Here is a 57,671-nt window from a genome sequence, read left to right as displayed (position 1 = left end):
GGGATAGATCGCCCTTGATAAAATTGCTTTTCTAACTTGTTTAGTCTCCACCATAGTAACCCTAATGCTAGAGGTGTAACTGTCTCGATGATGACTATTGAAAGAGATGTTGGATGTATGAAAAATGCTAAAATTGGACTACTTGCTAAAGCTAATAATGCTATGATTGCACACCAGAATTTTAAGAGTTGAATATTAGCGAGGGCTGTTCTACAACTGGCGCATTTTTCTGTATGGGAGTGATACCGTTCTAGTAGTGCTGCTGTTGGTAATGGAGGAGGAAAAGGTTCTCCGGGAAATGGTTCGGCGTTGTATTGGTTCACCCACTGATGCAGTTCAAATACAAAACTATCTGCTTTTGTGGCTAGATAAAAGGCTTTGGTAATGTTAGGACTACCACCTTTTGCTTCTACATAACGTTCTTGGTGATGCAGAAAAATTTGGTCGTCTTCTAAAACACCATTTTGTCCCAGGTGATAATACCAACGTGGTCTAAGTTTAATAAATATACCAGGAAGTTTAGAGGGAAATTTAAAGGGGAATCGTGCAATTATCCGACATTCACCTTTGCGAATTGGTGTGGCATAAACGACGGTTAATATTCTTCCTTTTTGGGAATTTATATCATGCCAGATCAATGTAGGGGCGATAAATGTTGTTGATAATTCTCCTGTTTGTTGTGGTTTTAACCCTTGTTTCCATACGCCTTTAAAACCATGTTTTCCTGAGTTAATAACTTCTAATTCTAAAGGTGCAGCTTTGGAGCGATTGCCGACTGTACGATGATGGGTAAAGGCGACATGACTAGGATCGAGAATGTTTTCTAATAGTGTTAAGGCATCATAAGGAACATCTCGAAATGTGTTGATGATCACCCATCCATCTGGTGATTCTTCTATGGGTTCTATAACGGGAATTTTAGTTTTTGCGGCGTTTTCTGGGTTCCCTGTGTAAACAAATAATAGTCCTTGTTTTTCGGTTGTTGGTAATGATGATACACAGGCGCGTTGGGAGGTTTCGGCTTTACCTCCTGGTGGTTGTTGGGGAATTATTTGACAAGTTCCGTCTCCTGAAAATGCCCAACCATGATAGGGACATTCTAATAGTCCATTTTGGTTGATTCTGCCTTCGGAAAGTCTGGCTAAACGATGGGGACATTGGTCTATAAATGTTTGCCAAGATTGGTTTTTTTTGTCCCACCAAATAACTATATCTTTGCCTAATAGTGTAAAAGGAGTGGGTTTGGTTTTATCTAAGTCTTGAAGGTAGTGAACTGCATACCAGGCTTCGGTCCATTGGAAATGATCTGGGTTGTCGCCACCGGGTAATGTTTCTGTTGTGAATTTATTATTTATATTTGGGTTGGTTTCTAGCATTTTTTGAGGGAAATAAATATTCAAATACTATTGTCTCTATTCTTCATTTCATAAGCATTCTGACTCCTGACTCCTGAATTCTTGCTTACAAATTATTTTGTTTATCTCCAGATACACGAATTAGTTCTGCTATGATAGCGACGGTGGCGGTGATGGAAATTAACATGACGCTGAGGGCGTTAATATCAGGTTTGACTCCGGTTCTAATGCGGCTAAATATTTCCATTGGTAAGGTTGTAGAACCACTACCGGCAGTAAAACTGGAGATGAGAAAGTCGTCTAAGCTGAGGACAAAGGCGAGTAAGCAACCGGAGACAATACCAGGCATTAATTGGGGTAAGACTACTTGAAAGAAGGCTTGTATGGGTGTTGCACCTAAATCTAGTGCGGCTTCTTCTAGATGGGGGTCTAGGTTATTGAGTCTAGCAGATACGACTAGTCCAATGTAGGAGAGACAGAACACGATGTGGGCTGCTACGATTGTCCAAATGCTTAAGGGTATGGCGAAGGCTGCTAAACAGACTAGTGTGGCTACTGCGATCGCAATATCTGGAATTAATAATGGTAAATAAGATATACCACGATACAATGTTTTACCGGGGAAATTATAACGGGCTAACCCTACCGCCATCAAAGTTCCCAATACCGCAGAAACTGTGACTGCGCTGAAAGCAATTAGTAAACTGTTATTTACAGCCGATAAGATGCGATCGTCACTGAAGAGTTTTTGATACCATTCCAGGGTAAATCCTTGCCACGTGGCGCTGTAGGGTGACTTGTTAAAGCTATAAAAGCCTAGTACCACGATAGGCAGGTACATGAACACAAATATCAGCAGTGAGAACGCAGCCTGCCATGAGATAGGGGCTTTTTTGGTTTGTTTAGAGATATTCACGTTTATACTTAATTTTATAATTATTGTATTAGATTATACGATTTTTATCAAAGTAGTCAAGATATTTACAGGTAAATTAGCAGACATAAAATAAATTACTGTTTTATGCACATTTTATGCACAATTATTCCCAATGCTAACATCAAAATACAAAAATGATAAATAATCCCTAAGTATTCAGCATATAATATATTGCCGATTTTAACATAGTTTCGACATTTTTGTTAATTAATGATTGATTTTAAGGATCATAATTTTGTATATATTTAATTGATTTATGTCTTGAGTAGAATACATTTTCCCTACCTAAGATAGACAAAAAATATCCAAGTTACGACTTAAGATTTTTAAGCAATTATTCATAGAGTTGGTGTTTTAAGTGATTTACTGCTATAGTTAATCGCTGGCCATTAATTTACATCAAAAAATAAACACCACTAATTTACAGTCTTACCTTTAAGGAGGTTGATCATGAGAATTGCTCAGATTGCTCCATTGTGGGAGAGAGTACCACCTCCAGCTTATGGTGGAATAGAATTGGTAGTGAGTTTGTTAACGGATGAATTAGTTCGACGAGGACATGAAGTTACGTTATTTGCATCCGGTGATTCTTTAACTTTGGCTAATTTAATATCAGTTCATCCCCGTGCTTTAAGACTCGATTCTACTGTCAAAGATTACAATATTTATGAAATTCTACAACTGGCTTTAGTCTATGAACGAGCCGCAGATTTTGATATTATTCACTCCCATACGGGATACACCCCCTTAGCATACACAAATTTAGTGAAAACTCCCACGGTTCATACCTTGCATGGAATTTTTACTCCAGATAATGAGAAGATTTTTAAATATGCCAAAAAGCAGCCATATATCAGTATTTCTGATTCTCAAAGAGAACCTAGATTAGAGTTAAATTATGTCTCCACAGTTTACAATGGGATTGATGTGAGTAGTTATGAATTTTATCCTGAACCGATAAATGAGCCTTATTTGGCATTTTTGGGAAGAATGTCACCAGAGAAAGGCCCACATTTAGCAATTGAGATTGCTAAAAAAGCTGGTTGGCGATTGAAAATGGCGGGTAAAGTAGATACGGTAGATGTAGAATTTTTTGAAAAAGAAATTAAACCGCAAATTGACGGTGAGCAGATTCAGTATTTAGGAGAAGCTAATCATGCTGAAAAAAATATCTTGATGGGAGGTGCGGTAGCAACGTTATTTCCTATTACTTGGAGAGAACCATTTGGATTAGTAATGGTGGAATCAATGGCTTCTGGTACACCTGTAATTGCGATGCGAATGGGTTCAACTGAGGAAGTAATTGCTGATGGTGAAACAGGTTTCCTTTGCAATAATATGCAAGATTGTGTGAGTGCGATTGATAAGGTAGCGCGATTAAACCGCTATGCTTGTCGGCGATATGTAGAAAATCATTTTAGTGTGAAGCAAATGACGGATGGTTATGAAGCCGTTTATCAACAAATCCTTAAGGATAAATTTGCTCAACAAAATGGATATTTACGTCCTGCTTTAGTTAAGTAGATTTATTAAATAGAGCGCGAATTGTCTCTATGCGTTGGCGATTTACTCCCAAGTCGCCATAGCCTAAACGAGAAGCTGAACGGACATGAATCAGTTTAGCGTTAGAGTCTAGATAAAATTCGACATCATCAACAAATCCCATCAAAGCAGTTTTAAATTCTGCATATAAATAATCTTCAGTTTCAGTAATTATCTTAGTTCTAGGTAAAGATTGAATAATACTTTTGAGTTTAGATAATGCTTGTTCTGAGGTAGAAGTAAAACTCAGCGGTGCAATTTGATGGATTGAATCTGAAGCCTGACTGGAAACACAGTTAGGACTAGGAGGACAGGGTGCTAATCTACCATCACGAACGCCTAAATTATTGGGTCTTGTTCCTGCAAATATCATAGGATTCAGTAGGGGTAAAATAAATGAAGATGGTTAATTAAAAATGTAAGACAAGTATAGCGATCGCAATGATCCTTCTTATCCGTCACTTGTGGAATGTGCTAATAACCACAAAGCATAACGCTCTAATCCTACCAAAATAGCTGTGATTCCTAGCGCCCAAGCAAATAATACCAGATTACTAACATTACCAGCTTTTAAGGCAAAACTCAGAGAAGTAGCAACGGCTGGAGGGTGCATAGCATCGAGGAATATCATCAAAAATATAGCTGATACCATTGCCAGTCCACCAGAAATATACCCACCACCAAAAATTAAATAAGTGGTAAAACCAATACCAGCAGCCATCATTTGGGCAAGTATCAAAGTGCGGATAGCATTAGTTCCATGTTGAGGGTCAAGATAAATTAAAAAGGCGCTAGAAGCAAGAGAGGCAAATAATAGACGTTGTTGTGTGAGTGCTTCCACAAAACCCATAACTAACAGTATAGTTACGGTTGGGGCTGTAGCTAATGCTATTTCTCCTTTCCAGTTTAACCTGCGCCTGAGTGTCCGATTTGCCCCTTCTAATGGTTTTAAGCTAGAACGTTTTTGATTCATGATGCGTCAACTACAGCTTGTTACATCCACTTTAAGACTTTGGGGATATAGCTTCTTCCCACGAATGATAGACAATCATGAGGCTGATGAAAACATCGGTAATCTAATCGTTTTATCATGCCATTAATTACCATCTAGCCTCGAAATAAATTATGACATCCACAATTTCCATTAACGATAATCACTCGTTAAAACTTTCACCCTTAGAAGTCCCCAACCGCTTATTACTTGGCCCTGGACCCTCTAACGCCCATCCTGCCGTCTTACAGGCCATGAACACCACACCATTAGGGCATCTAGACCCCGCATTTTTAGCCCTGATGGACGAAATACAATCTTTATTACGCTACGTATGGCAAACGGAAAACCCCCACACTATCGCCGTTAGCGGTACAGGTACAGCCGCAATGGAAGCGACTTTAGCTAACACCGTAGAACCAGGAGATGTGGTATTAATTGGTGTAGCTGGTTATTTCGGAAATCGCTTAGTAGATATGGCGGGAAGATATGGCGCAGATGTGCGAACCATTACCAAACCTTGGGGACAGGTATTTTCTTTAGATGAAATTAGCACAGCTTTAGAAACTCATAAACCGGCAATTTTAGCTTTAGTTCATGCCGAAACCTCCACCGGCGCACGTCAACCTCTGGAAGAAGTGGGTGAGTTGTGCCGCAAATATGGCACATTGCTATTAGTAGATACCGTTACCAGCTTAGGTGGTGTTCCCATTTTCTTAGATGAGTGGGGAGTTGATTTAGCTTATAGTTGCAGTCAAAAAGGCTTGGGTTGTTCTCCTGGTGCTTCTCCCTTTACCATGAGTGCGCGGGCAATGGAAAAGTTGCAAAAACGTGAAACTAAAGTTGCAAACTGGTATTTAGATATGTTGTTATTGGGGAAATATTGGGGTGTTGAACGCACATATCATCACACTGCCCCGATCAATTTATATTATGGTTTACGGGAAGCTTTGCGTTTAGTAGCGGAAGAAGGTTTAGCAAGTTGTTGGCAACGTCATCAAAAAAATGTCGAATATCTTTGGGAAAGTTTGGAAACTATTGGGTTAAAAATGCACGTTGAAAAGGAATTTCGGCTACCAACTTTAACTACTGTTTGCATTCCTGAAGGGGTAGATGGAAAAGCTGTAGCAAAGCAGTTATTACTTGATCATAATATTGAAGTTGGTGGTGGTTTGGGTGAATTAGCGGGTAAGGTTTGGCGTGTGGGTTTGATGGGTTTTAATAGTCGTCCTGAAAGTGTGGATAGGTTGGTTGCGGCTTTGAAGGAGGTTTTGGGTAAGTAGGTTGTAGAGATGTTTTGAAACGCAGAGGAACGCAAAGGTAACGCGGAGGTTCGCAGAGAGGAGGGTTTGAATTTGTAGTTTTGTGTGGGGCGGGCATCTTGTCTGCCCTCTCGTTTATAATGTATAAAAGCATTTATTTATATCTAAAGGTATCCAGGTTTTTAGGATGTATAGGATGAGGAGAAAAAGGGATTTTAAATATCAATTTAATGGGTTTTGTACAATTAAGAAATCCTTGAACCTTTATTATCTGCGTCTATTTGCGTTCAATGATTCTTGATAAATAAAAAATCCTGTAAATCCTCTAATCCTGGATATCCTGATTCAGACTATGAAAAAAAATTCTCATAATCATCATGACTACCAATCCAAAACCATGTTACTACATCACCATCTAAAACTCCAATTGCTCGATAATTGCGAGTTATTCTAACAGACCAAATATTTTCCTGATTATTTATACATTTGAAATGCAAAGATGGATGAAAAGGATTTTCTCTCCATAACCGATAAGCTTTTCTAGCACTCTGTCTAACTTGCTTGTCCAGAGATTGGTATTCATCCCAGAAAGCAGGGAGAGTTGCGGATTTCATAACTTGTCATAGTCCATTGGTTTTGCAAGTCCTTCTGCAATCTCTCTTTTAGCACGTTGAGCATATTCAATCAATTTATTTTGAGTTTTATTAAATGAATTATCCCATTTTAATTCGTCTTGCAAATCTGCCAGATACTCTCGAAGATGTGCTGCAACTCTGTCTTGTATATCTTCAGGTAAAGATTCCATCATTGTAATTACAGAGGTAATTGCTGGAGATGACATAATAAAGTTTCCTTTTTTACTTTATAAGTCTATTTTACTAAAAAAATCCTGTAGATCCTCTAATCCTGGATATCCTGATTCTAACAAAGTAATTTACCATAATTCCTATCCAGAAATATGCACTACCAATTCTCTAGAATGATTATGTTGTCGATGTTCCCAAATATAAATACCTTGCCATGTTCCCAAAACTAAATAACCATTGTTAATAGGAATAGTTTCGGAAGTATGGGTTAAAACTGTACGGATATGTCCTGGCATATCATCAGCACCTTCGGCATCATGAATATAATTATTGCCTTCTGGGACTAATTTCGCCATGAAATTTGCTAAGTCTATCAACACATCAGGATCTGCATTTTCTTGAATTACTAAACTGGCTGAAGTGTGACGTAAAAATAATGTACAAAGTCCAGTTTTTACCCCTGATTCGGCGACAATGGCGGCAATTTTTGAGGTAATATTTTGAAATGATTTACCTGTGGTGGTAACTCTGAGTAATTTTTGGTAGTGTGTCATTCGATTTTGGATTTTGGATTGGAATTCAGCAATTTTAAGTAGGTGAACGGAAAAAACCGCAATATGTAACGAAAAGTAAATTTGCCCAAAACCTCTTCTCTGTTCCCTGTTCCCTTGTCATAACGACAATTTTTAACACCAACCTACTTATTTACAGTGACTGAAAATAATCTATCACGGCTTTGGCGATAGTTTCATTTCCATTTTGAGCTATTGGTTGCTGTTGTTGTGGTGGTTGGGGTGAATCATGGAGAAAATCCCAATTTCCTTGAAAAAATTCTGGAGGTGTAATAATTTGATGGTGGTTGTAATTCTTGATTCCTTCTAATAGCAAATTAGCTTCTGCAAAGTCATCACGGGGTATGGTAATTATAGGTAGTTCTAAACTGGTAGCTTCTGCAAAAGTGCTGTATCCAGGTTTAGAAAGCACTCGTCCACAAATTGGCATAAAATCTACAGGCCGATATTGACGATTTGTGATTTTAATTAAGTTGGGTAATTCTGGTGCTGAAGTATCAAAGGTGATAAATTGCCAATCAGGAAACTTACTCACATTATGATAAGGAATTGCTTGTAAACCTAAACCACCAAAGCTGAGTAAGATGGTTTTTTCTGGTGGTGCAGTTATTCCCCAAGTGGTGCGTATTTCTTCTGTGGAGAAGTGGGGAGAACCACCTGTTAAACCCACATCTATAATATTGGGGAAAGCTGACATATTTTCGTGGAAGGGAAGACGAAACAAGCGATCGCTCTTAGTATACCAATCACTAATCCAATCGGCAATTTCTATAAATTCCCCTCCCCAATCTCGATAAATAAAGTCCCAACTAAAGTTACTTGTCATCCAGCAGGGGATATTTGCCGCTTTGGCAAAGCCAGCAGCCATAAAAGGAATATCTGCCAAAATTAGATTAACACGATTTTGACGAATAAAGTTAACTTCTGAGGCAATTAAGGAATTTTGATTTTTTTTAATCTCCTGTAATTTTTCTAAGGTAGCGGCTTTATCCATTGTCAAACTATCCGTTTGCACTACCCCTAAATCAAAAGCACGTTGACGGTGAATAAAATCACCTTTGATATAGGATTCTAGCAGCCATCTAGGTGCGGTTGTGACCAGAATTAACAGCACTTCTGGACATAATTTTTGGATGGTTGCAGCTATGGCAGCAGTACGGGTAGTATGACCAAAGCCGTGATTGGTAATGGCTATATATAAAATTGGTCTGTTCATGATTTTTATGTCTGATATTTTTAATCGCAGATGAACACAGATTTGTTATCCGCGTTTATCTGCGTGCATCTGCGTTTTTTAACTCAAAAACTGTTTAATTGTTTCTATTAATGTGTCAATTTCTGATTCTAAGGTTAAGTAATGAACGCTGACGCGGATACAGCTAGGATTAGCAATTGTGCGGGTAAGGATTTTTTGTGATTCTAGAAATTTAACTAATTTTACATTTGGCTGATCATTGGTGAGTTGAAATGATACTAATCCGCTTTGGGGTGGGGAATTTTTTAAACATTTGATATTTGGCAAGTTTGTGAGTTGATGCCAAAGATATGTACTATTTTTACAGATTTGCTGATATCGTGCTTCTGCTGTTCCCCATTGATTATGAGTGGCGATCGCTTCCCTCAAACTTACATACAATGGAGTTGCTAAGGTAGACACTTCATATCTTCTACCATCTGGTTGCCAATCTATCGGTTGTGCTTGATTATTGGTAATTACTCCATCTAAACCAATAAATGTGGGTTGTAACTGTTCCCTGGCTTCTCTTCGCACATACAAACCACCCACTCCCGCAGGGCCACATAACCATTTATGACCTGTGAAAGCATAGAAATCTACACCCAATTCTGTTAAATTTAGAGGTAGAACTCCTGCTGATTGTGCCGCATCTACTAACAACAAAGAATTGTTATTCCTGCATATATCGGCGATTTTGTCAATGGGTAAAACTTGACCCGTGTTCCACAAAACATGACTTAAAACTACTAACCGTGTCTTGGGGCGCAAGTTTTCAGCAATAATACTGACAGGATCTCCTGCATTTAAAGTTGCCATTAGCGGACAAGTAGAAACTTCTACACCAAATCTGCGGCTAATTTCTCCAGCAGTGGCAATGACTCCGGGATGTTCACAGTCGGAGAGTAGTAAATGATCACCTGGTTGCCAATCAATCCCCCACATCCCAATGTTACAGCCAATTGTGACATTACCAGTGAATGTGATAGTGTCATTTGGTACATTAAACAAAGATGCGATCGCTTGTTTGGTAGCTTGCATTTGGGGAGATATCCAGCCATAAGCCTCAGCACCAAAGGGTCCTATTTCCTGAATATATGCTTGCGTTTGGGTAATAGCATCCATAGCCCCTTGAGGCATGGGTCCTTGTCCCCCATAATTAAAATAAATCTTATTCGCTAAAGCTGGAAATTGGGCGCGATGGTGATGCAACATATAAATTTTGGATTTTGGATTTTGGATTTTAGATTTTAGATTTTGGATGTTAAAACAGCCATTTAGCCAGAAACTCCATATTTATTAATTCTATTCTCCCCTGCCCCCTGCCTCCCCTGCTTCCCCTGCTTCCCCTGCTTCCCCTGCTTCCCCTGCTCCCCTGCTCCCCTGCTCCCCTGCCCCCCTGCCCCTCTGCCCCTCTGCCCCTCTACTTTTCCCCAAAATGCCCCAATTATTGTTAACTTAATAGGATGTTAATCAATGCTGAACTCCTGTTACAATACCAACGCTGTAAACGGCGGCCTTTTTTAGATACTCATGGTGACTATAACCAGCGAGAAGTTTCTCATGAGTTGTTGGTGAAAGTGCAACAAGACAAATTCACTCATCAACAAAGTGTGTTAAAAACCTTGGAGTACCATAAACCGAATTATCCTTCAGGGGACTGGCAAGCAGGAGCCGCAGCAACGATAGAATTGATGCAGCAAGGAGTTGATATCATTCATCGCGGTGTGTTCTTAGCCAATTATGCAGAAAAATACACCTTGCTGAGTCGTCCAGATTTACTGTTCAAACAACCAGGAACATCCAGTTTTGGAGACTGGGTTTATGTTCCCGTAGATATACAACTAGGTAAACGTCCCAAACAAGAATATCAAGTTATCGCTGCTTTTCATGCGGAAATTGTGGGAGCGTTACAGGATGTTTCTCTGGATATCGCTTGGTTGATTTTGCGGAATAAGGATTTAACCCATGTGGTGGATTTAGATAAATGGACACCACAAATGCTGGAGATATTAGCGGAGTATGTGCAGGTAATTGAATCACCAGAAGCACCAGAAGTATTTATTGCCCGTCAAAAATGTAATCTCTGTCACTGGTATAATCATTGTTATGCGATCGCTCAATCACAGCAACATCTCTCCCTCTTACCTGGTGTAACACCGATTCGTTACACTCAACTACAAGCATTATCCACTACCACCTTAGAAGCACTTGTTAACACCAGTCCCAGCACTTTAGAAAATCTGGTCGGGTTTGATGCAGAAGTAGCATCTAAACTCATAATACAAGCCCAATCAACATTCACAAAACGCCCTCTCATTTTACCCTACGCCCTACCCATCGAAAACCTGACCTTTACAGCCCCCATTGAGATATATTTTGATATTGAGGCACAACCAGATTTAAATTTAAATTACTTATTAGGGGTTTTGGTAGTTGATAGACAAACTAACACCGAACAGTTTTATTCATTTTTAGCAGAAACACCAGCCCAAGAAGAATTAATTTGGCAGCAATTTCTGGATTTGGTTTGGCAATATCCCCAAGCGCCAATTTACCATTTTTGTGCCTACGAAGTTGATACAGTCAAAAAACTAGGAAGACTTTACCGCACACCTTACTCTTCAGTCAGTCCCGTGCTTAAGCGTTTTATAGATATTTATGAACAATTAACCCAAAGCGTAGCTTTACCAATAGAAAGTTATGCACTCAAAGCGATCGCACGTTGGTTAGGATTTGAATGGCGAGATCCAGAAGCTACTGGCGCAAAATGTATTTATTGGTATGATCAATGGTTAGAAACAGGCGATCGAACCTTACTAGAACTAATCCAACGCTACAACGAAGATGACTGTCGCGCCACCCTCACAGTTAAAAACTGGCTAGCAGATTTTTTTCAGAATGAACACACCAAAAGATTAGCGTAACTGCTATTAGCTAACCATGCAATTGCTGAAAAAACTTTTCAAACCGCCATTAATCATTTACATCATCATACCCATCATCATTATCAGTCTCTTCTCCAGTAATATTGCGACCGCTTCAGTCAAAATAACAAGTATAGAATTTATCGGTGCAGCCACCTTACCCACAGGATTATCTTTCCAAAAAATAGAACTAGGAGGACTATCAGGAATTACCTACGATTCCCAACAAGACCTCTATTATGCAATTTCCGACGACAGAGGACAAAAAGCACCTGCTCGATTTTATACCCTAAAAATTGACCTCAGCAAAGGTAAATTAGCGCCAAATGGAGTCGTTCCCATAGCCGTTACCACCCTATTAGATCAAAATAATCAAAAATTTCTCCCCAACACCACCGATACAGAAGGAATAGCATTAACCAAAAAAGCAACTTTATTTATTTCCTCTGAAGGAGATGTTCAGAAATCAATCAATCCCTTCATTAAAGAATTTTCCCTCGCTTCCGGTCAAGCTATTAATACCCTACCCATTCCAGATAAATTTTTGCCAGATCAAAAAAATCAAACAGGTATCCGCAATAATTTAGCTTTTGAAAGCCTCACCATCACACCCGACAACCAATCATTATTTACAGCCACGGAAAACGCTTTAATTCAAGACGGTTCACCATCAAAACCTGGTGTAGTTAATAATTGCCGCATTTTGCAGTACAGTCTCACCAGCAATCAGCCTCAAAAAGAATTCCTCTACCAAACAGAACCAGTCACACCCCTATTCAATTTTACAGGCAAGTTTAACAGCGGATTAGTTGATTTACTCTCCCTCGATAATCAAGGACACCTCCTCAGTCTAGAAAGAACTTTTACAGGGTTAGGATTTGCTGTATCCTTATTTCAGGTTTCCTTAGAAAATGCTGAAGACATCCACAATATTGGTAGTTTGTCAACTGTTAACACCACCAAAATCAAACCAGTTCAAAAAGAACTACTCCTAGACTTGCAAAATCTGGACTTAGCCTTAGACAACATCGAAGGCTTAACCCTGGGTGCTAAACTACCTAATGGACAAACTTCATTAATTCTCATCAGCGACAACAATTTTAACAAACTGCAAACCACTCAAATCCTTGCCTTTCAACTCAAACTCGAATCACCACTGAACAGGTTATTACATCTGCTACGCTATTAGAAAGCAAACTGGATTTCTATAGATAGGGCTTGCTTAATAAAGCTAAAACATAGATATATCAAGAGTTGGAAAATTAAAAAGGTAAATCAGGTCAAAGAAATAAGCGTTGAAACTACCAAAAACCTATCACTGGATCTGATTCTTCTCTTCTTCTAATTCTTCCTCCTGACTCCTGACTCCTAACTCCTAACTCCTGACTCCTGAATTCTTACGATAATTTACGTATTATTACAGATACACAATAACTGCTACAATATGTTACATAAGATTAATTAGAGTTTACTCACCAAAAAAATTGGTGTGATATCCATTTACAGGATTAAAGCCAGCTATCTCAATTTTACCAAACCAACGTCGGTTATAGCATCCATCAAGGTGTACAGGACATCATTTGTTGATAAAACTTAGACATAAACTAGACTTTCAACCCTGTCACCTATCACCTGTTTATACGAATAGAGCTTTAGCATTGCTAAACTTTCACAAATCAAATATTAGTTTGATAGCATTATTGAGATTTGTATAAATAGTCGAAAACAATAGCTGTAATAAATTTGCTAAAGTATCCTGTAGTAAATATCCATTGATTTTGTGGTGCAATATAACAACCAGGATATGAATGAGTACCAAACACCATCAGACATTTACATCGGCAAATTATTAAATAATCGCTATTTAATCAGAGATTTACTTGGTGCCGGAGGCATGGGAAGAGTTTACCTTGCAGAAGATGTCACCAAGAACTGTATGTTAGTCGCTGTTAAAATGCTCTCTTTAAGTATAGGCAACACACAGTTAGCTGAACGCTTTGGTAGAGAAATTTTTATCGGCGCTCAATTAGGGAAAAAGAGTTCACATATTACCCGTGTATTGACCTATGGTATTACTAATGAAAAAATACCATTTTATGTAATGGAATATTTACGGGGAAGAACCCTCAAACAAATTCTGAAAATTGAGAATTTAACTCTGTCAAGATTTATAGAAATCAGCCAGCAAATTTGTTTAGGGTTAGATTGCGCTCATAAAGGTGTAACCCTAAATGGTAAAATTTATCCGATTGTGCATAGAGATATTAAACCAGAAAATATATTCATTCATAATGATGGTCAAAGAACAGAAATAGTTAAAATTCTTGATTTTGGAATTGCCAAATTTTTGACCGAAAGCGGTGGAATTACAATGACTGAGGCTTTCATAGGTAGCTTGCCTTATTCATCTCCAGAACACATGCAAGGTAAAAAAATATTGGATGAACGCTCTGATATTTATTGTTTGGGTCTGTTAATGTTTGAAATGTTAACAGGAAAACATCCATTTCATACAACAAGTCACTCCTTTAGCACTTGGTGTAGACTTCATTGTATTCAAGCTCCACCTACATTTGAAGAAGTTAATCCTTCTGTTCAGATTCCCCAAGAATTGCAGCAGTTAGTAATGCGTTGTTTAGCAAAAGATGTAAATGACAGACCCCAAAATGTCAGTGATATCTTAGAAAATTTAGCGAAAATTAAGACGCAAATTCAAGAAAATTCTATCCAAAATAGTGGAGAATTACAACTAGATTCTCATGTAAAATTAGCGCCTTTAACATCAATCTCTGAAAAAGAATGTTGGCAGAAACATTGGCCTAAGAATAAACCATTGGCATCAATTTGTTTTCCCCATCTTTTACATACAACAAAAGGGAATATACCAACTTTGTGGGCAATGTTACCTGAAGCTGAAATTCTCAAGCTTAAAAATAAAACTCATACTAATGAATTTATTAGTAAAATGGATTATCCAATGCTATTGTGGATAACAATGTTATATGATGATGAATCGGGTTTGATTAGATGGCTATCTTATTACTTAGATATTAAAGATATTAGAGAAGAAAAAATATTGCGTAATTTATCAGGAATTGGTTACTATCATCTGCTATTATTTACCCATGAAAATCCTCATAAATGTAGTCATGTCTTAACTTTTTTGCTGACAGCTAAACAGCGTCAATATCTATCAGATATTATAAATTCTAGTCGAAATAGCCATAAAATTAATTCTTCCAAACAAGCAAAAAATATTCTCAGAATAGAGTATGAAAAATTCAAAAAGGAAGTAAATAAAAAATTAAATATTAACTCTAAAAAACTACCTAATTTTTTCAATTCTTGGGCAGACAAATTATTGGATATATTTAAATCATCATGAATTAGTACATAAACAGTAATTGTTTCCACTAATTTTATTTCACTTAGAGGTTATTTAAATGAAAAAAAAATCATTTGCGTCTCCAGAAAATCGGGATTTGCTTGCAAACCGTTATGAACTTAAACAACTAATCGGTAAAGGTGGCATGGGTGAGGTTTTTTTAGCCCATGATGTCTTGCTAGGAGGTACACCAGTTGCCATAAAATTTTTAACTCAAACGGTAGCTAATCCCAAAGTTCAAGCCAGATTTAACCGTGAAGCTCTTTTGAGTGCCGCGTTGAGCCAAAAGAGTATACATATTGTGCGGGCTTATGATTATGGTGTGAGTAAAAGTGGTAAAGCGTATTATGTAATGGAATATTTATCTGGCAAAAGTTTAAAAGATTTAATTCCTATTCCTGTACCTATATTTCTGACTCTAGTACGTCAGATTTGTTTGGGTTTACAGTGCGCTCATCAAGGCATTTCTATGGATGAAAAAATTTACCATCTAGTTCATAGAGATATTAAACCAGCTAATATTATTGTGATACCTGATCCCATACTAGGGCAATTGGTAAAAATTTTAGACTTTGGGATTGCCAAGTTTTTAAACTCGTCCGCAGCACTTAATACTAAGGGATTTCATGGAACTTTACCCTATTGTTCCCCGGAACAATTAGACGGAGCAGAATTAGACAATCGCTCTGATATTTATAGCTTAGGTGTAATGATGTTTGAAATGCTAACAGGACAAAAACCTTGGCAACCAGAAACAGAATATTTCGGTGCTTGGTATAAGGTACATCTATTTGAAAAACCAAGAGCGATCGCAGATGTGAATCCTTATGTACAAATCCCCCAGCAGTTAAATGACTTAATCATGAATTGTCTGCAAAAAAAGCCCAATCAACGACCCCAAAATATGGGTGAAATTCTCAGTGTATTGGCTGAGATAGAACAATCTATCCAAAAAACCAAAACCACAAACCCAGAGACAAAAACCCTGGTTGATAATGCCGTGGCTTCTGACAATTTAGCAAAAATGAACAATAAATATGAGAAATTTATCTGGCCTGAAAATAAACCCATTCAAGAAATCGTTTTTCCTCAGCTTATAGATACTGCATCAGGATCTATCGTTTCTCTATGGCTAATGTTACCCGAACAAGAAATTAAAAATCGCTCCCAAACCAAAGCTTACAACCAATTTGTCTTTGTCACCTCTCCCCACCCGATGCTGCTGTGGTTAACAGTGCTTTACAGTCGGCAATTGGAACCCAAATGGCTACCCTGCTACCTGGATATGCAAAATCCCCAAAATCTCCAGATGGTATCCACCTTGACAACCACTCAGTCTTACCCGTTGGTTTTCTTCACTATAGAATCCCCCCATAAATGTGCCAACATCCTCCGCAGTTCCATTAGTCCAGCACAGCAACAAAATTTGAAAACCTGGGTTCAACAAACTCAGCAACTACCATCCTCTTCTCAACCCCAAGTTAGCAAAAAGTTGTTAAAGCAGAAATACAAGCAGATCCAATCTCAGATATTAGAACGTTTAAACTCTCAAGCACGGGCTATAGTCTAAATTAAGGTTGTAGGGAAGATGTAAAGAAAAAAAATATCAATATTTTTGCTCCCAACTACTTGACAAGTAAAAAATAATAGGCAATAATAATAAAGTTGAAAACAACAAGGGACTGTAGTTCAATTGGTTAGAGCACCGCCCTGTCACGGCGGAAGTTGCGGGTTCGAGCCCCGTCAGTCCCGTTCTAAAGACACCGAAAGCTGAGTCATGGGAAAAAATATAAATCAAGCTGATTTTATCAGCCTGGGAAAATAGCCCATATAGGTGGTTTACAGCCACTCAGCAATTGCTACATTAATAATGCTTTGTGAGAGAGAGAATTAACTGTGTCTGTTAGAGTTCGTATTGCTCCTAGTCCTACTGGAAATTTACATATTGGTACAGCCAGAACTGCTGTATTCAATTATTTATTTGCCCGTCACCATGATGGGAAATTTATTTTACGCATTGAAGATACAGATTTAGAGCGATCGCGCCCTGAATACACCGATAATATCCTCAGTGGACTGCGCTGGTTAGGATTGAACTGGGATGAAGGGCCATTTTTCCAATCTCAACGTTTGCACCTCTACAGAGAAGCAGTGCAGAAATTGTTAGATCAAGGATTAGCCTATCGTTGCTACACAACTTCTGAAGAATTAGACGCGCTGCGGGAAGCACAAAAAGCCAGAAACGAAGCACCCCGCTACGATAACCGTCACCGTAACCTCACCCCAGAACAACGCGCCGCTTTTGAAGCCGAAGGACGCTCCTCTGTGATTCGCTTTAAAATAGAAGATGGCCGAGAAATTGGCTGGAATGACTTGGTACGAGGTCAAATGTCTTGGCGTGGCAGTGACTTAGGTGGTGATATGGTAATAGCACGCGCATCTGCTGATGGTATTGGTCAACCACTATATAACTTTGTCGTCGTCGTGGATGACATTGATATGCAAATCACTCATGTCATTCGTGGTGAAGACCATATTGCCAATACAGCCAAACAAATTCTGTTGTATGAAGCTTTAGGTGCCAAAATTCCCGAATTTTCCCATACACCACTGATTTTGAATCAAGAAGGGCGCAAACTTTCTAAACGAGATGGAGTAACTTCTATTTCTGACTTTCAGAAAATGGGCTTTACTGCGGAAGGTTTGGTAAATTATATGACCTTGTTGGGATGGTCTGCCCCAGATTCTACGCAGGAAATATTCACCTTAGAATCAGCAGCTAAGGACTTTACTTTTGAGCGCGTAAATAAAGCTGGTGCGAAATTTGACTGGGATAAACTAGATTGGATCAATAGCCAATATATCCATAATATGCCCGTTGTTCAGCTGACAGATTTACTCATCCCATTTTGGCAAGAAGCCGGATATTCATTAACTGATGGTAGGGAGCGTTCTTGGTTAGAACAGTTGGTAAGTTTAATTGCTGCTAGTTTAACGCGGCTGGTGGATGCTGTTCCCATGACCAAACTATTTTTTACTGAAGGGGTAGAATTGAGCGAAGAAGGTGCAACTCAACTCCAGCAAGAAGGGGTGAAAGCGACCCTACAAGCTATTCTCACAGCCTTAGAAAATCAGCCGCAACTTTCAGCTGATACCGCCCAGGATATTATTAAGCAAGTGGTAAAAGAGCAGAAGGTCAAAAAAGGTTTAGTCATGCGATCGCTCAGAGCAGCTTTGACCGGAGATGTACATGGTCCAGACCTAATTCAATCATGGCTATTACTAAATCAGATTAGTTTAGATAAACAGCGTTTAAATCAAGCAATTTCAGCCGCTAATTAAGTGACAGGTGATAGGTGACAGGTAACAGTGATCACTGTCTCCTTCATCCTTCCATTGGGAACTAAATTTAAAAAATTTATGTCTTAAAATACACTTAGAAAAAAATTTAATACAATGTCTACAAAACCTCTCAATATAGGAAAAAGATTATCGTTGATGATACTTACCCTGAGCATAACAACTATGAGTCATGGTCTTGTTGGTGCTGAAGAATCACCAATTTTTGGAGATATAACTATCAAACGGCAATTTTCCCCAGATCCTTTAGAAGTGCGGGGTATGAGTGGTGGTTCAGTTCCAGCTAGAAAAATCAATGGAGGAAGTGAAACTCCCACAGGTTCGTGTAGTGGGTTTGTGGATGAAGCACCTGATCACACTTTGAAGCTAACCAGCAAATTCGATTACCTAAAGCTTCAAGTAGAAAGCCCAGCAGACACCACCATCATAATTAAAGGACCCGGTGGTAATTGGTGCAATGATGATTTTGATGGAAAAAATCCTGGTATTGTCGGTGAATGGTTGAAGGGAACTTACCAAATTTGGGTTGGTTCTTACGAAAAAGGCAAATATTTACCCTACACTTTAAAAATTACTGAAGTCAAATAAGTACGGTCGGCATTAAAAATTGTCGTTATGACCAGGCAAAAGCCAGCTACTTTAGTACATTATGGTTTTCCTATAGCAATGGGTTTAAATGGGTAACATCCATGGATGTACCGTGATGTGTAATTCCATAGTTAAACGTATATAAACAAATATAAATGCAGATAAATGTATTCGATGATAAAGTGCGATTTAGCATAAAATTAGTATTAGAGATAGAAAAATAGAAATTAGCCCTAAACCCTTGTAATAACTGGTTTTGGGAATTTTTAATTTTTAATTTTTAATTTTTGATTGGTATTAGTATGAGAATTAAGTTAAATTTAATTAAGATTCTGGAAAAACTTCATGAATCTGCCATAAGCAAATGACCGTGTTATGGCTCAAATTACAAAATGGATTTATAAACATCCGTTACAAAGCAGTCCTATTGGTATCTAGAGGCAAATTAAAAGATGAAATTCTCTTGGAGAGTCGTAGCACTCTGGTCAGTGCTGGCTTTAGTAATTGGCTTTTTCTTCTGGCAAGGCGCTTTTGCAAACGCTCCTGCTGACACAAGTAAAAATGCAGCTAATACCCGCATGACTTATGGCCGCTTTTTGGAATACTTGGACGCTGATCGCGTTACCAATGTAGACCTGTATGATGGCGGTAGAACTGCAATTATTGAAGCTAATGACCAAGATATTGAAAACCGTGTTCAACACTGGCGGGTAGATTTACCTATTAATGCACCAGAGTTAATCAATAAACTCAAAGCACACAACGTCAGTTTTGATGCTCATCCTATTCGCAATGATGGCGCAATTTGGGGTTTGTTGGGAAATCTGATCTTCCCAGTTTTATTGATTACTGGTTTATTCTTCTTGTTCCGTCGTTCTAATAATCTTCCCGGTGGCCCTGGCCAAGCGATGAATTTCGGTAAATCTCGCGCTCGGTTTCAAATGGAAGCGAAAACCGGAGTAAAATTTGACGATGTGGCAGGAATAGAGGAAGCCAAGGAAGAATTACAGGAAGTTGTCACTTTCCTCAAACAGCCAGAAAGATTTACTGCTGTGGGTGCAAGAATTCCTAAAGGTGTACTGTTAGTTGGACCTCCAGGTACTGGTAAAACTTTACTAGCAAAAGCGATCGCCGGGGAAGCTGGTGTACCCTTCTTTAGTATTTCCGGTTCAGAATTTGTAGAAATGTTTGTGGGTGTGGGTGCTTCCCGTGTCCGCGACCTGTTCAAAAAAGCCAAAGATAACGCTCCCTGTATCATCTTTATTGATGAAATTGATGCAGTAGGTCGTCAACGGGGTGCAGGTATCGGTGGTGGTAACGATGAAAGAGAACAAACCTTAAACCAACTATTAACAGAGATGGATGGTTTTGAAGGAAATACAGGCATTATTATTATTGCTGCTACCAACCGTCCTGATGTTTTAGACTCCGCACTGTTGCGTCCCGGTCGTTTTGATAGACAGGTGACAGTTGACGCACCTGATATTAAAGGACGTTTGGAAATTTTAGAAGTCCATTCCCGCAATAAGAAATTAGATCCTAGTGTATCCTTAGATGCGATCGCCCGTCGCACCCCTGGCTTTACCGGCGCAGACTTAGCCAACCTCCTCAACGAAGCAGCCATTCTCACCGCGAGAAGACGCAAAGACGCAATTACTCTCCTAGAAATTGATGATGCAGTAGACAGAGTAGTTGCAGGTATGGAAGGTACTCCCTTGGTGGACAGCAAGAGTAAGCGTTTAATCGCCTACCATGAAATCGGACACGCTTTGGTTGGTACTTTATTAAAAGACCACGACCCAGTGCAAAAAGTGACTTTGATTCCTAGAGGACAAGCACAGGGTTTAACCTGGTTTACACCCAACGAAGAACAAGGCTTAATTTCTCGTTCCCAACTCAAAGCCAGAATTACCGGTGCTTTGGGTGGTCGTGCAGCAGAAGAAGTGATTTTCGGTGCTGCGGAAGTGACAACTGGTGCGGGTGGAGACTTGCAACAGTTATCAGGAATGGCACGACAAATGGTAACACGGTTTGGGATGTCTGACTTGGGTCCTTTGTCACTGGAAAGCCAACAGGGTGAAGTGTTCCTTGGTCGTGACTGGACAACACGGTCAGAGTATTCTGAATCTATAGCTTCTCGTATTGATGCTCAAGTAAGATTAATTGCAGAAGAGTGTTACGATAACGCTAAAAGAATTATCCGTGAACATCGCAGTGTTACAGACCGTTTGGTTGATTTGTTGATTGAAAAAGAAACCATTGACGGTGAAGAATTCCGGCAAATTGTTGCTGAGTACACTGTTGTACCAGATAAATCACAGTTTGTACCTCAACTGTAAGGTTTTTAGTTAGATGTGAAATTGATGGGGATGGTGCAAACTGTCCCTATTTTTTTGCAAAAATAAACCAAAGATCCGTAGGTTGGGTTAAGCGACAGCGCAACCCAACAAACCCTTGTAAATGTTGGGTTATGCCTTCGGCACACTGCGTGAACGTTCCTCAACCCAACCTACATAATTTCATTATTTTGAGCTTAACCGACAAGTATTGACATAATTTCAGGAAGTAAGATGACTAATTTAAAATATTTCACTTACATTAATATTCACATCAGGAAAAGCTAAAATTGATAAAACTTGATTCTTCCCTAAATTCTTTACATCCTGATAAATTCCATCAATAGGATTTCTATAAACTTCGATAACTTCCTGATTTACATCCACTAACCAAACTTCAGGAATATTTGCTTCTGCATACAAAGAAATTTTCACTTCCCGGTCATATTTTACCGTTGTATCAGCAACTTCTATTAACAAAAATATATCTTCTGGTTGGGGGTGTGAATTTCTATAAAAATCTGCACGGGGTTTTAATAATGCTATGTCTGGTTGCGGTTCAGAAATTTCATTTAAAACGACTGGGTTATGTACACTAACTATAGCAAGTTTTTGTAAGATTAAAACTAACAGATTCGTGAAAAATATCACACAACCTGAATGTTTGGGAATAATAGGGGACATATTAATTATTTCCCCCCTGATTAATTCTACACGGTCATTTTCTGTTAAAATACCCGCATCAGCCATTTGATGGTATTGCTGAACTGTAAATTGGTGTCTGACTAAAGTAACAGTCATTTTCACCTCCGTGTGAATTTGATATGTGATAAACAACAAAAATCCGAAAGAACCTATTTTAGATTGTATCTAAATATAGAAACTTTACCAAAATACTATGAATAGCAAAACCAAAATATTGACTATTGCTGCTATCACTGTCACCGCTTCTTTTTTCACAGTGGGAATGGTTACTGCACAAACAAAACTAACCAGTCAATCAAAAGTAACTATTAATGGTATTGGTGCTGTAAAAGCAGGAATGAATCTTCCTGAAGCTGCTGCTGCTGCTAATGCTCGTTTATATGTTTCCGCTTCTCCCAGTGATAGCTGTTACTATTTGGAAGCAGAAGGAGACATTAAAGGTATATCATTTATGGTGACAAAAGATGAAGCTAAAAGTCGTCAGAAATATATCACCAGTGATGTTATTGCTAGGGTCGATATAGATGACCCAAGAGTTACTACAGTTTCGGGAGCAAAAATTGGTGATACAGAAGCAAGAATAAAATCTCTTTATCCTGGACAAATTAAAGTTACACCTCATAACTATGTCCAAAATGGACATTATTTAACTTTAATACCCAAAGATAAAGCTGACCAAAATTATAGAGTCGTTTTTGAAACAGATGGTCAGCGGGTAACTAGATATAGGTCAGGTAAATTACCAGAAGTAGAATTTGTAGAGGGATGTAGTTAAAATTTGGGAATGGGGAATGGGGAATAATTATTTACCAATTACCAATTACCAATCATTTAACCAAAATATGGGTTATCGGTTTGTTTCCACACCTAACCGCAAATCAATTCCCTGGCTTTATTAGCTTTATTTATTCCCTGACTTGTACAATATCTGGTAAACATCCCCTCAACCACAACCGAAAACTATGATGATATAATTGATATTTAGTTTCCTTACCTTCTCTAAATTCGTGCAAAAATTCTAACCACTGTTCTATCACTTCCATCACATCAAAAACATCTCCATTGATAACTTGACTAATAGCTAAAGCTGACATCGGTTGTATTTCCCCAGCAGTCAAAACCCGCAAGACATTCACAGCAAAATCAGATAAACCATCACCTTGCATTTTTGCCCAATGTTGTTGATAATAACTTTCTAAATTTGGAGGAATATTATTAATATTCTCAGGTTGATCATAAAAACCCTCAGCAAAAGCTTTTAAAACCTGCTGCACATACATAAAATTATCTTCATTTTCGTTAAACCTCTCCCCTAACCCCTCTCCTACAAGGAGAGGGGAACTATCTTTCCCCCATTCCCTCGCAGGGAAGGGGGGTAGGGGGGTTAGGTTTCTTTGAATATATAATTTCACATCCTCCCTATTTTCCCTCTGAAAATCCGATAAATCTAAAACCTGTGATGGTGCTTCAATTAATAACCCACTATGCGACTTTTTATAAGGACGACGTGCAAAAATAAAATATACTTGATCTGGTAAATATCGCGGTAGATAAAATAAATTAGTTCCTATAGCTTGATGTTCTAAATTAATAGCATCCAAACCATCAATAATAATAATTAACTTTGACTCTGGTGATAAACTCTCGCTGATTTGTTGAAATAATAACGAAAACACCGAACTATCATAATTATCAAAATCCAGATTTTCACTATTTAATAAACTCTGGAATTTGCTGATTAACTGTGTACAAATATCTGTTAAAAATTCCTCAACCCGATTTTTACCAGGAATTTGGGCATTATAATAAATAATATCAGGATTTTGCCGTACCAATTGGGCAAGAATGGCACTTTTACCGCTACCGGGAACACCGACAATTGTAAAATAACCCTTGGGGTAACGGTAGAGAAAATTATTAATAGCAGTGAAGACAAAATCACGACCGACAAAATTTTCACTCTTTGCTGAAGCAGAGAAAGATAAACTATTCATCTGTCACCTTTCCTTGCAAATACAGAAAATGTAACCTTCCTGAATATTCTCCTGCTACGATTGTGACACCATCAGGAGCAACTGCACAGCATAATATAGGACTTTCTCCTGTGAAAGTTGCTATTTCCTTTCTGGTTGCTAAATCCCAGATTTTGATAGTGTTGTCAGATGAACCAGAAATCACAGTTTTTCCATCGGGTGTGACTGCGAGTGCTTTTACCGAGTCACTATGACCTTTAAGGGTGAACTTTTCTTTTGCTGTTCCCAAATCCCAGACTTTGATAGTGTTGTCATCTGAACCAGAAATCACGGTTTTTCCATCGCGTGTAACTGCGATCGCACTTACCCAGTTACTATGACCTCCAAGGGTGAACTTTTCTTTTGCTGTTCCCAAATCCCAGATTTTGATAGTCTTGTCTCTTGAACCAGAAATCACGGTTTTTACATCGGGTGTAACTGCAATCGCTGTTACCCAGTGACTATGACGTTCAAGGGTGAACTTTTCTGCACCTGTTTCCAAATCCCAGATTTTGATAGTCTTGTCATTTGAACCAGAAATTAAGGTTTTACCATCCGGTGTGACTGTGATCGCTGTTACCCAGTGACTATGACCTTGAAGGGTGAACTTTTCTGCACCTGTTTCCAAATCCCAGATTTTGATAGTCTTGTCATCTGAACCAGAAATCACAGTTTTTCCATCGGGTGTAACTGCAATCGCTCTTACCCAGTTACTATGACCTGTGTTAGCGTAGCGTTCCGTAGGAAGGGTGAACTGTTCTTTCCCTGTTCCCAAATCCCAGATTTTGATAGTGCTGTCTCTTGAACCAGAAATCACGGTTTTACCATCGGGTGTAACTGCAATCGCACTTACCCAGTTACTATGACCTTTGAGGGTGAATTTTTCTGTTCCTGTTCCCAAATCCCAGATTTTGATAGTGCTGTCTCTTGAACCAGAAATCACGGTTTTACCATCGGGTGTAACTGCAATCGCACTTACCCAGTTACTATGACCTGTGAGGGTGAACTGTTCTGTTCCTGTTCCCAAATCCCAGATTTTGATAGTCTTATCACCAGAACCAGAAATCACCGTTTTTCCATCCGGTGTCAGTGCGATCGCACTTACCCAGTTACTATGACCTGTGTTAGCGTAGCGTTCCGTAGGAAGGGTGAACTTTTCTGTTCCTGTTCCCAAATCCCAGATTTTGATAGTCTTGTCATCTGAACCAGAAATCACCGTTTTTCTATCCGCTGTCAGTGCGATCGCTCTTACCCAGTTACTATGACCTGTGAGGGTGAACTGTTCTGTTCCTGTTCCCAAATCCCAGATTTTGATAGTGTTGTCACCAGAACCAGAAATCACCGTTTTTCCATCCGCTGTCAGTGCGATCGCTCTTATCCAGTTACTATGACCTGTGAGGGTGAACTTTTGTGTTCCTGTTCCCAAATCCCAGATTTTGATAGTGTTGTCACCAGAACCAGAAATCACCGTTTTTCCATCCGCTGTCAGTGCGATCACTCTTACCCAGTTACTATGACCTTTGAGGGTGAACTGTTCTGTTCCTGTTCCCAAATCCCAGATTTTGATAGTGTTGTCACCAGAACCAGAAATCACCGTTTTTCCATCCGCTGTCAGTGCGATCGCATTTACCCAGTTACTATGACCTTTGAGGGTGAACTGTTCTGTTCCTGTTCCCAAATCCCAGATTTTGATAGTGTTGTCACCAGAACCAGAAATCACCGTTTTTCCATCCGCTGTCAGTGCGATCGCACTTACCCAGTTACTATGACCTTTGAGGGTGAACTTTTGTGTTCCTGTTCCCAAATCCCAGATTTTGATAGTGTTGTCACCAGAACCAGAAATCACCGTTTTTTCATCCGGTGTCAGTGCGATCGCACTTACCCAGTTACTATGACCTTTTAGAGTACGAATTAGTCCACCACCACCAGGAGGTGTGAGGCTACCTATTAAACTATATAAACCTATATTTTTATCTGTGGCGATTTGTACTAATAAATTTTTAATTTCTGGTAAGTCAAAATATGTTAGTCGTGCTGATAGTTGTCCCTTGAGTTGTTTTGGATCTTTAAATATTATGTGTGTTGAGCTAAATAAAGCCCTTTGAATTAATTTTAATGCCTTGACAGTTTTCGCATACTGTGAATTATTCTTTATTTTGGAAGTATCTAATAAATCATAATCTTCAATCAGTGCTTGTACTCCAAATAAGGGATGATTGATTTTTGTGGTAATAAACTCATAGTCAGATAATAATTTATACAGTTTTGTATAGTCTTTACCCTCTAATAATATTTCAGGTAAGTAGCCCAATCTATATTTTTGGTCTTCCTCAGATAATTGATTAAACCAATCTATAAAATTAGTCATATAATCCCTCACTCATATCATTAGAAATTTCTGTAGCTTTCACAATATCCTGTTTTCGTAAAAAATCTCGGAAACTCTCATGATAAAAGCGATAAAGATTTAGTTGATTATTTTCCTGCTTTTGTATTTGTAAAAACTGTGTCCAATCTCGAATAACTTCCTGTACTTTCAGCTTACTTTGTTTAGAATGTTTAGCAATTAAATCATCAGATATAGCTTCTTTTGCAAAACATATTGCGTAAATGATTTTAATTTTATCCTTGGGTAAGGGTTTTTTACTCATTCCCATAATGCGCCAATGACTCGCATAATATCCTTGTAAACCTGCGGGTAATTCTTCTAGTTTTTCATCTTGATAAAATCCTTCCGCAATTGCTTCTAACACATAGCGTAAATACATGAAATTGTTTTCACTTTTAGCAGCAATAGTTTTCACAAATTGCGGTTTACTGATGTTATTTTGTTGATTGATCCAACTTTCTAAACCTGCTTTGTATTTTTCTAATCCGAGAAATTCTAAAATATAGGATTCAACATCATCTTTACTGTTTTGTTGATATTCCCTTAAATCCAATTCTGCATATTTAGTATTTGGGGAAAGAGTTAATCTTTTATCATCTGAATTATAAGGTCTTCTGGTAAGGATAATGTAAACCTTGTCTGGTAAAATTGTCGGTAAATTTAACAAATTACCATGATCATCTTGATCAACTTCATCTAAAGCATCAATGACAATGACTAAATTTTCAGAATTAGATAATTTTCCATTAGCTTTAGTTAGTAAAGTTGATAAATCATCATTTTCTACATTTTGTAGATCAAACCTGTTTACTAATTGTTGACGAATTAATTTAAGGAATACATCAGGGCGGTTTCTACCTTCTGCACGAATATTAAAAAAGCAAATAGTTCCAGGATTATCTACTATATATTTTGCAGCTATAGCACTTTTACCCATTCCTGCATCACCCAGGATAGTAAAATATCCGCTTTGGTGATTTTGGATAAATTCGGTAATTGCATTAAATACAAATTTGCGACCACAGAATATTTGTGTTTTATCATCAATTACGTTTTTGAATTCTGTAGGAATTGTGTCAGGATACCAGTTATCAACTATATCTGATGGTATGAGTTTTTCATCTATATCATTTTTTTCAAGTCCTGCATTGATAGCATTGACCACATTTTCGATTACGAATCTGTCAACCTCTTTTACTTTTTGAGTATTTTGTCCTATTAAATATTTAATTTTATCTTCAGTAGTATTTGCTGCTTCTGCTAGAGTTGCTGTAGTAAAAGGTTTGGTTTCACCATTCCTATTAGTATACAACGCCCTTTTATATACTTCTTTGATTTTCTCTTTACCGGATGCACTAGCTTTTACTTTGTCTGACATATTGATAAATTATTGTGATGGTAGATTTAATTTTTAAACTATAGCAAATACGGATAATTAATGTCTAGGGAAATTAGGGTTTTTGTATTTCCCTAAATTCCCTAATTTCTAGGGAACACTTTTCCCTGAGCAAACCCTATTTTCATCTTTCCCTTTTTTTTGAATATTCCTACTATATCAATAGGTTCAAAAACAAAGTCCCAAACATAGTTAAAAACAGGAGACAACAGTTGTGTTTAACTTATTTAATCAATTTCCAGCTAAAGATTTACAAATTACCCCAAAACAGCACAATGATATCATGAATGTGTTAATGTATCAAGAACAATTGAGTTTTCATATCAAACTAGGAATTAGCACAGCATCAGCAATTTTAATATTTTGTGGTGTGGGTTTATTCTACGCTGATAAAATACCTGAAGGCCGTCTGACTGTTGCTGTTGGTATTCTTTCTAGTTTCATTAACTTTAACTCTGCAAATGGTCACAAAAACAAATTAGAACAGCTTTTAGAACGTTCTCAAATTATCAGAGAATGCAAATAGTCTGTTTAGCTGTTAAAACCGCCGTATTGTTGAGTATTTTTAGTCATCTTTAGATGACTTTTGCTATTAGACTGGGAATTCATTCCCAGGCGGGTTATCGGTTTTAGGTTAATTTAACTCAGCAAAAAAAGTATTGTATTTAATGAGAATTGATCTGTTAGTTTCCACACCCGCCCAGAAATGAATTTCCAGGCTAATAGCCAAAGTGCGTTAAAACGCACTCTGAAAATAGTCGTTTTTAACCGACTTCAGCTATCACACAGGGAATTTATTCCCTGGCTAAAATATCTATATTATCGGTGCGTTACGCTATCGCTAACGCACCCTACAAATTATCTTTCTACATCCTTAATTTCCTTGGGAACTCCCGCAGTTAAAACTTCATTTCCCTCTGGGGTGACAAAGACATCATCTTCAATCCTAATCCCAATACCTACCCAACGCGGATCAATTTCTGGTTGGTCTTCTGCGGGTTTGGTATCAGGTACAATATAAAGTCCTGGTTCTATTGTTAGCACTTGACCTGGTTGTAAAATTTGCGGGTTTTCTCCATATTGATAAATTCCCACGTCATGGACATCTAAGCCTAACCAATGACTGGTGCGGTGCATATAAAATGGTTTATATTTTTCTTCTTCAATTAATTTGTCAATTTCCCCTTTGAGTAAACCGAGTTCTACTAAACCTTCTGTGAGGATACGCACTGCTTTTTTATGAGGTGCATCAAAAGCATTTCCGGGTTTTACTTCTTGTATTGCTTGTTTTTGTGCTTCCAATACTATTTCATATAATGCTTTTTGTTCTGGTGTAAATTTCCCACCTACGGGAAATGTTCTGGTAATGTCGGAGTTGTAATAACCGTAAGCACAACCAGCATCAATTAGTAGTAATTCGTTTTCTTGCATCTGGCAATTATTTTCTATGTAGTGCAGTACGCAAGCATTTGTCCCAGCAGCGACAATGGAAGGATAAGCTGGCCCCATTCCACCCCGCAGCCGGAAAATATGTTCTATTTCTGCTTGTATTTCATATTCATAACGTCCTGGTGCGGTGACTTTTAAAGCGTGGTTGTGTGCTTCTACTGCAATATCAGCGGCTTGACGCATCAAGTCGATTTCGGTTTTGCTTTTATGTAGCCTTAAGCTATGTAAAATAGTGCTGGTATCTTCTATGGCAACTGGTCCTGTTCCGCGTTTGGGATAGGTGCGGAGTAAGCTTTGATAATGTTTGAGAATTTTGTCGTTAAAATTGCGATCGCGTCCTAGATGATAATATATGCGATCGCTCTTTTCCAAATATTGGGGTAACTTCTCATCTAACTCTGCAATGGGATAAGCTGCATCTGCACCATAAATTTTCTTCGCTGCATCTACTCCACAACGATAACCACTCCAAACTTCCTTTTCCCGATCCTTGGGTTGAACAAACAAAATAAACCGATGTTCTTGGTGATGAGGTGCTAGTACAGCAACAGCATGGGCTTCATTAAAACCTGTTAAGTAAAAAAAATCACTATCTTGTCGATAAACATACTCAACATCGTTGTGCATAACTGCTGAAGGTGCGCTGCGAAAAATCGCTGTACCATTACCAATTTTTGCCATTAACTGTTCACGACGTTGACAATATTCTGTTTGCATAGCTGATTTATTGCTGGAAATATAGTATTCTTTTAAACTTTAGCAAAACTACACCAGTATGTGTGTTTGTAATTGCTAATCCTCATTATTTTAGCCAATTTTTAATTTGTCTGAATCAGAAGTTCCTCTCTCCTAAACACGAGATTGTCAACAAAACAGGATTTTATGCCTAAATAATGACATTGATAAATAAAAAATAAAAGTTTTTTTGATTGCTCATATATTACTTTTGTTGAAAATTAAAAGTAGTTAAAAACATGAAGAAAATATCTAAAAATAATGACATTTATCCAAAAATATTTAAACAAATGTTTGTCATTTACAGAATCTTGTTTTTAAATCAACTAAAACTTTATATTAATTACACATAAAAACACGCCATGTTTGAGAATAAATCAGCCTTATCTTTAGATACAAGTAGTTGGGCAAAAGAATCCCTAGAAAAAACAGAAGTTTTGACAACATCTCTTAATACTTCAACGGCTAATAGAAGTTCTGCTGGCACACTGGAAAATGAACCATTATTTCCCCAAATGCCAACGGATTCTTTACCAACATTGCCACCTGTAGGCAGTTCTAACCCTAATCCTAATCCTTATTTAACTAGTGCAGCCATTGTTCCTGATTTCAATGGAGATGGTAAAACAGATAAAATGTGGGTGAATGTACAAACAGGTGAAATTTTAGTTCGCCTGATGAACGGTACACAAATTGTTGAACAGGCTTCTTTAGGTCAATATGACTTAAAGACTTGGTCTTATAAAACTGCTGATTTCAACAGCGATAATAAAACCGACTTCTTGCTACGCAACGAACAAACTGGCGAGAATGTAGTTGTGTTAATGGATGGAACAAAAGTTGCTAGTTTTCTGACCTTAGACAGAGTAGATCCAGGTTGGAGTGCTAACATAGGCGATTTTAATGGCGATCGCAAAACCGATATCTTCTGGCATAATGGCCAAACAGGTCAGAACGCCATTTGGCAGATGGATGGTACAACCGTAACTAGTGCAACTATTCTCGAAACCACTGATGTAGCCTTAACTGCAACCATCGTTGATTTCGACGGTAATGGCAAGAGTGATATCTTCTGGCGCAACAATACCAGCGGAGAGAATACCGCTTGGTTCATGGATGGTAGCGAAGCCACCAAATATGATTTACAAGCACAGGATGCGTCCTGGACTACTACCCTTGGTGATTTCAACGGTGACTACAAAACAGATATTTTGTGGCGCAACACCGCAAGCGGTGAAAACAAAATTTGGACAATGAACGGCGTTTTCGTTACTGAAGGTACCGTTAACACCCTGGGCGCAGATTGGAATGCTAAAATTGGTGATTTCAACAGTGATGGCAAGACAGACATTTTCTGGCACAATGCTACAACTGGTGAAAATACCGCTTGGTTGATGGATGGTACAAACGTTAGTTCAGAAGCCTTCCTACCCAGCAATAGCCCCGGTTTGACAGCATCTCTTGGTGATTTCAACGGTGATGGTAAAACCGATGTTTACTGGAGAGATCAACAAGGTAGCGCAGACAAAATTTGGAATATGGATGGAACTCTAGCAACTGAGGCTGCTATAGCTGATGCAGATAAGCTGACTCCAGAATGGTATACCGCATAGTGTGACGTACTCCATACACTCCTCTTTCAGGGTGAGTGTCACACCAAAAATCTATTGTAGGGTGCGTCATACCGTTTCACTTTCATAATGATACAAATGCGCGGGTAAGGGTTTAGCATTGCTCATTGGTGTCAACTTAACGTAAAATCGATAACCCCACTAGGAATGAATTCCCAGTCTAATAGCAAAAGTCATCTAAAGATAACTAAAAATACCAAGAAATTGATAGTTTAATTTAGTAAACTTTAGCTATTAGCCATGAAATGAATAACTTTTAGATCCCCATAAATCCCCCTTGCAAAGGGGGACTTTGATTCTAGTTGCCACCTTTTTAAAGGATTTAGGGGGGAATGGCTACGCCACGCTTCGCTATCAATAAGTGCCTAAAGTCACAGCCAGAAACTTTTAAAACAACTGCTAAGACTCCAAATTAAAATCAATATTGCCAACCCCCCCAACATCGCTAAAAATTGAGTAGTTCTTTGACTTTTAGCGAGAATTTCTGAATAAGATAGTTCATGATTCTGAATTAATAAGAACGAATGGGAATTGAATAAAAACGGCAATAAACGATTCAAAATTAAGCGAACAAAAAAGTTAACACTCCACAATTTTTTCTGTAATTGGTCTTGATTATATTGCCAAGGATAACTAATTTGTACCAAGCGGATTAAGGCTTTAATATCAGCTTGACGTAGATTTTGATAGCGAGGAAGTGCTTGAGAAAGATTATCTTCTGTTGCTGCTAAAGTTTCCTGAAAAACATAGATATCTTCTAAAGCTGAATTAACACCTTGTCCAATGTCAGGAGGAAAACAATGAACCGCATCTCCCAATAAAATTACGGCTGTTCCTTGGTTATCTTCAGGTTTACCAAAAATTTGATACAATCCTGAACAATATTGAGGCATAGGAAACTTACCTCCATCACTGGATGTAAACCTAGCTATTTCTTCAGGAGTAATAATTTTTTCTATAGGAAGCTGAGGAAATCCTGCTTTAAAGAATTCTGCAACTGCTGCCGGTGTTTCTAATTGCCAGATTTGATGTTCTGGGTAGGTAATAATATTTGCAGTTCTTGGTTGGTGGGGATTTTTAAATGGCAACAAACCTAAAGAAATTGCTTTTTTACGCTCTTTAAAAGCAGACCTAATAGCATAAGCCATTGTTGATTGTGCTACATCTCCTGCTTGTTCTGACAGGGGAAATTGAGGAGGTAAGCTGAGAACTTTGTATTTTAACCCAGCACTGGGGGAAGGAAATTTTTGCATGGCAAATAAATTAGATTCACCTTCCATTTCATGCAGTGTGTGACGTACAATAGAATTTAAACCATCACAACCTACGATTAAATTAGGGATAAAAGTTAATTGTTCCCCATTTTGAGATTGGGTAATTATTTCTAAATACTCTGGATGTTGTTTAATTTCTAGACATTCAGTATTAAAGAAAACCTGAATCGAATCTTGCCAAAATTGATAAATTTCTTGGTAAAGTAACTCTACAAAAGATGCTCTTGGCAACCAGTAGGCAGTTTTGCGTTTAGAATCAGCAATAGGTAATTTAGTGGTTTTGCGTGTGCCGTCTTTTTGAATAATAGTAAAGTAAAAATCAGTATTAGGAACGCTCAAATCGGCTAATTTATCAGTTATATCTAATAAATCAGTTAATTTCTGTCCTCGACCATCAATTTGATAACTAAATGATTTATCTGGTTCGTAATAATCTGCTGATGGTCTTTTTTCAAGAACTGTAATATCTTTCCAGCCTCTTTTGGCTAACATTAAGGCTGTGGCTAATCCCGCCGGTCCTCCACCGATAATGACGACGTTTTTTTGATGATAGTTAGTCATATTATTTTTAATCAGTTTTTACTTCTAAATGTTAAAAAAGATGTGGGTAATGGATAGCTTTCTAAGGAGGATTTAGGAGGATCTAAAGTTTTTAATACATCAGCAACCACTTTTCAAATATCCTCTAATAATGTATTTAACTTTGATTATATTTATGCTGCAAAAATTTGATCAACTGTGAGATTTAATTCGGGGAAAGTAGGGGAAATAATTTTATCTGTACCTTTATAAGCATTTGGTTGATAAATACCTTGTTCATTAAGAATATAGACAAAAATTGTTGGTTCTTTAGGATTTCCTAAATAATTACGACTGCCAATAGCTAAATAATCAACAATCCAATATTCGGAAATTCCTAAACGTTGATATTCATCAAGTTTATCAATATAATCATCTTCCCAATTTGTGGAAACTATTTCTACTGCTAATTGTAATGGTTCAACGAAAGCAGTGTAAGCGGATAAGTTAGCATCCCACAGGTCTTTATCTACGACGCTAACATCAGGAACACGACCTTGTTCTTTACCATTTGTAGTTAATGTTCTAATTGTAATTCTTCCTGATACTCGATAGTTGAGATTGCGGTTTTCAACTTCGATATCAAATTTTCTGGTGATAAAATCTGCTATATTATCATGTTTTCTGGTTGCTTGTATCCGCATAATTTCTCCATCTACAAGTTCATAGCGACCTTCTTCAGTAAAGTCGTAATTTAGGAATTGATCAAAGGTGAGCCTGTTTTTAGTGAGAGTCATGGTTTTATATCATTAGGGTTTATATCTTTACGATAATCTATCTTTAAAATTGTTAGTTATAAGGGAATGGGTGAGGGAGGTGGTGGTGCGATCGCTATTTGGGCGGGGTTGTGGGGGTGCGTGTGTGCGATCGCTATTTCATATTTACTTAAGCCTGTGATATCTATATAGTTATTCTCTCTGGTAATAGTTCCTGTCCAAGTTTTTGTAATTGTGGATACAGTGATACAGCCTTCCCTTTGAGCTTTGAAGCGGATTTGGGGTTAAGATTCATACCTACATGAGCAATATCATTGCGTAGTTCAACCATTTGACTCCAAATGTTGACCAGTTCATCTGCTTGTGGCAAAATTGCAAATTTTTCATCACAATGACTAGGAGTGATGGGACGAGGTGATGATTTACGCTTTTCAACTGCATTATTTATGGCATTCTCCACAGGCCTTCGACTGTTTGCATTATCAAACATCAATTCATCAAACTTCAGCACCAATACAGAAATTAACCACTCACGCGCTAGAGTTACTGCTTGTACAACTCTATCTCGCTGAATATACCACTCAATCATTTGCAACTGTAACCATAAATTTTCAGCCAATGCTGCTTGATCAGTTGGATCTTCTAAAGCAAATTGTCCATACTCTTTAACAACTTTTTCTGACAATAATGAAAAAGGTTTAGCACGTTCAGCAAAGCTCGGTGCTGCTTGTTTTAATATTTCTTCTAACTTAGTAGCTGATTCCATAGTTTCAATTGGCCGAGTTACATTCAAAGCCAATGAAATATTTTCAATACTTTTGACAGTTTTTTCTAACTGACTTCTTAATGGTCTACTAGCAGGATTATCACGTAGTTCAATACCAGATGGAATAGCATTTTTGAGTAAATTTGCGAGTGCTTGTCCGTCTCCCAGTTCTACAAAATACTCTGTTGCTGTAATCCAATCGATCATCGAGATAAATTCTGATAAATCAATTACAGGAGCTATACCATTATTTAAAGGAGATAATTCTAAAGCCCCATAGTAAATAGCTTCAATTTTAACATTTTTGGCGGCTTTTAAATAAGCAGCAAATAAAAATACCAAAAAAGGTAAAGAACGGAGTCCATGAGTAATATCAAAAATCACAGAATCATTTTCATTAACTTTTTCAGTAATAATTTTAAAAGTTTGCCACATTTCTTCTGTGGTTTGATTATTGGGTATATCTACCGCTTCAATTCTGGAATCATTCAACTCTTCTAAAATAGGAAACGCTTTTTCTTTTGCTCCAATTGTGACACAAACTAACATAGAATCATAATCACAAAATTCACGTAATGCTTTTTGAAAAACCTCTCCTTTATAAATTTTATTTTCAAAACTATATGTGGTTTCTTTGGTAAAGATACCTAAAAATGTAATAATTCTTCTCATGATTATCTCCTTAATTTACTAATTAGATTCTTTAACTAATGTCTGACCCATACCCAACCGGGTTTTTATCCCCGTACCCGAAAACCGCGCATATTGAACTAATAAATCAGCCACATTTGCCAATAAAGGATCAGCACGGTTTAAAACTTGTAAACTTATATCACCAATAAATCCATTTATAAAACCTCTACTTAATTGATAACTTCGCGTTTGAATCTTGTGAGTTTTGAGTACAACAGCGTCGTTAAGATAAGCAATTAATTCATCACCTCCTAAATAAACAGGTGCAAAATTATTCCAGCGTTCCAACCAACTGCGAAACATTAATGTAGGTACAGGTAGCGGTAACTTTGTTGTACCTTGAGAAAAAGCTGTAGGAGTGATAAATTGCAGTTCAAAGCGTCTCACTGGTTCTGGTTCATTCCCTACTAAGTTTGTATAGAGTTCTTCATAGCTGGTAATTTCATCTTCACGATTGATAATGTTGAACTTTGCACCGAGGAATTCTAGAGAATCGGAAAGATTTAGATGAGAAATGGCTTTAGCTGATGTTTCATTTAAGCCACATAGGGATAATTGATAAAATTCATTTGGATGGAAGGTGATAAAATCTCTGGATATTAAATAATAACCTGTTATTCCTGAGCAGGAAATGGAGGGTATTATTTCATTTCCCATTTCCAAGTGTAGTTTTTGATGTAGTTGTTTGATGAGTTCTAACCCATAGCAACGAGGTAAAATTGTTGATGTGGATACAGTTAATGTGAATGTCGAATTGATTAGCATAGTTAGAGTACCTTAAACTTGACCCAACCTGGTACAAACTTAATTTCTCTGCTAGATATAGTTACAACCCGCCTAGATTTTGGAGATTCAAAACCAGGTGCATCTTTGGAACTACAATTATCACGAATATCTTTCCTTAATTCGGGATCAAATAATAAATTAACTGTTGTGCCATTCATTCCACTTGCCCAACCTATCCTAAGATTATAAGGACACTTTTCTGGCTGATAAAAATCTCGAATGGTATTGAAATCTAAATTTATAGGTTGACGATTTGTATCTTTAGCATAAGGATTATTTTGAACCGATTGCCAGTAATAGTGTTCTTCATCCCACTGATCTTGGGCAAATTCTTGACAAATTTTTAGTATGTCATCAATATTATTGAAAGGAAAAGGAATATCTATACCTTGTGTATGTTTAAACCAAGATAACATTTTCTGATCTAGGCTGATGGTGAACTGAGTTTGGACATTTTTCACCATTTCAGCGTAAATAGGTGCTTTATATTTTGCTTTCCAGTCTGAAAAATGACTAGAAACAATAGCTTCGGCTACAATAGGCAGATTTAAAAAGCGATACTTTCCCCTGTTGTCAGGTATTCTTTTTTCTAAAAGTGGCTGAGTATCAGTAATATGAATTGCTCTCATAAAGTCTGTATTAGCATCGCCGATTTTACCAATAGGATTATCACCATCGCTAAGGATAAAGTCTGAGAATAAACTCTTCATTAGCGGTTTTGATAAAGATTTTTTCTCCTTTTCTGAAAACTTAGATCCGGTTTCTAATCTTTCTCCTAATCTTTTTTCTATTTCACTAACTCTATTTGTTTCTGCTACTTGGTATTTTTCTTCGTACTTGAGTAAATGATAAGCGATCGCAGTCCTGATTGCGCCTTTAATTGAAGAACCAGGAATATAAAACTGTCCAAAGCCATTACGAATCATTGGACGAAGTTCAGTTATTTTCTGTCCTGTCCATCTCAAGCTACTGGTATGTTTAGGAAAAATAGCTTCTCCATGCGAGTTTTTAGCATTTTGCCAGTCATCTCCAAAAGTTACTTCCAGCAGTGAAGTTAAGTCTTCCTGTGCTTCAATTCTCCGAATATATTCGTTTAATCGTCCTTGCTCTTTAAACGCTCTAGCAAGTGCTTCTTGGTTAGGTAAATAAACTCGCTTACTATCTGCAACATATTCAAAGGGACTCAGTTTACTTACAGCAGAACCTATATGCAAAATAGGGCTGCTAATTTGAATCTGTTTAGTTTCATATACCTCTGGTTTATAGAGAATATTTTTAGATGCAACCATTATTATTCCCCTGTATTTTAATTGGCAGACTTAAACAAATACCACTGCGATAAACTCTGTGACCTATAACTTTATCAAGTTGATCTGTACATTTACCAGGAGTTACATCAGCTAGTTGTCCTTGAGGCATAACTGAAAACACAGAACCTTCAGTAAACATTTGTACTGATTTACGTCGCAATTGTCGTCCACTGGAAGAAGAAGAAGCCAGCCAACCACCCCTTTGTTGTAGTTCGTAACTTGCATTTTTCAATAATTCATTAGGTAAAGGGTGTTGCCAAAACAAACTAATTAAACTGTGACAATTGCCATCATTAAAATCAATAATTTGTTGCCAAAGTGGAGCTAATTTATCTCGCTCTACCTTAAATTGACCTGCTCCACTAGACCTTTCTCCACCAATACCTTCACCTCCCAGAAAATCTAAAACCGCAAAAAAGGTATTTTCTAAATCTGGATCTGAGAAATTAATTAGAAAATACAAACCTGATAGGCTTTCAACATCTTCATCTTCAGGTTGTTTATCTTTTTGTTTCCATGTGTACTGTACAAATCCCGTATTGTAGATGTTTGTTGCTCTCGTGACTCTATCAACTGCAATTTTGGGAACTTTAGTAAATTCAAATGCTTTACTGTAATCAAAAGTACCAGCTTTAGCTAAATCTCCATCAGTCTCACCTTTAATTTTCGCTTTTAATTCTTCACTATCTGTGAATCCCTCTCCTTGATACCAACGTTGCCAAATTTCTAAAGGTAAATACTTCAAACCTTTATAGGCTTTAGTAAAATCTAAGTCATCTCCAACTGGGTAATTGGGAGGAAAGTTTAAGGGACGAGGTAAGTAATAAATCAGTTTTTCTTCTATTTGCTGATAAATAAAAGTAGAACTCAGGCGAAACGGTGCTTCTGATTCAGTGTTAAATTGCTCTAAAAGGTTTGTAGCAGCATCTCCACCAAAAAGTTTTGCATAAGCACTGATCCAAGCACTAAATAAAGTGTCTGATGGTACTCTTTCAGCGGTATTTTCTAGCCCAATTCCTAGTTCACCAAAATGGGCAAGGGTTCGCCCAAATTTGAGCCTTGCTAACTTCCAAATACTCATGTTTAGCTCAACTCCCTGGTAGTAATCCCTGAATTTCACTAAATCTGCTTAATAATTCTGAGGTGTCACCCAGAGAAATGGGACTGAGAAAGTTTGTTTCACCGCTGACAACCTGACGGTATTGCTCTATATCATGGTAGGAAAATTGAAAGTTCTGAAATTTGACTTTCCCATAGCCTCTTGAGCCATGTCCCCCCAAAGCGTCATCCTCTAAAATGGCAACTGCGATCGCTAAATTCTTTAAATCTTCGATTGCTTGAATAGTATCCTCAACTGTGTAAACTAACTCAAAACAAAACTCAGAACCTGCTGGTACTCGTTCTAATTGTCTTGGGTTAGCTGCTGCTGTAATTCGATCCAAGCTATTTTCAAATTTCCATTCGGTCATATATAACCCAGTGTCAATTTTCTTCAGCTTTTCGGCTGAGGTTGTTAAAAGATGACTATCACGAACAATTAATCGAGCAGGTGCATTCCGACCTTTAGTGCTGGTGTATTCTTCACCATTAATAATCTTAGTACCCTTTTCTTCTAAACCTTGAGCTTTCACAATGGAAGTTTTTATCCAAGTTTTTGCTTCACTTCCTGGACCACCTGTAGAGCCAAAAATCCGGCTAAGTTGACAACTGCGAGCGCCTTGATATGGGATATCTTGTCCATCAATTTCGGTGTAGCCATCTTCTAAATCATCACTTTCGTAGCGGTATGTACCGCTTCCACCTGTACGGTTTAGTGGTTTATTAAGCAAGCGTTCCAGAATTGAGCGTAATTTACCTTTGATAGATGATCCTGGTAAGTACGGATATCGAGTAATTGGATCACGAATTACAGGTTTATCCAGTCCACCAATATCAAGATTTTCTCCACCACCGCCAATATGTAGACCTGTTTCTACGAGGAGTGTGCTTGTGAGACGTAATTTACCAAAAAATGGTTTTTGTTGAATTGATGCTGACATGATTACTTTCCATCCTCTGCTTTGTGATAAGCAATAATTGATTCAATTAATTGAACAAGACGATTAAAATCTTCTTTTGTGTGTACTTTATCAATTGCGGCTGACATGACTTTACTCAATGATTTGACAGCATCTTGTCGTGCGGCTGCATAGGCAAGTTTAGGCTTGAGCAAAATTATTTCATCTTTAATTTTTGCAAATCTTGCCTCTTCTTTCTCGTCTTCGCTCATATCAGACTTTTCAATTTCTTCATCATCCTGACCATATTTTGCCTTTAGACGATTTATAGCATCTAAAAATTTGCGAATCTGGTTTGTTTCTAACCTTTGTCTTTTAAGTTCGGGTCCAAAAACCTGAGCGTGTTCAACTAATTTACGAATTGGATAATCCTTCAGAACTTTTAAATCATCAGATGTGATAAATTTCAGCATTTCATGACTGATATTTTCTGTTTTTTTTGCATCTGCCTTGAAAACTGAAGATTCTTTATCACGTTTAACAGGTGCTGGTACTGCTTCTTTTGTCATGTTTGTGTTCTCGTAATTAATTCAATCCAAGTTGCTATTGCCCGAAAATAAGGCGCATTATATGGACTCATAAAAGACCGCCGAATGGGTGCAAAATCTTCATGATTCCGTAACTTTGCAGGTAATCTTGACATAGCATAAGCTAATTTTGGTAAATGGAGAAAGTATTTAATATCATTTTTTTGCTCTTCCTTTGCTTCCTTTAATGCTAATTCTTGAACTTCAGCAGTTATCAAAAGATTGCGGATGAATCTCTCAGGATAATCTAAATCAGGATGATTTAACAACTTATCCACAAAAGGTAAAATTCCAAATAATCCCAAATGCTCTTTTTTATTAATATATGATTTAGATTTTGAAATAACTTGAATATCACCAGTTAATACATGAGTTCTTCCTATCCATTCATCCCACTTAAAAACTGCTCCAAATAAACCTAAACTATCTCGCTCATTTGCTTTTGCAGCCTTTTCAGATGCACCTGAATCATCCGCAGATTGGTAAAGAGGATATTTCACATCATTAATACTTATACCTCCTGAAAGTGTAATATCTGGATTATGGCCTGTATAAGCTCGGAAAGATTGGTAAATATCGAAAGCAAATTCAACTACCTCATTCCAAGAACCACTGACAAATAAATCATCACCACCTGCATAAATAAATAAAAGATTCAACCGAGGAGATGCTTTATCATTAGATTCAGCGGTTAAATATTTAGCATTATTAGGTAAATTAATAACTCTATTTTTAGCTAAACTATTTAGATATGCTTTGAAGAAATAACTCATCTGACGTGATAATCCTGCAAGTCTTGGTAAGGTATGATTATCACCCAATCCCTTAGCAAATATTTTTCCTAAATTATCTACATCCATGCGTAGATAGCCAACTCTTTTGATTCCTTCTGATTTTTTTGCTAATTCATGAGCGCGGATAAAATTTCCTGAGTTTTCACAACTTTCTTTACCATAATTACCCAATAGAAGCGGTACGGAATTAGAAGAATAATATTCATTGATGTTCCAGTTATTGATTAAAAATAGTGTTTCATTATTTTGGATTTTTTGTTTTGGTGCTTCCTCCAAAAGAAAGTAGTGAAAACTACCTTGAAGAGAAAGTTTATATTGCTTATTTGGTATATCATCACAATGAGAACGTACAACAGCCTTAGTTTTAAATAACTGACTTCCTAGCTGGAACATTTCACGACAAGTTGGGCAAGCAAGAACAGAATCCTCTTCTTCAGTATTTAACTGTTTTAAATCTGTTGTATCGTCTCTATGGCAAACACGACAGCGATCACCAAAACTATCACGCAACGCAAGTAAATCATTTATTTGTGTATCAAATTTACGCATTTTTTGCTGATTGAGTTGCTGAATAACTTGATTCCAATGACATGAAAATTTATTATTCGCTACATCACTAGTAGGAAAATCTCGACAATCAAGAGCTAAGAATATTTTGCTCTGAAATTGATCTTTAAGCCATTTATTAAACCTACACTGAATTTCTTTAACCTTTGCCCCTGTTTTTTTTGTAGCCACAGCTAGTAGGTACAAATTACCCCCACCTGCATAGATAATACTGGTTCGTGGTAACTCTAATTCTTCTAGAAGCTGTTGTACTACTTCTTCTGTAACTAACTCTAAATAAAAACTTCTAGCACGAAGTGATTTTAATGCCCCATCAGAAGAAATGGTATAAATAAATTTTTGAATGCCTGATAAATCACCAGCAATTAAACTAATATTCTCAGATTCAGAATTATTTACCAATGCTGATGCGACTGCTGCTGTAGTTCTTGCCATGTCTACAAAAGCTACATCAGATTCTCCAAAGCTGAGACATGAACCAAATTTTTCTAATATGAGAATTAATAAAGAAAGATTTTGCCAACTATTTTTGAGATATTTGTCAAGTTCCTGATTAATTTGGGCTTTAAAAACTTCCTGCGCTTCTTGATCAGGTTTGTAATTCAATGGATAAGGTATTGTCGGATAGCCTTCGTCTTTATTTTCAATAGCTGTTAGTTCATGGTAATGAGTTTCTGATGGTTCTTTAATTGGGTTATCAGATAAATTTACACTGTCAAACAACAAGCGTAATACTCCAACTTTTGTATTTTCATTCCAACCTAATATTGTCTTTGCTCTTGTAACTTCTGGATACTCACTATCTAAATGAGGATGATCACATTCAGCCCATTTTGCCAAAAGCGCGATCGCTTGTTGAATAACCTGTAACGCAACCTGAGAACTTGTCACCATAAATCTTTTTCTCACTAAAACTTCAAAACTAACCCCTACACAACCCCACCAAAACCCGCGCCAAAGCCTGTACCATCGGACGAGATGAAACATCCTCACCCCGTGCCAAGTAATGAACACTACCAGTCAACAAAGGCGACTCCGTAACAATTTTATCCTCATTACCATGATAATCACTATCAAGATTAGCAATGATAGGTATATTCAAATCCCGACAAAACTGTTCCCACAAAGGAACTTCATCCTTCCCCCTATCTCCAGCTAAAATCACAGCATGAGTAGCTTCACGCACAATCACCCGATTGCTTTCAGTAATTTTCCCACCTATATCAATAATATTTAGTGGTGTATTAGCACACCGTACCCAACCAGCCGCTTTTTGGGCAAACTCAGGAGTGAACTTAGCTTTATACTCATCCTTCAGCCGTCTAGCTAAATCAGAATCTCGCCGTGCAGCATCAGAAAACCAAGCACCTTCACCATCAGGACAAGCCGTAATCACATAAGGATAGGGTGCGCCTTCAATACTAGTGATAGCTTGCTTTAAACCCTCACGCAGACATGATTTACCAGACTGTGGGGGACCACAAAGCACAACCTTGATAATGGGCTTATTCTTGTGTGGTTCATCCGTTTCAATCAGTTCACCTATCTTGTATGCTGGAGTTTGGGAAATCGCTATAATGAAAGTCTTGTATCCTGGTCTGCCAATCTTCGGGTCAAAAATAGCGATCGCACCATAAAGCTGAGATATCTTATGTGCAATCACATAACTAACCGCCACAGATGCCGGTCCATCAATTTTTAATAACTTTCCTCCCGCAAGTTCACCCGATGCCACCATCTCCTCTAAACGTACCGCTGCATCCTTAATTACTTGGTCGCCATTAGCCGGTTTTCCAAACCTAACCTTCAAAACATCGCTTTCTAAATCAATGTGATACGTTGTCATAGAAATTATTAACGGCTATAACTATCTGTTTTATCAATCAAATATCAATCAATTCTCTCAGTTGATATGCAGAGTTGTGAGTGATAGAAATCACCTCTTTACCCAGTTTTGGATCAAAAATGGCGATCGCACCGCAAATATGTGCTAACTTATGTGTCAACACAAAAACCACAAGGTTGCAGTTATATCTCGCGTAAGTCCTGAACTTAATTCTGTAAATAGTCACAGCTTTTATCTCCAACCAATCACCACATCATACATGGCACTGGAAGCAGCCTATTCCAAGATATTCTATACTGAAGTCATACCGAGATTCATCAGCCAGTGTTCAGAACATATTTTCACCCATTGTCCTGAAACCACTGCTGTCTGGTTATTTCATGAAAACACAGGCAGATGAGAATTACTCCCTTCCCAGTGTAAGATTACATATCTTCTTCCTTCTTCCTTCGCGTCCTTTGCGTCTTCGCGGTTCATTTAATCCATATTCTTTGAGTGGGAAAGGAGTAAAATGTAAGCGATCGCTCCTCACATTCTTCAAACCGATATAGTAGATGAAATTCTGCAAAAACTATTTAATCCCCACCAGGGGACGGAAATCAAGTAAAATACTCAACATCACTTATGTAGCATCCTAACCATGCCAAGAGCCGCTACATCCAGCAAACGCAAAACCCACGCAAACACCCCGCTATCCTGGGCAGATGACACGGAATTAGTGGGTTTAGTCTTTGACCTGGAAGCAACCAGCACCACTTCCCTTTACTCCCAATACACCATTGGACTTCACGCTTGGTTTCTCGACCAAGTACGCCAACTCAACCCCCACCTTTCGGCCTATCTCCATGATGGTGAATCAGAAAAACCCTTCAACATTTCCGCCCTCGAAGGTCAATTACTTCCCAGTGGTAAACAACTGCAAATACAAGCAAACCAAACATACCACTGGCACGTCAACGCCATTTCCCAACCCGTGGTTCAGTTCTTGAGTCAATGGTTAACCCAATTACCACCGATTCTAGAATTAAGAAACGCACCATTGCAAATTAAACAGGTGCAGATTATCCATCCACCTACCACCTACAGTCAACTGCTAAACTCACCTACAAATAAATATTCTGATATCAGCTTGAGCTTTGTCTCCCCCACCAGCTTTCGCCGCAAAGGTCATCATTTCCCCCTTCCAGTTCCCGTCAATCTTTTCCACAGCTACCTCCGACGTTGGAATGACTTTTCAGGAACACCTGTAGAACAAGAAGCTTTTCTAGAATGGATAGATGAAAATGTCATCATCCACCAGCACCGTTTAGAATCGGTGAAAGTAGCAGCAGGTAAAAGGGGTTCAGTAACTGGATTCACCGGAGCAATGTCCTGTGGCTTAAGTAAACCAGCTTTAGCCAACTCTGAATTTACCCAATTGTTTTATGCTTTAGTCCAACTAGCTCCCTACTGCGGAACAGGACACAAAACCACCTTTGGACTAGGACAAACTCGCCTAGACTGGGTAGAAGCAGAACAAACCACACCTTCTGGGGTATTAACCAACCTACTGGGAGAACGCATTGATGAATTAACAGCAATATTCACCGCACAACGCAAACGTACAGGAGGAGAACGTGCTGACAAAATTGCCTCCACCTGGGCTACGATTTTAGCACGGCGAGAAATGGGGGAATCATTGCAGGTCATAGCCCAAGACTTAGAAATGCCTTATATAACCGTTAAAACTTATGTCAAATTAGCTCGTCGGGCGCTTAAAGATCCCACGCTAAAGTCATAAGGACTAGTCAGTAACAGATGGAAACAAGTACACATTATTTCTTGTGCTTTGCAGACAAGTTGATACTTTATAGCGGTATGCACTTGAATGAGATACACAATTAACATCAAAAATCCATACACTAAAAGACTTTCAACTCTGTTCCCTGTTCCCTGTTCCCTGTTCCCTGCTCTCTGCTTTATTCCGTTTTTGTGAAACTATAATATTTACACATAGAAGTTATAGTTTCTAAACTCACCTTGTTACTCTCCCCTTCAGCCATATTTTTAAACAACACAGTAAACGCACCAGCACCTAAACCATCTTGTGGAAACATCCGATAACAAGGAATGGTAGTTAAATGGGATTGATAACTTAATAAATGGCTAACTTCCACAGCTTGAAAATGGGGAAATTTTTCTAATAACCATTCACATACCTCCTCATTTTCTTCTGGAGAATAAGTACAAGTCATATAAGCTAAATAACCTTGTGGTGCAACTAATTGTGCTGAATTAGCAATAATGCGTTTTTGACGATTTGCACTTTTATTAATTGAAGTATGATGAAAACATCCCGGTGCTTTTTCACCTTTAGCTAATAAAGATTGACCAGTACAAGGTGCATCAACTATCACTAAATCGCTAGATTGTGATAACACCTCTGCAAAAATACTAGAGTCCCGATTTACTACACCACTAGGATGAATTTGGCAACGTTTCAAATTAGAAATTAGCATTCCTAACCGCTTGCCAATGACTTCATTACTGAGCAGTAAATCAGGTTTTAATGCTTTCCAAGCAAAAATACCTTTACCCCCTGGTGCAGCACACATATCAAACACTAAAGGTACTGGTTGATTGATAGTTAACAAAATAGAAGCAGCAAATACAGACGAAAAATCTAAACAATAAAAATATCCTTGTTGATGTAAGGGATGTTTACCTGGTTTTTCTTCAATATGTAAACGGTCTACAAATTGGGGTTGCCAAGGTGTTGGTATTTCTGCTGCAAAAGGCGGAATTTCTGGTTTTTCATGACACCACAAAATACAAGGCGAAAAAGGTTGAGGATTAACTAAAGCTTCAATAAATCTTGCTTGTTGATCGACATGATCAAATAAACGACGAGAAACTTTAAGTAATAAATTGGAAGGGTTTTCCATATTTGAAAATTCGGTAATTTTAGCTAATTAGAACACTATTGAAACTGTTACACCAGAACAATGCAATCAAGGTATTTGGCTGCATACTGAAAATATAATGACCACCATTGAGATTGCGTTTTTTAAGCGCGTCCGGCGAGGCTTCTGGCTTATGGCTAGAAGCTAACCGTGTTTTGGCACTTGTTAAATTAACCCATTGCACCGGAGAGGTCATGATCTTAGATAATTTTCCGCAGAAATTACGCCAAGAAGCACAACGTTGGCGGGATGAAGGACTTATTAGTTCTTCCCAATACCAGCAGATTGCAGACCGTTATCAATTTAACAAAATAGAAGCAGCTGCAAAAGAGAGTTCTGGGCTAATAGCCATTGCTGTAGGTGGCTTGCTTTTAGTTTTAGGTGTAATTATCTTTGTAGCAGCAAATTGGCAAACATGGTCAAGAGAAGTCAAGTTTATCTTGTTAATGAGTTTGTTTTTGTCTACTGCTATCACTGGTTTTTTGACTTGGAGAGAACCTACACTTGCTAAAGGTAAAGGTGAAGATAAAAAACAACAACGTAGTAAACGCTTACTAGGAGAAGCATTACTAATTCTCAGCGCCTTTATTTTAGGGGCAACTTTATTGCTGATGGCGCAAATATTCAATATTAGCGGTTCAGCTTCTGAGTTGTTTTTGGCCTGGGGTTTTGGTGTTTTAGTGATGGCTTATAGTCTATCCCTCAATTCTTTAGGGGTTTTGGCTATTGTTCTTGTACAAATCGGCTATTGGATAGGATTAAGAGAGTTTTGGTCTTCTCCGAGTGATTTGAATTGGGCGCGTTTAGCAGTGCGGCATATGCCCTTGATTTCATGGTTGCTATTTGTACCTTTAGCCTATATTTGTCGTTCACGGGTGATTTTTGTATTAGCTGCGGTTGCTTTTACTCTTTCCTTGCAATACAATCTTAACCCCTTACCGTTGCTAACTTTTTCTGATGTAGTACCTTGGGTAGCGTCTTTTGCATTGGCACTTCCACCGGCATTATTTTGGAGTTATGATGATTTGCTGTTCCCCACTATTAATTATAGGTTGTTTCAACCCATAGCCCGTAATTTAGCGTTGGGATGTTTTGCTGTAGTCTTTTATCTGTTATCTTTCCGTTGGCAGTGGCAATCTTTCAGTTATGGTTATGGTAATTCACCAAACAATTTCTCAAATGTATTTCAATCTTTGCCGATAATTGATTTGGGAATTCTCAGCGGTTTGGCAGTTTTGCAATGGTTATTTCTATTTCGTCATCGAGGTAATGGAACACGCAGAGAGGTATTTTTTACCATCACGGTCATTACCATTTTTCTGAGTTTTATTGTGATCATACCTTTTTGGCATCAAGCTATTGGTCGCATTACTGAACTGGGTATTTTTGTTTTCAATGTCCTGTTGACAACTTTAGCTTGGGGATTGATGCAAGAAGGAATGAAGTTAAGTAATAGACAATTCTTTTGGTGTGGTATGCTATTGCTCATCCTGCAAATTATCAGCCGGGTGTTAGAGTACGATACAGATTTATTGTTTAGATCACTAGTGTTTGTATTGTGCGGTTCTGGTCTAATTTCTGCGGGTCTTTGGTTTGAACGTCGCTTCCATGAACGGACTTCGGTGAAGAAACAGTAGGGAAGCTGTGTAATTAGAATTAACAGATATATTAAATCTCTGCGTTAAAAATCCTATTAGTAATAGGGAATAGGGAATAGGGAATGAGTTTGATCATCACCAATTACCAATTACCAATTACCCATTACCCATTACCAATTACCCATTATCTATTATGACAAATAACTCGCCTGAACCTAAAAAAACCTTAACTCCAGAGAAAGAGTTTTCTGAAAAATTAACTTTTCGGGATTACTTAATAGCTACTGAACAAAAAGCTAATCAGCCGTTACCGATTTGGCGATTAATTGCTCCTTTGATGGCGCAAATTGGATTAATTTTGGCAGTTCCTACCCAAGCTATGTATACGGAAGTGACTGGTAAATCGGTCATTTTGCAAACTATACCTGCATATTCTAATAATTTGTTGCAGGGTTCGTCTTTGTCCCTTGATTATAATATTTCCCGCAATGAGACTTTGAGACGATTACCTGGTTGGAGAGATTGGGTAAGACAAAATTCTCTGAGAAATGGACAAATAAATCAAGGAAGTATCTTGTATTTGATTTTACAAGAACAAGAGTATTTTAATCGTAGTGTTCCTAGAGCTTGGAGACCAGTACGTATAAGTAGCGATCGCCCCATGTATTTACCCAATAACCAGGTGGCTTTAAAAGGGAGTTATCAAGATGGGTTGATTAATTACGGTTTGGAAAACTATTTCATTTCTGAAGAACAAAGACAGCAGATTAATAATGATCTGTTGCAAACACAGCAAAACAGAGATGGACGGAGATCACCAATAGTTGTAAAGGTGAAAGTTGATCCTCAAGGTAATGCTGTGCCAACGAGTATGTGGATAGGCGATCGCAATTATCGCTTTTAATCTTGATCAGTTATTTGGTTATCAGTCATCATTTATCGGGTTGTTCACTGTCTGTTGTTTCCTGTCTTATGGTTCGTGTCTTATGGTTCGTGTCTTAGATTCCAGGCTGCACCAAAAGCGGCCCCAGCACCGGCTAATAATCCCGTACTCATGCCTTGAATAGTTCTCTCTACTTGGCTTTGGGTCAGACATTCGCTAGTGACGGTATCAGCATTTAAGCACATTTTGCTTTCTGCCCATCCAGAAGTTCCGCCTAAAATGACACCAGATACACTACAGGAAACAACAAGAAGTAACAAGCGTTTCGTTTTTCTATCCATAGATGGATGTGTGAAATAGAGGAGTGAGTTATCTTTCCAGCTACTCTACACTGTTTTGGCAACTTCTGAACACAATCTTAAGCAGATTTGAACGATGCCTGATTAGGTAACACCTCAAAAATCTGATTTGTGTTAGTCATCTCAAAGATCATTTTTATTTGCTCGTTGATAGAACAAATGACCAATCTAGCATTTTTTTGTCGAACGGTTTTTAGGGTCATTAGCAAGGCACTAAAACCAGAACTATCCATAAATGTAACATCTTGAAAATCAATCAATATAGTGTTGATATCTGATGCCACAAGTTCTTCCACTTCTTGACGAACTTGATTACCATTCTTGCTATTGAAAATACCTTGAGGCTGAATCACTTTTATTTGCGAATTCATAAATGTACCTGAAATAGACATCTTGAGTTTTTGGTAATGTTAATTCACAACACCTTTGAAAAGGTATCACACAACAAGCATAAATTAACCACCATTTTCAGGAAGGCTAAAAGATATTGTATGTTTGAGGAATTTAGCTTTATGAAATAGCTATTTTTTTGTTTAATAGTAAGCAGTTTCTATTATCCAAAGTGCGGGTGTAACTAATTGTCCAGCCATAGTCTTTTCTGAGCTTTAGTAAAAAAATACAACCCCATTGAGATTCATGTTCTAAAGGATTAAATTCAATTTGGCTAGTTTCTTGATTGACATTTTCCATGGCTGCTTCTAAATCGAAAAAAGCACCTTGATCCCAAATGCGAATTTGGAAATATTCAGGGGATATTTGTACTTCTAAATCAACAAGAGTTTCAGGACTAAGATGTTGGTGAGCATGACGAACTACATTTGTAAAACCCTCCAGCAAAGCAGTCTGTCCTTCCAGCCAGATTTGATAAGATATCTGTGTATATCTGAATTGATCAAACCATTCTACAACTGTTGCCATTTCGTCAATATCGCTGACCACTTGTAGATGAGAATTATGGAGCAATAAATTTGTATCCATGAAGATTTATTAAAAAGGTAAGCTGTTTTCAAGCAAGAATTCAGGAGTCAGGAGTCAGGAGTCAGAATGTTTGAGAAATTGGTTCATGATCAAAGTAGGTATTTTTGGCATTAGCCCCAAAAAGCTTACTTTTGATGGCTCATAGCTGAATACTTACGTTTTAAATTAATAAAGGCATATTATACAGCCCCTGAATCCTTGTTGAAAACCACAACAAATGTTTTTAAGATAAGTTTAAAATCGTAACTGAGACTCCAATTTTCTTGGTAGCGCAAATCCAGTTTAATCACATCTTCAAAATTACGAATTTTTGAGCGTCCATTAACCTGCCATTCACCACTCAGTCCAGGTCTGACATCAAACCGTTGCCAATTCAGAATATCATATTGTTCTAATTCATCGGGAGTGGGTGGACGAGTACCAATTAAACTCATATCTCCGGTGAGAATATTCCAAAATTGAGGAAATTCATCTAAACTAGTTTTGCGAAGAAAACGACCAACGCGGGTAATGCGGGGGTCATTGTCATTTTTGAAAAAAGCACCAGAAGCTTGATTAGTAATGGTAGATTTGAGAACTTCTGCATTTGTCACCATGGAGCGAAACTTCCAAATACGAAACTGTCGTCCCATCCAACCACAACGAGTTTGACTAAACAATATAGGGCCAGGACTATCAATTTTAATCGCGATCGCAATGGGAACGAACAGTACAGCAGTCACACCCAAGCCTAAAATCGCTCCTACAATGTCAATTGCGCGTTTAATGGGCGATCGCACTGAAGCATGGGTTAAAGGTGGACGCTGTTGAGATTTGCGACTTACAGTAGGAATAATTGCCTCGGTATCAGGTTCAACATTCAAGATCTTATCCAAACCAACCAGGGAAAACGCCAATTTCACCTGGGGATTCACACTCCACACAGTTAAGTGAATTTTCTTAGCTTTTGCCGATTTGATATTAGTAATCAGTGAACCAATACCACTACTATCAATAATTGTCGTTTGACCAAAATCTAAAATGATTTGAGTAATACTGACATCTTCTAACCATGTTTGAAAATACTTCCGAAAAGACACAGCTTCTATCACAGTTAATCGGCATGGTAACTGCACCAAAAGCGTATTATTAAAACGAGTAGTTGTTAAAGGTGCAATGGTTTTGATTTTAGCAGTCATGATTTTTATCTATTTAAAGTTTTGTTATTTAATCTCTTGTCACCGTTGACCTGTCACCAGTAACCTATCATCCTTGATAGTTTGACCAAAGCGAGATTGTAAACTCTGACAAAGAGCGATCGCACTAGCATGAGAAACATCTGCAATAGAAGCCTTTCTAGGAGCATCTATAAATCTCACCAAATCACCAGGACACCAAGCCACAGGAACATTCATTTGTGATAGTGCTAAACCGAGTTCTACTTGATGATCATCAACGTGTTCTTTAAACTCCTGACTACGAGAAACCAAAATATAAGGCTTATCCAAAGAATCTAAAAGTAGCAAAGTTCCCTCACCACAATGAGCAATCACAATTCGCGCTTGCTTGATCAAAGCTTGAAACTTCTCTTCCTTGAGAAAACGGTAAACCTTTGCACCCGCAGGTAAAATAGTGGAGTTCCCATACTGAACAATCACTTCATCCTGAATCATTTCCGTTTTTAACAACACCTCAATCCATTGCATGAGGCGATTAAAAGGATATTGTTCTGTGCCAACTGTGACTAATATCATAAATTTGAAAGGTAATAAAGGTTGCTTGCTGAGATAGGTAAAATTTGAAAGGTAACAGTAGTTTGATAACTTTTATGCGTGGCAATATATTCTATTAGTTCATACTGAAAATTTCTTGGGGAATTACAAGTTCAGCTTGAGGATAACGGGTTTGCAATTGTGGCCACTGCACATATAAAACGCTGAGAAAAGGTAAAACCAACTTAGCCGATAAGCTTAAAGTATTAATCCGAGTAACGGATTCAATAAATACAGTTTTACTACCCAATAATTTGCCCAAAATTAGAAAAGGAACAGCAACACCAGCACCAGTGGAAATAATTACATCTGGTCGAGTTTGCTTAATTAATCGCCAAGACAACAGCATATTTCTAAACAAATTGGGAAGATTACGATTGGTAGGACTATAAGCCCAATAAACCTTTTCTCCAGTTAACTCAGCTTCTGTCGTTGCAGTCCGAAAAGTCACCCAAATTCGCTCTTGATTTTCCCAAAAAGGACGTAATTGTTGCAGAGCTTTAAAATGTCCACCAGAAGAACAAACTAATAAAATTGTCATAATTGGTAATTGGTAATTGGTGATTGGTATTAAAAAGAATTTATTCACTAACTAATTTGTTCTTTTTGAATACGTTTTTGCTGATTTGTTCCAGTGATTTGCATAATTAATTTCTCTAACCACTGGTAGGTAGATTTTGGTAAAAACCATAATAGATAGGCAGCAATCATAGAGATAAAAGTGCGTCGAGGTTCTTCTAAAATAATCTGCCAATGTGTAGCCAAAGCTTGGTGTAATAAACTAACTGCTATTTTAGGCGATCGCGCTCTTATTGCTCGTCGTCCCAAATATCGTAATTGATAGGCTCTCGCTTTATTACCCCATTGCTTAATAAACTCAGGATTATAGAGTTTAGTTTTTACAAGAATTTGCTCCCAAGATTCATATTGCTTGAGAAGATTAGCCGACAAACCACCACTATTTAATCTATAGAGAGTCAGAGCTTCGGGAATACCTTCTATTACCCAAGTTGTTTGTAGAGCAATACGTAACCAACATTCAATATCCTCAGACTGACGAAAACGATCATCAAAATAAAAATCTTCCACCTCCCCATAAAAATTACCTTGAAATTTAATATCCATCAAAACATCCCTACGGATTACCACCGAAGAGCCATTACTAATAGGATTACGACAAAACAAATATTCAGGAGTGATATTTGTTAACTTAGGCATTTGATAAATTGCCAAAGGTTTACCTTGGTCATCAATAAATCGAGAACGGGAAAAACTCACTCCCACATGAGGACAACTTTCCAAATGCTGAAGATGTTTTTCTAACTTTTCTGGCAACCATATATCATCACTATCAACAAAACCTAAAAACTCTCCTTGTGCGTGACGGATTCCAGTATTTCTTGCCCCAGCTAAACCACGATTTTTTTGATGAATAATCTTAATTCGTTCATCCTGAAACTGCCGACAAATTTCAATACTTTTATCAGTCGCACCATCATCAACAATAATAATTTCCAAGTCGCGGTAAGTTTGCTCTAAGACAGACTCCAGTGTTTCCGCAACCGAACTTTCAGAATTATAAACAGGAATAATCACAGATATTTTAGGCATGATCTTAATAGGTGATAGGGAGCAGGGGGCAGGGGAGCAGAGGGGCAGGGGGGCAGGGGAGTAGGGAAAAGAGATAAATTTTGAGTTGTTAATAGACATCTCTTTCTGTGACTTTGCGCTTCCTCTGCGTGAAAAAAATCTTCTCCATTACCCAAACCCCAAACACAGCTATCAAAGTCAATAAACTCCGTCGTGGCTGATGAAATAACAACCGCCAATCAGAAGCCAAAGCACGGGTCATAAAATCCACCCCCACTTCAGCAGGTAAATGCAAACGAAAAGCCCGTCGAGCCAGATAACGCAAATGCAGAGCTTGAGCTAAAGCAAAATGATCCTCAACTAATTGCGGAGCATAGATTTTCGCCTTTTGGACTAGTTGATTCCAACCCGCTTCCATGCGATACAAATTCGATGACAACCCAGCCGAACTGGTACGATAACGAGTTAACACCAGATTTATCCCCGCACAGAAGTGTTGAATGTTAATAAAAGCCTGATAAAAATAGCCCAAAATATGTTAAATTTTGGGCGAAGGATTAAAATATTTTGATTAACCATGATCATAAACTCATTTCCCAAGATTGTCAAAAATATCCTGGGAGGGCTACCCAAAAATGATTATCCTGTTTTGAACAGCCGTCTTTTTGTTGAGTGTTGGTTGGCTTATGCTCTGGATAATAGCTTAACGAGTATGCGGGATTTATTTAAACGATTAAATAATACAGGATTTGATGTAGATATTTCCACATTTTCCAAAGCCAACACTCATCGAAGTCAAGAAGTATTCCAGAAAATTTATCATCAATTAAATCAATTAGTCCAGAATAAAGTCCACAAAAAGTTACATGATAAATATGCAATATGTCCAATTGATTCAACAATTATTACATTGACAAGTAAGTTGCTATGGGTGCTAGGTCATCATCAAGTAAAACTGTTTAGTTCCCTTAATCTGTCAACAGGCAGTCCAGAAGATAATTTGATAAATTTTGGTCATGACCATGATTATAAATTCGGTTCATCAATGATGTCTAATTTACCACCAGATGCAGTTGGGGTAATGGATAGAGGATTTGCGGGGCTAAATTTTATGCAAGAGTTAGTGCAAAAAGACAAATATTTTGTAGTGCGAATTAAGAATAATTGGAAACTAGAATTTGAATCAGAAACTGGATTAGTCAAAATCGGTTCATCGACCGATGCTCCCGCTTACAGGGTAATTAATTTTTGTGATTTAGAAACGAAAACTGAATTTCGGTTAGTCACGAATTTACCTGCCGATGGAGAGGCAGCAGTTACAGATGATGAAATCAGAGATATTTATCGTTTACGGTGGGGAGTTGAACTGTTATGGAAATTTTTAAAGATGCACTTAAAACTGGATAGATTAATTACCAAAAATGTTAATGGTATTGCCATTCAAATCTATGCTAGTCTCATCGCTTATCTGATTTTACAACTTGTCTCTGTTCCGAAAGAATGGGGTGAAAAGATGTTAGATAAATTCCGCTATCTTCAAGCTTGTATGTGTCAACAAATCAGTTATGTTCATTGGATGGAACATATTATGAAATGTTGACATTTTCACCCTTGATAGTACTACTATACTTAAATATGTAAAGTTTTGTAACGACATTCAACATTTCTGATCCCCGCAATTTCCCAAACACCAGTGCATAAAACCCGCAGTAACCATTCCAAATCTTCCGAATAACTCATATCAGGAGAAAAGCCTCCCACTTGAGCAAATACTTCTCGACGTACCACCCAATTAGAAGTAGTAGTAGTAGGATTTTCTGAAAGTAAATGTTCTGGTTTTAAATTAGTTAAACGGGAACTAGAAACCTGTCCAGTTGGTTCACCTGCTTGATTTAATATTTCCACCTGAGCAAAGCTCACCCCTAAGCGGGAGTTAGATTGGAAATGTTTCAGGTGTTGTTGAAGTTTATCGGGAAGCCATTGATCATCAGCGTCCAGAAAAGCAATAATTTGACCTTTGCTTTTTTCAACTCCCAAATTACGAGCCGAAGAAACTCCTTGATTTAGTTGATGAATTAAATGAATACGATGATCTGTTTCTTGATATTGTCTGATAACTTCAACTGTGTCATCCGTAGAACCATCATTAATGATTAATAATTCCCAATCAGAAAAAGTTTGTTGTTGAACAGATGTGATTGTTGCCGATAAAAACTGAGCAGCATTGTAGGCGGGAATAATTGCTGTCACCATGGGTTTAATATTTGTCATGGGTTGACTTCCTGCAAGAATTTGGGTAATTTTTGCCGTGTTGCCCATAAGGTGTATAGAGGCTGTAAAGTTAGGTGAGTTAGCATCACAGCTACCGCAGCCCCCACAATTCCCCAGTTTGTACCCACACAAATAGTAGTGGCCAAACACGCAGTAAAGAAGAGATTCCAACGCAATTCAATTTCTGGTTGACCAAAGGCACGAAACATTAAAGAAGCAGCATCAGCAAAGGGACGGGATAAAGCCGAAAAACAAATTAGAATGAGGATAGATACTGCTCCTCTTTCTACCCATTTCTGCCCAAATATTAGGGGAACATAGAAGGGGGCTAAACTAGATTGAAAGATTACCAAAGGTACAATCATCAAAGCTATTTTGCGGAGACTTTGCAGATAGCGTTGGATAAATAAAGTTGGTTGAGAATTAAGATCACATAGGTCAGAAAATAATGAAACTCTTATAGCATTTATTACACTTAAACTAATTCCTAATCCGGCATTAAATGCAAAATAATAAATTCCTAAAGCTTCTACACCAACAAAGCGACCTATCAAAAGATAATCAACATTTTCCCGAAAAATTGTCAGTAATTCTACGCCTAGAATACGACTAGCAAATGATGTAATTTGTTTCCATTTATCAAAAGTAAAAGATTTGGTCATCCGCCAAGGATGATATTTAAAGGTGAGAATAATCCAAATGGGTGCTACCAAAAACTTTGGTAAAACAATTGCCCACATTCCCATACCGGAAAGAGCAAATATGGCTGTGAGAATGTTATCTGTGGATACTTGCACCGAACTAATCAAGGCAAGAATATTTAAGCGGTTTTCTCTTCTAATTAGGGCTGTTTGCACCATTGCCAGAGGATAAATTAGGTAAGTAATGGCAATGAGACAGATGGGGAGAATGAGATGGGAATTATTGTAGAATTGTGCGATCGCTAATGATGCCAAACATTGAACTGTTAATAAGACCACAGCGATTAACCAGTTTAAGCCATAGGCAGTTCTGCATAACTCCTCCACTTCGTCGGCTTCTGCTTGCACGATTTTGTCAGCTATTCCGTTACGGGTGAAGACGCGAATAAATTCATAAGTCATCAACACAATGGCGGCTAAACCATAATCTTCCGCACTCAGAAAACGAGCCAAAATGACGGTGGTAACAAGACGAAATACTCTAATTACTAATTCAGAAGCCCCCATCCAGCCAATGTTACGAACAAAGCGGTCTTTTTTGAAAGAGGATAAAGTTTGAGCTAAACCTTTCATGTCAATTCCTCCAGCAAGCTTTCCCAGTTAGCTAGGTAAGTTTGCCAAGAATTGATTGCTGAAGCTTTTCCCTGTTGTCCCTTATGCTCTAATTTGGTAGCAGATAAATCAGCTAATTCCTGAATTGCTTTAGCTAATGCTATGGGATTTTCTGGGGGAATAAGCAGTCCAAAATCTTGAATTTGCTCGCTCAAACCATCCACCGCTGAAGCAATAATCGGTTTACCAGCAGCCCTGGCTTCTAAACAAACATTACCCCAAGGTTCCCAACGGGAGGGAATCACCACGGCATCGCATTGAGTTAAGAAAGCCGGGACATCATCAATGCGTCCCACAAATTCAATGTTGGGACAGTCGGCAGCTAATTGTTTTAATTTGGTTTCGTTTGCTCCTCCACCACCAATTTTTAATTTAATTTGGCTAGGAGGAAGTTGTTTAACTGCATGAATGAGAACATCAAAGCCTTTTTGAACAGAAAATCTGCCATAAGCCCCTAAA

The 57,671-nt window shown here is 37.8% G+C and carries 53 protein-coding genes and 1 tRNA gene (2 of these 54 only partly in view); 17 read left to right on the top strand and 37 right to left on the bottom strand.

Features of this window, described 5'->3' with window-relative positions; translation table 11 throughout:
* Positions 1-1,376, bottom strand: the 5' portion of a protein-coding gene (locus ACLLO5_RS20490) for a Rieske 2Fe-2S domain-containing protein (RefSeq protein ID WP_413172337.1). 34 nt of this gene lie to the left of the window's left edge; the window shows 1,376 of its 1,410 coding nt (coding positions 1-1,376); it begins with the start codon at positions 1,374-1,376; the stop codon falls past the left edge of the window.
* 85 nt (positions 1,377-1,461) lie between these two features.
* Positions 1,462-2,196: an ABC transporter permease gene (locus ACLLO5_RS20485; protein ID WP_413172336.1), complete on the bottom strand. Its 735-nt coding sequence runs from the start codon at positions 2,194-2,196 to the stop codon at positions 1,462-1,464.
* Positions 2,197-2,742: 546 nt separating this feature from the next.
* Between ACLLO5_RS20485 and ACLLO5_RS20480 the strand changes: the two genes are divergently transcribed.
* Positions 2,743-3,816, top strand: a complete 1,074-nt coding sequence (locus ACLLO5_RS20480; protein WP_413172335.1) for a glycosyltransferase family 4 protein — start codon at positions 2,743-2,745, stop codon at positions 3,814-3,816.
* Here the strand turns inward: ACLLO5_RS20480 and ACLLO5_RS20475 are convergent.
* Both ACLLO5_RS20475 and ACLLO5_RS20470 read right to left on the bottom strand, forming a co-directional pair.
* Positions 3,809-4,207 carry a DUF1499 domain-containing protein gene (locus ACLLO5_RS20475; protein ID WP_413172334.1) on the bottom strand — a complete coding sequence of 133 codons (399 nt, stop codon included), beginning with the start codon at positions 4,205-4,207 and terminating at the stop codon, positions 3,809-3,811. The two genes, ACLLO5_RS20480 and ACLLO5_RS20475, sit on opposite strands and share 8 nt — an antisense overlap.
* 78 nt (positions 4,208-4,285) lie before the next feature.
* Positions 4,286-4,807 carry an HPP family protein gene (locus ACLLO5_RS20470; protein WP_413172333.1) on the bottom strand — a complete coding sequence of 174 codons (522 nt, stop codon included), beginning with the start codon at positions 4,805-4,807 and terminating at the stop codon, positions 4,286-4,288.
* A gap of 152 nt (positions 4,808-4,959) precedes the next feature.
* Between ACLLO5_RS20470 and ACLLO5_RS20465 the strand changes: the two genes are divergently transcribed.
* Positions 4,960-6,108: an alanine--glyoxylate aminotransferase family protein gene (locus ACLLO5_RS20465; RefSeq protein WP_413172332.1), complete on the top strand. Its 1,149-nt coding sequence runs from the start codon at positions 4,960-4,962 to the stop codon at positions 6,106-6,108.
* Positions 6,109-6,437: 329 nt separating this feature from the next.
* On the opposite strand, the gene ACLLO5_RS20460 is transcribed toward ACLLO5_RS20465, so the two are convergent.
* The 5 genes from ACLLO5_RS20460 to ACLLO5_RS20440 all read right to left on the bottom strand — a co-directional run bounded on the left by ACLLO5_RS20460 (position 6,438) and on the right by ACLLO5_RS20440 (position 9,914).
* Positions 6,438-6,701, bottom strand: coding sequence for a type II toxin-antitoxin system RelE family toxin (locus ACLLO5_RS20460; protein WP_413172331.1), 264 nt, complete (start codon positions 6,699-6,701; stop codon positions 6,438-6,440).
* A complete protein-coding gene (locus tag ACLLO5_RS20455) occupies positions 6,698-6,928 on the bottom strand; it encodes a hypothetical protein (RefSeq protein WP_413172330.1) in 231 nt (76 codons plus the stop codon). Before ACLLO5_RS20455 ends, ACLLO5_RS20460 begins: the two co-directional genes overlap by 4 nt.
* Positions 6,929-7,033: 105 nt before the next feature.
* A complete protein-coding gene (locus ACLLO5_RS20450; RefSeq protein ID WP_413172329.1) occupies positions 7,034-7,447 on the bottom strand; it encodes a secondary thiamine-phosphate synthase enzyme YjbQ in 414 nt (137 codons plus the stop codon).
* A gap of 151 nt (positions 7,448-7,598) precedes the next feature.
* Positions 7,599-8,681: a glycosyl transferase gene (locus ACLLO5_RS20445; protein ID WP_413172327.1), complete on the bottom strand. Its 1,083-nt coding sequence runs from the start codon at positions 8,679-8,681 to the stop codon at positions 7,599-7,601.
* A 78-nt stretch (positions 8,682-8,759) separates the two neighbouring features.
* Positions 8,760-9,914: an aminotransferase class V-fold PLP-dependent enzyme gene (locus ACLLO5_RS20440; RefSeq protein WP_413172326.1), complete on the bottom strand. Its 1,155-nt coding sequence runs from the start codon at positions 9,912-9,914 to the stop codon at positions 8,760-8,762.
* A 251-nt stretch (positions 9,915-10,165) separates the two neighbouring features.
* Here ACLLO5_RS20440 and ACLLO5_RS20435 point away from each other — a divergent pair, with 251 nt between their 5' ends.
* The 8 genes from ACLLO5_RS20435 (at position 10,166) to ftsH2 (ending at position 21,298) form a co-directional block, all read left to right on the top strand.
* Complete coding sequence (locus ACLLO5_RS20435; protein WP_413172325.1) at positions 10,166-11,626, top strand: TM0106 family RecB-like putative nuclease; 1,461 nt, start codon at positions 10,166-10,168, stop codon at positions 11,624-11,626.
* 16 nt (positions 11,627-11,642) lie between these two features.
* Positions 11,643-12,815, top strand: coding sequence for an esterase-like activity of phytase family protein (locus ACLLO5_RS20430; RefSeq protein WP_413172324.1), 1,173 nt, complete (start codon positions 11,643-11,645; stop codon positions 12,813-12,815).
* A 615-nt stretch (positions 12,816-13,430) separates the two neighbouring features.
* Positions 13,431-15,011: a serine/threonine protein kinase gene (locus tag ACLLO5_RS20425; RefSeq protein ID WP_413172323.1), complete on the top strand. Its 1,581-nt coding sequence runs from the start codon at positions 13,431-13,433 to the stop codon at positions 15,009-15,011.
* A 58-nt stretch (positions 15,012-15,069) separates the two neighbouring features.
* On the top strand, positions 15,070-16,581 hold the full coding sequence (locus ACLLO5_RS20420; RefSeq protein WP_413172322.1) for a serine/threonine protein kinase: 1,512 nt from the start codon (positions 15,070-15,072) through the stop codon (positions 16,579-16,581).
* Positions 16,582-16,689: 108 nt separating this feature from the next.
* A tRNA-Asp gene (locus tag ACLLO5_RS20415) sits at positions 16,690-16,763 on the top strand.
* Between the two features lie 144 nt (positions 16,764-16,907).
* Positions 16,908-18,353, top strand: coding sequence for a glutamate--tRNA ligase (gltX, locus tag ACLLO5_RS20410; protein ID WP_413172321.1), 1,446 nt, complete (start codon positions 16,908-16,910; stop codon positions 18,351-18,353).
* A gap of 114 nt (positions 18,354-18,467) precedes the next feature.
* Positions 18,468-18,959 (top strand): hypothetical protein, encoded by a 492-nt coding sequence (locus ACLLO5_RS20405; RefSeq protein ID WP_413172320.1) that lies wholly within the window; start codon positions 18,468-18,470, stop codon positions 18,957-18,959.
* A gap of 452 nt (positions 18,960-19,411) precedes the next feature.
* A complete protein-coding gene (gene ftsH2 / locus ACLLO5_RS20400) occupies positions 19,412-21,298 on the top strand; it encodes an ATP-dependent zinc metalloprotease FtsH2 (RefSeq protein ID WP_413172318.1) in 1,887 nt (628 codons plus the stop codon).
* Positions 21,299-21,538: 240 nt separating this feature from the next.
* Here ftsH2 and ACLLO5_RS20395 read toward each other — a convergent pair whose 3' ends face one another.
* Positions 21,539-22,096 (bottom strand): Uma2 family endonuclease, encoded by a 558-nt coding sequence (locus ACLLO5_RS20395; RefSeq protein ID WP_413172317.1) that lies wholly within the window; start codon positions 22,094-22,096, stop codon positions 21,539-21,541.
* A 97-nt stretch (positions 22,097-22,193) separates the two neighbouring features.
* Here ACLLO5_RS20395 and ACLLO5_RS20390 point away from each other — a divergent pair, with 97 nt between their 5' ends.
* Positions 22,194-22,775 (top strand): hypothetical protein, encoded by a 582-nt coding sequence (locus ACLLO5_RS20390; protein ID WP_413172316.1) that lies wholly within the window; start codon positions 22,194-22,196, stop codon positions 22,773-22,775.
* A 130-nt stretch (positions 22,776-22,905) separates the two neighbouring features.
* Here the strand turns inward: ACLLO5_RS20390 and ACLLO5_RS20385 are convergent, their stop codons facing one another.
* The 3 genes from ACLLO5_RS20385 to ACLLO5_RS20375 are packed head-to-tail and all read right to left on the bottom strand — an operon-like array spanning position 22,906 to position 27,779.
* The gene (locus tag ACLLO5_RS20385; RefSeq protein ID WP_413172315.1) at positions 22,906-23,994 is read right to left on the bottom strand and encodes an ATP-binding protein; all 1,089 of its coding nucleotides are present in this window, start codon (positions 23,992-23,994) and stop codon (positions 22,906-22,908) included.
* A complete protein-coding gene (locus ACLLO5_RS20380) occupies positions 23,987-26,380 on the bottom strand; it encodes a WD40 repeat domain-containing protein (protein WP_413172314.1) in 2,394 nt (797 codons plus the stop codon). Before ACLLO5_RS20380 ends, ACLLO5_RS20385 begins: the two co-directional genes overlap by 8 nt.
* The gene (locus ACLLO5_RS20375) at positions 26,373-27,779 is read right to left on the bottom strand and encodes a hypothetical protein (protein ID WP_413172313.1); all 1,407 of its coding nucleotides are present in this window, start codon (positions 27,777-27,779) and stop codon (positions 26,373-26,375) included. Before ACLLO5_RS20375 ends, ACLLO5_RS20380 begins: the two co-directional genes overlap by 8 nt.
* A 232-nt stretch (positions 27,780-28,011) precedes the next feature.
* On the opposite strand from ACLLO5_RS20375, the gene ACLLO5_RS20370 reads away from it, so the two are divergent.
* Positions 28,012-28,323 carry a TRADD-N-associated membrane domain-containing protein gene (locus tag ACLLO5_RS20370; RefSeq protein WP_413172312.1) on the top strand — a complete coding sequence of 104 codons (312 nt, stop codon included), beginning with the start codon at positions 28,012-28,014 and terminating at the stop codon, positions 28,321-28,323.
* 332 nt (positions 28,324-28,655) lie between these two features.
* Here the strand turns inward: ACLLO5_RS20370 and ACLLO5_RS20365 are convergent, their stop codons facing one another.
* The gene (locus tag ACLLO5_RS20365; protein ID WP_413172311.1) at positions 28,656-29,963 is read right to left on the bottom strand and encodes an aminopeptidase P N-terminal domain-containing protein; all 1,308 of its coding nucleotides are present in this window, start codon (positions 29,961-29,963) and stop codon (positions 28,656-28,658) included.
* Between the two features lie 380 nt (positions 29,964-30,343).
* Between ACLLO5_RS20365 and ACLLO5_RS20360 the strand changes: the two genes are divergently transcribed.
* Entirely contained in the window at positions 30,344-31,594 is a 1,251-nt protein-coding gene (locus ACLLO5_RS20360; RefSeq protein ID WP_413172310.1) for an FG-GAP repeat domain-containing protein, read from the top strand.
* A 389-nt stretch (positions 31,595-31,983) separates the two neighbouring features.
* Here the strand turns inward: ACLLO5_RS20360 and ACLLO5_RS20355 are convergent, their stop codons facing one another.
* The 11 genes from ACLLO5_RS20355 to ACLLO5_RS20305 all read right to left on the bottom strand — a co-directional run bounded on the left by ACLLO5_RS20355 (position 31,984) and on the right by ACLLO5_RS20305 (position 43,690).
* Positions 31,984-33,447, bottom strand: a complete 1,464-nt coding sequence (locus ACLLO5_RS20355) for an FAD-dependent oxidoreductase (protein WP_413172309.1) — start codon at positions 33,445-33,447, stop codon at positions 31,984-31,986.
* A gap of 152 nt (positions 33,448-33,599) precedes the next feature.
* Complete coding sequence (locus ACLLO5_RS20350; RefSeq protein ID WP_413172308.1) at positions 33,600-34,202, bottom strand: Uma2 family endonuclease; 603 nt, start codon at positions 34,200-34,202, stop codon at positions 33,600-33,602.
* A gap of 163 nt (positions 34,203-34,365) precedes the next feature.
* Entirely contained in the window at positions 34,366-35,619 is a 1,254-nt protein-coding gene (csx2, locus tag ACLLO5_RS20345) for a TIGR02221 family CRISPR-associated protein (protein WP_413172307.1), read from the bottom strand.
* Between the two features lie 18 nt (positions 35,620-35,637).
* Positions 35,638-36,405, bottom strand: coding sequence for a CRISPR system precrRNA processing endoribonuclease RAMP protein Cas6 (gene cas6 / locus ACLLO5_RS20340; RefSeq protein ID WP_413172306.1), 768 nt, complete (start codon positions 36,403-36,405; stop codon positions 35,638-35,640).
* A 2-nt stretch (positions 36,406-36,407) separates the two neighbouring features.
* Positions 36,408-37,715 carry a type III-A CRISPR-associated RAMP protein Csm5 gene (gene csm5, locus ACLLO5_RS20335; protein ID WP_413172305.1) on the bottom strand — a complete coding sequence of 436 codons (1,308 nt, stop codon included), beginning with the start codon at positions 37,713-37,715 and terminating at the stop codon, positions 36,408-36,410.
* Positions 37,702-38,817 (bottom strand): type III-A CRISPR-associated RAMP protein Csm4, encoded by a 1,116-nt coding sequence (gene csm4, locus ACLLO5_RS20330; RefSeq protein ID WP_413172304.1) that lies wholly within the window; start codon positions 38,815-38,817, stop codon positions 37,702-37,704. Before csm4 ends, csm5 begins: the two co-directional genes overlap by 14 nt.
* 7 nt (positions 38,818-38,824) lie before the next feature.
* A complete protein-coding gene (gene csm3, locus ACLLO5_RS20325) occupies positions 38,825-39,775 on the bottom strand; it encodes a type III-A CRISPR-associated RAMP protein Csm3 (protein WP_413172302.1) in 951 nt (316 codons plus the stop codon).
* A 2-nt stretch (positions 39,776-39,777) separates the two neighbouring features.
* The gene (gene csm2 / locus ACLLO5_RS20320; protein WP_413172301.1) at positions 39,778-40,302 is read right to left on the bottom strand and encodes a type III-A CRISPR-associated protein Csm2; all 525 of its coding nucleotides are present in this window, start codon (positions 40,300-40,302) and stop codon (positions 39,778-39,780) included.
* Positions 40,299-42,575: a type III-A CRISPR-associated protein Cas10/Csm1 gene (gene cas10 / locus ACLLO5_RS20315; RefSeq protein WP_413172300.1), complete on the bottom strand. Its 2,277-nt coding sequence runs from the start codon at positions 42,573-42,575 to the stop codon at positions 40,299-40,301. Before cas10 ends, csm2 begins: the two co-directional genes overlap by 4 nt.
* 28 nt (positions 42,576-42,603) lie before the next feature.
* Positions 42,604-43,527, bottom strand: a complete 924-nt coding sequence (locus ACLLO5_RS20310; protein ID WP_413172299.1) for a CRISPR-associated protein Csx3 — start codon at positions 43,525-43,527, stop codon at positions 42,604-42,606.
* A gap of 37 nt (positions 43,528-43,564) precedes the next feature.
* Complete coding sequence (locus tag ACLLO5_RS20305; RefSeq protein ID WP_413172298.1) at positions 43,565-43,690, bottom strand: hypothetical protein; 126 nt, start codon at positions 43,688-43,690, stop codon at positions 43,565-43,567.
* A gap of 477 nt (positions 43,691-44,167) precedes the next feature.
* Here ACLLO5_RS20305 and cas6 (ACLLO5_RS20300) point away from each other — a divergent pair, with 477 nt between their 5' ends.
* Positions 44,168-45,307, top strand: coding sequence for a CRISPR-associated endoribonuclease Cas6 (cas6, locus tag ACLLO5_RS20300; RefSeq protein WP_413172297.1), 1,140 nt, complete (start codon positions 44,168-44,170; stop codon positions 45,305-45,307).
* 178 nt (positions 45,308-45,485) lie between these two features.
* Here the strand turns inward: cas6 (ACLLO5_RS20300) and ACLLO5_RS20295 are convergent, their stop codons facing one another.
* Entirely contained in the window at positions 45,486-46,451 is a 966-nt protein-coding gene (locus ACLLO5_RS20295; RefSeq protein WP_413172296.1) for an RsmB/NOP family class I SAM-dependent RNA methyltransferase, read from the bottom strand.
* Between the two features lie 212 nt (positions 46,452-46,663).
* On the opposite strand from ACLLO5_RS20295, the gene ACLLO5_RS20290 reads away from it, so the two are divergent.
* Entirely contained in the window at positions 46,664-48,106 is a 1,443-nt protein-coding gene (locus tag ACLLO5_RS20290) for a DUF2157 domain-containing protein (RefSeq protein WP_413176145.1), read from the top strand.
* Positions 48,107-48,260: 154 nt separating this feature from the next.
* Positions 48,261-48,971 carry a GDYXXLXY domain-containing protein gene (locus ACLLO5_RS20285; RefSeq protein ID WP_413172295.1) on the top strand — a complete coding sequence of 237 codons (711 nt, stop codon included), beginning with the start codon at positions 48,261-48,263 and terminating at the stop codon, positions 48,969-48,971.
* Positions 48,972-49,051: 80 nt separating this feature from the next.
* Here ACLLO5_RS20285 and ACLLO5_RS20280 read toward each other — a convergent pair whose 3' ends face one another.
* The 8 genes from ACLLO5_RS20280 to ACLLO5_RS20245 form a co-directional block, all read right to left on the bottom strand.
* Positions 49,052-49,291: a hypothetical protein gene (locus tag ACLLO5_RS20280; RefSeq protein WP_413172294.1), complete on the bottom strand. Its 240-nt coding sequence runs from the start codon at positions 49,289-49,291 to the stop codon at positions 49,052-49,054.
* 77 nt (positions 49,292-49,368) lie between these two features.
* Positions 49,369-49,680, bottom strand: a complete 312-nt coding sequence (locus ACLLO5_RS20275; RefSeq protein WP_413172293.1) for an STAS domain-containing protein — start codon at positions 49,678-49,680, stop codon at positions 49,369-49,371.
* Positions 49,681-49,819: 139 nt separating this feature from the next.
* Positions 49,820-50,287, bottom strand: coding sequence for an ATP-binding protein (locus ACLLO5_RS20270; protein WP_413172292.1), 468 nt, complete (start codon positions 50,285-50,287; stop codon positions 49,820-49,822).
* Between the two features lie 179 nt (positions 50,288-50,466).
* Positions 50,467-51,465, bottom strand: coding sequence for a sugar transferase (locus tag ACLLO5_RS20265; protein ID WP_413172290.1), 999 nt, complete (start codon positions 51,463-51,465; stop codon positions 50,467-50,469).
* A gap of 39 nt (positions 51,466-51,504) precedes the next feature.
* Positions 51,505-52,020 carry a glycosyltransferase gene (locus ACLLO5_RS20260; protein ID WP_413172289.1) on the bottom strand — a complete coding sequence of 172 codons (516 nt, stop codon included), beginning with the start codon at positions 52,018-52,020 and terminating at the stop codon, positions 51,505-51,507.
* 94 nt (positions 52,021-52,114) lie between these two features.
* Positions 52,115-52,579 carry a PssD/Cps14F family polysaccharide biosynthesis glycosyltransferase gene (pssD, locus tag ACLLO5_RS20255; RefSeq protein WP_413172288.1) on the bottom strand — a complete coding sequence of 155 codons (465 nt, stop codon included), beginning with the start codon at positions 52,577-52,579 and terminating at the stop codon, positions 52,115-52,117.
* Positions 52,580-52,626: 47 nt separating this feature from the next.
* A complete protein-coding gene (locus ACLLO5_RS20250; protein ID WP_413172287.1) occupies positions 52,627-53,649 on the bottom strand; it encodes a glycosyltransferase family 2 protein in 1,023 nt (340 codons plus the stop codon).
* 88 nt (positions 53,650-53,737) lie between these two features.
* Positions 53,738-54,160, bottom strand: a complete 423-nt coding sequence (locus tag ACLLO5_RS20245) for a hypothetical protein (RefSeq protein ID WP_413172286.1) — start codon at positions 54,158-54,160, stop codon at positions 53,738-53,740.
* A gap of 45 nt (positions 54,161-54,205) precedes the next feature.
* Between ACLLO5_RS20245 and ACLLO5_RS20240 the strand changes: the two genes are divergently transcribed.
* Positions 54,206-55,228 (top strand): IS4 family transposase, encoded by a 1,023-nt coding sequence (locus ACLLO5_RS20240; protein WP_413171541.1) that lies wholly within the window; start codon positions 54,206-54,208, stop codon positions 55,226-55,228.
* A gap of 29 nt (positions 55,229-55,257) precedes the next feature.
* On the opposite strand, the gene ACLLO5_RS20235 is transcribed toward ACLLO5_RS20240, so the two are convergent.
* The 3 genes in view from ACLLO5_RS20235 to ACLLO5_RS20225 are tightly spaced (each overlapping or abutting the next) and all read right to left on the bottom strand, a layout consistent with a single transcriptional unit that may run on beyond the window.
* Positions 55,258-55,899 carry a glycosyltransferase family 2 protein gene (locus tag ACLLO5_RS20235; RefSeq protein WP_413172285.1) on the bottom strand — a complete coding sequence of 214 codons (642 nt, stop codon included), beginning with the start codon at positions 55,897-55,899 and terminating at the stop codon, positions 55,258-55,260.
* Complete coding sequence (locus ACLLO5_RS20230) at positions 55,896-57,173, bottom strand: lipopolysaccharide biosynthesis protein (RefSeq protein WP_413172284.1); 1,278 nt, start codon at positions 57,171-57,173, stop codon at positions 55,896-55,898. Before ACLLO5_RS20230 ends, ACLLO5_RS20235 begins: the two co-directional genes overlap by 4 nt.
* On the bottom strand, positions 57,170-57,671 hold the 3' portion of the coding sequence (locus tag ACLLO5_RS20225; protein WP_413172283.1) for a glycosyltransferase family 4 protein. 497 nt of this gene lie beyond the right edge of the window; the window shows 502 of its 999 coding nt (coding positions 498-999); its start codon lies beyond the right edge, outside the window — the gene reads right to left on this strand; it ends in the stop codon at positions 57,170-57,172. Before ACLLO5_RS20225 ends, ACLLO5_RS20230 begins: the two co-directional genes overlap by 4 nt.

The organism is Anabaena azotica SJ-1 (assembly GCF_047275885.1).
Taxonomy (GTDB): domain Bacteria; phylum Cyanobacteriota; class Cyanobacteriia; order Cyanobacteriales; family Nostocaceae; genus Trichormus_B; species Trichormus_B azotica_A.
The sequence above is the reverse complement of the archived record's forward strand: the minus strand, read 5'-3'. Positions and strand labels throughout refer to the sequence as shown.

Coding starts and splice junctions, on each gene's coding strand:
- ACLLO5_RS20420 (WP_413172322.1), top strand. CDS start 15,070: ATGAAAAAAAAATCATTTGCGTCTCCAGAAAATCGGGATTTGCTTGCA.
- ACLLO5_RS20460 (WP_413172331.1), bottom strand. CDS start 6,701: ATGAAATCCGCAACTCTCCCTGCTTTCTGGGATGAATACCAATCTCTG.
- ACLLO5_RS20425 (WP_413172323.1), top strand. CDS start 13,431: ATGAATGAGTACCAAACACCATCAGACATTTACATCGGCAAATTATTA.
- ACLLO5_RS20265 (WP_413172290.1), bottom strand. CDS start 51,465: ATGACTGCTAAAATCAAAACCATTGCACCTTTAACAACTACTCGTTTT.
- ACLLO5_RS20380 (WP_413172314.1), bottom strand. CDS start 26,380: ATGACTAATTTTATAGATTGGTTTAATCAATTATCTGAGGAAGACCAA.
- ACLLO5_RS20395 (WP_413172317.1), bottom strand. CDS start 22,096: ATGACTGTTACTTTAGTCAGACACCAATTTACAGTTCAGCAATACCAT.
- csx2 (WP_413172307.1), bottom strand. CDS start 35,619: ATGAGAAGAATTATTACATTTTTAGGTATCTTTACCAAAGAAACCACA.
- ACLLO5_RS20390 (WP_413172316.1), top strand. CDS start 22,194: ATGAATAGCAAAACCAAAATATTGACTATTGCTGCTATCACTGTCACC.
- cas10 (WP_413172300.1), bottom strand. CDS start 42,575: ATGGTGACAAGTTCTCAGGTTGCGTTACAGGTTATTCAACAAGCGATC.
- ACLLO5_RS20375 (WP_413172313.1), bottom strand. CDS start 27,779: ATGTCAGACAAAGTAAAAGCTAGTGCATCCGGTAAAGAGAAAATCAAA.
- cas6 (WP_413172297.1), top strand. CDS start 44,168: ATGCCAAGAGCCGCTACATCCAGCAAACGCAAAACCCACGCAAACACC.
- ACLLO5_RS20470 (WP_413172333.1), bottom strand. CDS start 4,807: ATGAATCAAAAACGTTCTAGCTTAAAACCATTAGAAGGGGCAAATCGG.
- ftsH2 (WP_413172318.1), top strand. CDS start 19,412: ATGAAATTCTCTTGGAGAGTCGTAGCACTCTGGTCAGTGCTGGCTTTA.
- ACLLO5_RS20455 (WP_413172330.1), bottom strand. CDS start 6,928: ATGTCATCTCCAGCAATTACCTCTGTAATTACAATGATGGAATCTTTA.
- csm2 (WP_413172301.1), bottom strand. CDS start 40,302: ATGACAAAAGAAGCAGTACCAGCACCTGTTAAACGTGATAAAGAATCT.
- ACLLO5_RS20430 (WP_413172324.1), top strand. CDS start 11,643: ATGCAATTGCTGAAAAAACTTTTCAAACCGCCATTAATCATTTACATC.
- ACLLO5_RS20485 (WP_413172336.1), bottom strand. CDS start 2,196: ATGTACCTGCCTATCGTGGTACTAGGCTTTTATAGCTTTAACAAGTCA.
- csm3 (WP_413172302.1), bottom strand. CDS start 39,775: ATGTCAGCATCAATTCAACAAAAACCATTTTTTGGTAAATTACGTCTC.
- ACLLO5_RS20480 (WP_413172335.1), top strand. CDS start 2,743: ATGAGAATTGCTCAGATTGCTCCATTGTGGGAGAGAGTACCACCTCCA.
- ACLLO5_RS20240 (WP_413171541.1), top strand. CDS start 54,206: ATGATCATAAACTCATTTCCCAAGATTGTCAAAAATATCCTGGGAGGG.
- ACLLO5_RS20440 (WP_413172326.1), bottom strand. CDS start 9,914: ATGTTGCATCACCATCGCGCCCAATTTCCAGCTTTAGCGAATAAGATT.
- ACLLO5_RS20275 (WP_413172293.1), bottom strand. CDS start 49,680: ATGAATTCGCAAATAAAAGTGATTCAGCCTCAAGGTATTTTCAATAGC.
- ACLLO5_RS20365 (WP_413172311.1), bottom strand. CDS start 29,963: ATGCAAACAGAATATTGTCAACGTCGTGAACAGTTAATGGCAAAAATT.
- ACLLO5_RS20235 (WP_413172285.1), bottom strand. CDS start 55,899: ATGACAAATATTAAACCCATGGTGACAGCAATTATTCCCGCCTACAAT.
- ACLLO5_RS20445 (WP_413172327.1), bottom strand. CDS start 8,681: ATGAACAGACCAATTTTATATATAGCCATTACCAATCACGGCTTTGGT.
- ACLLO5_RS20250 (WP_413172287.1), bottom strand. CDS start 53,649: ATGCCTAAAATATCTGTGATTATTCCTGTTTATAATTCTGAAAGTTCG.
- ACLLO5_RS20360 (WP_413172310.1), top strand. CDS start 30,344: ATGTTTGAGAATAAATCAGCCTTATCTTTAGATACAAGTAGTTGGGCA.
- ACLLO5_RS20310 (WP_413172299.1), bottom strand. CDS start 43,527: ATGACAACGTATCACATTGATTTAGAAAGCGATGTTTTGAAGGTTAGG.
- ACLLO5_RS20290 (WP_413176145.1), top strand. CDS start 46,664: ATGATCTTAGATAATTTTCCGCAGAAATTACGCCAAGAAGCACAACGT.
- ACLLO5_RS20385 (WP_413172315.1), bottom strand. CDS start 23,994: ATGAATAGTTTATCTTTCTCTGCTTCAGCAAAGAGTGAAAATTTTGTC.
- ACLLO5_RS20475 (WP_413172334.1), bottom strand. CDS start 4,207: ATGATATTTGCAGGAACAAGACCCAATAATTTAGGCGTTCGTGATGGT.
- ACLLO5_RS20285 (WP_413172295.1), top strand. CDS start 48,261: ATGACAAATAACTCGCCTGAACCTAAAAAAACCTTAACTCCAGAGAAA.
- ACLLO5_RS20450 (WP_413172329.1), bottom strand. CDS start 7,447: ATGACACACTACCAAAAATTACTCAGAGTTACCACCACAGGTAAATCA.
- ACLLO5_RS20270 (WP_413172292.1), bottom strand. CDS start 50,287: ATGGATACAAATTTATTGCTCCATAATTCTCATCTACAAGTGGTCAGC.
- ACLLO5_RS20260 (WP_413172289.1), bottom strand. CDS start 52,020: ATGATATTAGTCACAGTTGGCACAGAACAATATCCTTTTAATCGCCTC.
- ACLLO5_RS20280 (WP_413172294.1), bottom strand. CDS start 49,291: ATGGATAGAAAAACGAAACGCTTGTTACTTCTTGTTGTTTCCTGTAGT.
- ACLLO5_RS20465 (WP_413172332.1), top strand. CDS start 4,960: ATGACATCCACAATTTCCATTAACGATAATCACTCGTTAAAACTTTCA.
- ACLLO5_RS20435 (WP_413172325.1), top strand. CDS start 10,166: ATGTTAATCAATGCTGAACTCCTGTTACAATACCAACGCTGTAAACGG.
- ACLLO5_RS20405 (WP_413172320.1), top strand. CDS start 18,468: ATGTCTACAAAACCTCTCAATATAGGAAAAAGATTATCGTTGATGATA.
- csm5 (WP_413172305.1), bottom strand. CDS start 37,715: ATGGTTGCATCTAAAAATATTCTCTATAAACCAGAGGTATATGAAACT.
- cas6 (WP_413172306.1), bottom strand. CDS start 36,405: ATGCTAATCAATTCGACATTCACATTAACTGTATCCACATCAACAATT.
- csm4 (WP_413172304.1), bottom strand. CDS start 38,817: ATGAGTATTTGGAAGTTAGCAAGGCTCAAATTTGGGCGAACCCTTGCC.
- pssD (WP_413172288.1), bottom strand. CDS start 52,579: ATGACAATTTTATTAGTTTGTTCTTCTGGTGGACATTTTAAAGCTCTG.
- ACLLO5_RS20355 (WP_413172309.1), bottom strand. CDS start 33,447: ATGACTAACTATCATCAAAAAAACGTCGTCATTATCGGTGGAGGACCG.
- ACLLO5_RS20230 (WP_413172284.1), bottom strand. CDS start 57,173: ATGAAAGGTTTAGCTCAAACTTTATCCTCTTTCAAAAAAGACCGCTTT.
- ACLLO5_RS20350 (WP_413172308.1), bottom strand. CDS start 34,202: ATGACTCTCACTAAAAACAGGCTCACCTTTGATCAATTCCTAAATTAC.
- ACLLO5_RS20295 (WP_413172296.1), bottom strand. CDS start 46,451: ATGGAAAACCCTTCCAATTTATTACTTAAAGTTTCTCGTCGTTTATTT.